The 57,671-nt window shown below is 34.9% G+C and carries 49 protein-coding genes (1 of these 49 running past the window's edge); 16 read left to right on the forward strand and 33 right to left on the reverse strand.

Features of this window, described 5'->3' with window-relative positions; translation table 11 throughout:
• The 17 genes from dnaN to VFM92_RS10115 all read right to left on the reverse strand — a co-directional run.
• Positions 1-918, reverse strand: a 918-nt coding sequence (gene dnaN, locus VFM92_RS10035; protein WP_325122083.1) for a DNA polymerase III subunit beta, incomplete at its 3' end; no start/stop codon positions are given.
• Between the two features lie 207 nt (positions 919-1,125).
• Positions 1,126-1,974: a DMT family transporter gene (locus VFM92_RS10040; RefSeq protein ID WP_325122084.1), complete on the reverse strand. Its 849-nt coding sequence runs from the start codon at positions 1,972-1,974 to the stop codon at positions 1,126-1,128.
• 63 nt (positions 1,975-2,037) lie between these two features.
• Complete coding sequence (locus tag VFM92_RS10045; RefSeq protein WP_325122085.1) at positions 2,038-2,967, reverse strand: hypothetical protein; 930 nt, start codon at positions 2,965-2,967, stop codon at positions 2,038-2,040.
• Positions 2,960-4,651, reverse strand: a complete 1,692-nt coding sequence (gene gldG, locus VFM92_RS10050) for a gliding motility-associated ABC transporter substrate-binding protein GldG (RefSeq protein ID WP_325122086.1) — start codon at positions 4,649-4,651, stop codon at positions 2,960-2,962. The genes VFM92_RS10045 and gldG overlap by 8 nt, the downstream gene beginning before the upstream one ends.
• Complete coding sequence (gene gldF / locus VFM92_RS10055; protein WP_325122087.1) at positions 4,639-5,373, reverse strand: gliding motility-associated ABC transporter permease subunit GldF; 735 nt, start codon at positions 5,371-5,373, stop codon at positions 4,639-4,641. The genes gldG and gldF overlap by 13 nt, the downstream gene beginning before the upstream one ends.
• Before the next feature lie 4 nt (positions 5,374-5,377).
• Complete coding sequence (gene gldA / locus VFM92_RS10060; RefSeq protein ID WP_325122088.1) at positions 5,378-6,286, reverse strand: gliding motility-associated ABC transporter ATP-binding subunit GldA; 909 nt, start codon at positions 6,284-6,286, stop codon at positions 5,378-5,380.
• A 361-nt stretch (positions 6,287-6,647) separates the two neighbouring features.
• Complete coding sequence (locus VFM92_RS10065) at positions 6,648-7,775, reverse strand: site-2 protease family protein (RefSeq protein ID WP_325122089.1); 1,128 nt, start codon at positions 7,773-7,775, stop codon at positions 6,648-6,650.
• Positions 7,772-8,404: an HAD family phosphatase gene (locus VFM92_RS10070; RefSeq protein WP_325122090.1), complete on the reverse strand. Its 633-nt coding sequence runs from the start codon at positions 8,402-8,404 to the stop codon at positions 7,772-7,774. Before VFM92_RS10070 ends, VFM92_RS10065 begins: the two co-directional genes overlap by 4 nt.
• Positions 8,405-8,482: 78 nt before the next feature.
• On the reverse strand, positions 8,483-9,766 hold the full coding sequence (locus VFM92_RS10075; RefSeq protein WP_325122091.1) for an N-acetylmuramoyl-L-alanine amidase: 1,284 nt from the start codon (positions 9,764-9,766) through the stop codon (positions 8,483-8,485).
• A gap of 227 nt (positions 9,767-9,993) precedes the next feature.
• Entirely contained in the window at positions 9,994-11,181 is a 1,188-nt protein-coding gene (alr, locus tag VFM92_RS10080; protein WP_325122092.1) for an alanine racemase, read from the reverse strand.
• Between the two features lie 93 nt (positions 11,182-11,274).
• On the reverse strand, positions 11,275-12,420 hold the full coding sequence (locus tag VFM92_RS10085; RefSeq protein ID WP_325122093.1) for an amidohydrolase: 1,146 nt from the start codon (positions 12,418-12,420) through the stop codon (positions 11,275-11,277).
• Between the two features lie 15 nt (positions 12,421-12,435).
• Complete coding sequence (locus VFM92_RS10090; protein WP_325122094.1) at positions 12,436-13,506, reverse strand: alanine racemase; 1,071 nt, start codon at positions 13,504-13,506, stop codon at positions 12,436-12,438.
• A gap of 2 nt (positions 13,507-13,508) precedes the next feature.
• Positions 13,509-13,946 (reverse strand): GNAT family N-acetyltransferase, encoded by a 438-nt coding sequence (locus VFM92_RS10095; protein ID WP_325122095.1) that lies wholly within the window; start codon positions 13,944-13,946, stop codon positions 13,509-13,511.
• A 4-nt stretch (positions 13,947-13,950) separates the two neighbouring features.
• Complete coding sequence (locus VFM92_RS10100) at positions 13,951-15,552, reverse strand: sodium:solute symporter family protein (protein ID WP_325122096.1); 1,602 nt, start codon at positions 15,550-15,552, stop codon at positions 13,951-13,953.
• 168 nt (positions 15,553-15,720) lie between these two features.
• Positions 15,721-16,470 carry a succinate dehydrogenase/fumarate reductase iron-sulfur subunit gene (locus tag VFM92_RS10105; protein WP_325122097.1) on the reverse strand — a complete coding sequence of 250 codons (750 nt, stop codon included), beginning with the start codon at positions 16,468-16,470 and terminating at the stop codon, positions 15,721-15,723.
• Between the two features lie 27 nt (positions 16,471-16,497).
• Complete coding sequence (locus VFM92_RS10110) at positions 16,498-18,432, reverse strand: fumarate reductase/succinate dehydrogenase flavoprotein subunit (RefSeq protein WP_325122098.1); 1,935 nt, start codon at positions 18,430-18,432, stop codon at positions 16,498-16,500.
• A gap of 16 nt (positions 18,433-18,448) precedes the next feature.
• Positions 18,449-19,120 carry a succinate dehydrogenase cytochrome b subunit gene (locus VFM92_RS10115; RefSeq protein WP_325122099.1) on the reverse strand — a complete coding sequence of 224 codons (672 nt, stop codon included), beginning with the start codon at positions 19,118-19,120 and terminating at the stop codon, positions 18,449-18,451.
• 222 nt (positions 19,121-19,342) lie between these two features.
• Between VFM92_RS10115 and VFM92_RS10120 the strand changes: the two genes are divergently transcribed.
• The 4 genes from VFM92_RS10120 (at position 19,343) to VFM92_RS10135 (ending at position 24,776) form a co-directional block, all read left to right on the forward strand.
• On the forward strand, positions 19,343-22,132 hold the full coding sequence (locus VFM92_RS10120) for a gliding motility-associated C-terminal domain-containing protein (RefSeq protein WP_325122100.1): 2,790 nt from the start codon (positions 19,343-19,345) through the stop codon (positions 22,130-22,132).
• Positions 22,133-22,537, forward strand: coding sequence for a thiol-disulfide oxidoreductase DCC family protein (locus VFM92_RS10125; RefSeq protein WP_325122101.1), 405 nt, complete (start codon positions 22,133-22,135; stop codon positions 22,535-22,537). It abuts the gene before it with no gap.
• 85 nt (positions 22,538-22,622) lie between these two features.
• Positions 22,623-23,501, forward strand: coding sequence for an ACP S-malonyltransferase (gene fabD / locus VFM92_RS10130; RefSeq protein WP_325122102.1), 879 nt, complete (start codon positions 22,623-22,625; stop codon positions 23,499-23,501).
• A 75-nt stretch (positions 23,502-23,576) separates the two neighbouring features.
• Positions 23,577-24,776: a GAF domain-containing sensor histidine kinase gene (locus VFM92_RS10135; protein ID WP_325122103.1), complete on the forward strand. Its 1,200-nt coding sequence runs from the start codon at positions 23,577-23,579 to the stop codon at positions 24,774-24,776.
• Between the two features lie 130 nt (positions 24,777-24,906).
• Here the strand turns inward: VFM92_RS10135 and VFM92_RS10140 are convergent, their stop codons facing one another.
• Positions 24,907-26,298 carry an arginine decarboxylase gene (locus VFM92_RS10140; protein ID WP_325122104.1) on the reverse strand — a complete coding sequence of 464 codons (1,392 nt, stop codon included), beginning with the start codon at positions 26,296-26,298 and terminating at the stop codon, positions 24,907-24,909.
• 119 nt (positions 26,299-26,417) lie between these two features.
• On the opposite strand from VFM92_RS10140, the gene VFM92_RS10145 reads away from it, so the two are divergent.
• The 6 genes from VFM92_RS10145 (at position 26,418) to VFM92_RS10170 (ending at position 32,831) form a co-directional block, all read left to right on the forward strand.
• On the forward strand, positions 26,418-27,335 hold the full coding sequence (locus tag VFM92_RS10145; protein WP_325122105.1) for a dimethylarginine dimethylaminohydrolase family protein: 918 nt from the start codon (positions 26,418-26,420) through the stop codon (positions 27,333-27,335).
• A gap of 15 nt (positions 27,336-27,350) precedes the next feature.
• On the forward strand, positions 27,351-28,295 hold the full coding sequence (gene ctlX, locus VFM92_RS10150) for a citrulline utilization hydrolase CtlX (RefSeq protein WP_325122106.1): 945 nt from the start codon (positions 27,351-27,353) through the stop codon (positions 28,293-28,295).
• Positions 28,296-28,433: 138 nt separating this feature from the next.
• The gene (gene argS / locus VFM92_RS10155) at positions 28,434-30,224 is read left to right on the forward strand and encodes an arginine--tRNA ligase (RefSeq protein ID WP_325122107.1); all 1,791 of its coding nucleotides are present in this window, start codon (positions 28,434-28,436) and stop codon (positions 30,222-30,224) included.
• A gap of 190 nt (positions 30,225-30,414) precedes the next feature.
• A complete protein-coding gene (locus tag VFM92_RS10160; protein WP_414675571.1) occupies positions 30,415-30,939 on the forward strand; it encodes a glutathione peroxidase in 525 nt (174 codons plus the stop codon).
• Positions 30,940-30,941: 2 nt separating this feature from the next.
• Entirely contained in the window at positions 30,942-31,838 is an 897-nt protein-coding gene (locus VFM92_RS10165) for a 1,4-dihydroxy-2-naphthoate polyprenyltransferase (RefSeq protein WP_325122108.1), read from the forward strand.
• A gap of 147 nt (positions 31,839-31,985) precedes the next feature.
• Positions 31,986-32,831 carry a universal stress protein gene (locus tag VFM92_RS10170; protein ID WP_325122109.1) on the forward strand — a complete coding sequence of 282 codons (846 nt, stop codon included), beginning with the start codon at positions 31,986-31,988 and terminating at the stop codon, positions 32,829-32,831.
• Between the two features lie 74 nt (positions 32,832-32,905).
• On the opposite strand, the gene VFM92_RS10175 is transcribed toward VFM92_RS10170, so the two are convergent.
• From VFM92_RS10175 to VFM92_RS10190, 4 genes are all read right to left on the reverse strand, one after another.
• Positions 32,906-36,493 (reverse strand): ABC transporter permease/M1 family aminopeptidase, encoded by a 3,588-nt coding sequence (locus tag VFM92_RS10175; RefSeq protein WP_325122110.1) that lies wholly within the window; start codon positions 36,491-36,493, stop codon positions 32,906-32,908.
• A gap of 11 nt (positions 36,494-36,504) precedes the next feature.
• A complete protein-coding gene (locus VFM92_RS10180) occupies positions 36,505-37,389 on the reverse strand; it encodes an ABC transporter ATP-binding protein (RefSeq protein ID WP_325122111.1) in 885 nt (294 codons plus the stop codon).
• A gap of 180 nt (positions 37,390-37,569) precedes the next feature.
• The gene (locus VFM92_RS10185) at positions 37,570-37,776 is read right to left on the reverse strand and encodes a hypothetical protein (protein WP_325122112.1); all 207 of its coding nucleotides are present in this window, start codon (positions 37,774-37,776) and stop codon (positions 37,570-37,572) included.
• 250 nt (positions 37,777-38,026) lie between these two features.
• Positions 38,027-38,410, reverse strand: coding sequence for a group III truncated hemoglobin (locus VFM92_RS10190; protein ID WP_325122113.1), 384 nt, complete (start codon positions 38,408-38,410; stop codon positions 38,027-38,029).
• Positions 38,411-38,856: 446 nt separating this feature from the next.
• On the opposite strand from VFM92_RS10190, the gene VFM92_RS10195 reads away from it, so the two are divergent.
• Complete coding sequence (locus tag VFM92_RS10195; protein ID WP_325122114.1) at positions 38,857-39,573, forward strand: YebC/PmpR family DNA-binding transcriptional regulator; 717 nt, start codon at positions 38,857-38,859, stop codon at positions 39,571-39,573.
• Between the two features lie 82 nt (positions 39,574-39,655).
• On the opposite strand, the gene VFM92_RS10200 is transcribed toward VFM92_RS10195, so the two are convergent.
• The 10 genes from VFM92_RS10200 to VFM92_RS10245 all read right to left on the reverse strand — a co-directional run bounded on the left by VFM92_RS10200 (position 39,656) and on the right by VFM92_RS10245 (position 49,031).
• Positions 39,656-40,183 carry a fasciclin domain-containing protein gene (locus tag VFM92_RS10200; protein ID WP_325122115.1) on the reverse strand — a complete coding sequence of 176 codons (528 nt, stop codon included), beginning with the start codon at positions 40,181-40,183 and terminating at the stop codon, positions 39,656-39,658.
• Between the two features lie 103 nt (positions 40,184-40,286).
• A complete protein-coding gene (locus tag VFM92_RS10205; protein WP_325122116.1) occupies positions 40,287-40,670 on the reverse strand; it encodes a DUF983 domain-containing protein in 384 nt (127 codons plus the stop codon).
• Positions 40,671-40,763: 93 nt separating this feature from the next.
• The gene (locus VFM92_RS10210; protein ID WP_325122117.1) at positions 40,764-41,594 is read right to left on the reverse strand and encodes a hypothetical protein; all 831 of its coding nucleotides are present in this window, start codon (positions 41,592-41,594) and stop codon (positions 40,764-40,766) included.
• Positions 41,595-41,794: 200 nt separating this feature from the next.
• A complete protein-coding gene (locus VFM92_RS10215) occupies positions 41,795-43,306 on the reverse strand; it encodes an NADP-dependent isocitrate dehydrogenase (protein ID WP_325122118.1) in 1,512 nt (503 codons plus the stop codon).
• Between the two features lie 173 nt (positions 43,307-43,479).
• On the reverse strand, positions 43,480-43,719 hold the full coding sequence (locus VFM92_RS10220) for a hypothetical protein (protein ID WP_325122119.1): 240 nt from the start codon (positions 43,717-43,719) through the stop codon (positions 43,480-43,482).
• 165 nt (positions 43,720-43,884) lie between these two features.
• Positions 43,885-44,922 carry an SDR family oxidoreductase gene (locus VFM92_RS10225; protein ID WP_325122120.1) on the reverse strand — a complete coding sequence of 346 codons (1,038 nt, stop codon included), beginning with the start codon at positions 44,920-44,922 and terminating at the stop codon, positions 43,885-43,887.
• A 342-nt stretch (positions 44,923-45,264) separates the two neighbouring features.
• A complete protein-coding gene (locus VFM92_RS10230) occupies positions 45,265-46,788 on the reverse strand; it encodes a GH3 family domain-containing protein (protein ID WP_325122121.1) in 1,524 nt (507 codons plus the stop codon).
• Positions 46,789-46,836: 48 nt separating this feature from the next.
• Positions 46,837-47,646 carry a Cof-type HAD-IIB family hydrolase gene (locus VFM92_RS10235; protein ID WP_325122122.1) on the reverse strand — a complete coding sequence of 270 codons (810 nt, stop codon included), beginning with the start codon at positions 47,644-47,646 and terminating at the stop codon, positions 46,837-46,839.
• A 73-nt stretch (positions 47,647-47,719) separates the two neighbouring features.
• On the reverse strand, positions 47,720-48,010 hold the full coding sequence (locus VFM92_RS10240) for an SEC-C metal-binding domain-containing protein (RefSeq protein WP_325122123.1): 291 nt from the start codon (positions 48,008-48,010) through the stop codon (positions 47,720-47,722).
• A gap of 79 nt (positions 48,011-48,089) precedes the next feature.
• Entirely contained in the window at positions 48,090-49,031 is a 942-nt protein-coding gene (locus VFM92_RS10245; RefSeq protein ID WP_325122124.1) for a hydrogen peroxide-inducible genes activator, read from the reverse strand.
• A 135-nt stretch (positions 49,032-49,166) separates the two neighbouring features.
• Between VFM92_RS10245 and VFM92_RS10250 the strand changes: the two genes are divergently transcribed.
• The 4 genes from VFM92_RS10250 (at position 49,167) to VFM92_RS10265 (ending at position 54,030) form a co-directional block, all read left to right on the forward strand.
• On the forward strand, positions 49,167-50,198 hold the full coding sequence (locus VFM92_RS10250; protein ID WP_325122125.1) for a Fe(3+) ABC transporter substrate-binding protein: 1,032 nt from the start codon (positions 49,167-49,169) through the stop codon (positions 50,196-50,198).
• A 3-nt stretch (positions 50,199-50,201) separates the two neighbouring features.
• Positions 50,202-51,869 (forward strand): iron ABC transporter permease, encoded by a 1,668-nt coding sequence (locus VFM92_RS10255; protein WP_325122126.1) that lies wholly within the window; start codon positions 50,202-50,204, stop codon positions 51,867-51,869.
• Positions 51,850-52,917 carry an ABC transporter ATP-binding protein gene (locus VFM92_RS10260; RefSeq protein ID WP_325122127.1) on the forward strand — a complete coding sequence of 356 codons (1,068 nt, stop codon included), beginning with the start codon at positions 51,850-51,852 and terminating at the stop codon, positions 52,915-52,917. The genes VFM92_RS10255 and VFM92_RS10260 overlap by 20 nt, the downstream gene beginning before the upstream one ends.
• Positions 52,918-53,187: 270 nt before the next feature.
• Complete coding sequence (locus tag VFM92_RS10265; protein WP_325122128.1) at positions 53,188-54,030, forward strand: hypothetical protein; 843 nt, start codon at positions 53,188-53,190, stop codon at positions 54,028-54,030.
• A gap of 195 nt (positions 54,031-54,225) precedes the next feature.
• Here VFM92_RS10265 and VFM92_RS10270 read toward each other — a convergent pair whose 3' ends face one another.
• Positions 54,226-55,392 carry an MFS transporter gene (locus VFM92_RS10270; RefSeq protein WP_325122129.1) on the reverse strand — a complete coding sequence of 389 codons (1,167 nt, stop codon included), beginning with the start codon at positions 55,390-55,392 and terminating at the stop codon, positions 54,226-54,228.
• Between the two features lie 609 nt (positions 55,393-56,001).
• On the opposite strand from VFM92_RS10270, the gene cphA reads away from it, so the two are divergent.
• Positions 56,002-57,671: the 5' portion of a cyanophycin synthetase gene (gene cphA / locus VFM92_RS10275; protein WP_325122130.1), read on the forward strand. 985 nt of this gene lie beyond the right edge of the window; 1,670 of the gene's 2,655 nt are visible here — the first part of the coding sequence; it begins with the start codon at positions 56,002-56,004; its stop codon lies off the right edge, out of view.

The raw sequence follows: 57,671 nt of genomic DNA on the forward strand, positions 1-57,671 counted from the left end.
GATTTCATTTGCCTCATTGGAGAAATCCAAATCTTCAGCAAAGATTTGCAATTCGCTTCCATTGATTTTCAATCGAACCTGGTGTGTAGTTTTATTTGCATAAATGCTAATCCTTTTTAAAGAAGACATAAACTCCTGACGATTGATAGTCAACTTGATATTATTTTCCGCAGGAATTACATTTTCGTAATCAGGAAAACGCTCATCTACCAATCGGCAGATTAATTTAATATTATTGAACTTGAAATAAGCATTGGACATATTGAATTCTACTGCCACGTTCACATTCTCTACAGGTAAACTGTTTTTCAATAAGGATAATGCTTTTCTAGGAATGATAATCCCAGTTCCTGAATCAGAAGCCACGTCTACTCTTCTGTAACGAATCAAACGGTTACCGTCAGTAGAAACGAAAGTGGTGTTGGTTTCATCAAATTTAACATACACACCCCCCATAGCTGGACGTAATTCATCATTACTGGTGGCGTAAATGGTATGATTAATAGCAGTGGCCAGAACATCTGCTGAAATATCTACTGTATCAGGATTTTCCACTTCCTGCACTTTAGGAAAATCTGTAGCATTTTCCCCTGCTAATTTATATCTTCCGTTATCAGAGCTAATTTCGATGCTGTAAGTTTCCTCATCAATTGAAAAGGTTACAGGTTGCTCAGGAAGATTTTTCAAAGTATCCATTAAAATTCTGGCTGGAACTGCAATATTTCCATTTTCAGATGATTCAACTTCAATTTCAGTAATCATGGAAGTTTGCAAATCTGAAGCAGTGATAGTCAAAAGACCATCTTGAATTTCAAATAAGAAATTCTCTAAAATAGGCACCATTGGGTTGGTTGAAATCACCCCATTGATGGATGAAATTTGCTTTAATAATGCAGATGAGGATACTAAAAATTTCATAGTTTTTTCTTTAGGGCTTGCTTTTAAAAATTAATCAAAAGCTTAGCTGTAACTTCTTGATTTTCGATTACCAACAAAGTTAAAAATTAATTTGCAAATCTATACTTTATAGTGCATTAAGCAATAAAAAATTCTTAAATGGGAGGTAAAAGTTGAAAAATGGGTTTATGAGGGGTGATGGAAGTGGGAAGTCGGAAGTAAAAAAACCTACTTGCGTTTAGTTGCTGATACGTGCTTTTTATTAATCCAATTTCCAATGAATATCAAAGTTCCACCAATTAAGTAGATAGCATTGAAGTTTTCATTATAAAGTAATATACCTAATATTATTAAGATTGGAAGTCTAAAATAATCTATTGATATAATAGAACTAATATCATCATCCGTCATGGCTTTAGCCATTGTAAAGTGTGCAGCAATTGCTGATATTCCAACAATTAGTAAAAATGAAAAGTCTCTTATATTGGGTAAATTAATCTCTGTCAAAGTAAGACCAAATGAAATAGGAATTTGAATCAGACACATAATGAAAACAATGTCTAAAGGCTTATATTTCTTAGTCAATTTTTTAGTTGAAGCATGAGCAATTGCATAGCTAATAGCAGATAATAATACAATAATTGATTTAGTATTTATTAAACCAAATCCAGGTCTAATTATTATTAGTACACCTACAAAACCTAAAACTATACTCAGTATCTTTGATGTTGTCATTTTTTCTTTTAGAAAGACAGAAGCAATTATCAATATCCATATGGGTACAGAAAATTCAATAGCAGTTACTTCAGCCAATGACAAATAAATAATTCCTATGATATAACCGTATTGCCCAATTAAATGAAATATATTCCTAAATAAATGTTCATTTATAATAGAATAGGTTAGTCTTGATAATTTATTTTTAAAAAATATAAGAATAGTGAGTAGCCCTATTAAAGACCTAAAGAATATAATTTGAAATGAATTTATACTATTGCTCATTTCTTTAATTCCAATTGTCATAACACAAAATGAAATTACGGAAATCAACATCCATTTTTTAGAATTCATTTTCATTTTCGTAATTGTACTTGCAGCAAGACAAGTGTGTCCCAATCCCGCTCAAAACCTTATAACTCTCTACAGCTTCTCCAACTCTATCCAAAGCTTCTCCATTCGTTCATTTCTTATTGCTGCCCATTCCTTGCCATTTATGTGGACCAAGTAAGCATTGAATTCAGGATTCTTAAAAAGTTCAAGTCTCAGGCTTTTGTCTTTATCTAAGCCTTCAATTTCAATGGTACCGGCTTTATCGAAGCTTTCTCTTTTCTGTAATGCTATATGATCTTCGGGTAAGAATTGATCCACAAAGAAATAATTAAAGCGCTCTACAAAATTCATTACTTCTGCTGAGTCAGCTTGCTGGTTTTGGATGCGCATTAATCGATTATCATATTTGAATTCCACAGTTTCTTTGTTAGGTCTATCAATTTTCAAACTGACCATGTCCTGCCATATCCCATCGAAAATCACCCTATCTCGCCAATCATTTTCAGGAACTTCATAAATGCCAGCTACATAGCTTTGATAGCCTGGCAACTGCATTAAATAAACGTCCTCTCCTTTTACAAAATAAGATCGCATGGCCTGGAAATCACCACCTACTGTGTATGAATTTAATATCCCTTCATTTCCATAAATAGTAACCTGCACCCCAGAATCCAATACATTTTGTTTAATTTTCGCTGAATTCTCTCCAGTTATGGGCCTCTGGATACTGACTTGTTCTAATAATTTAAAAAATACTTGCTGCATGGAAGCATCTAATAGATATTCTTGATTGACTGTCCATGAGTTTCCATTTTTCTCTAATGTGTTCTTGAAATCCTGTCCATTTAATTCAATTCGTAAAATAGACTGCATTGCATTTTCAATAGCGAATAAATCCTTTTCAAAAGAGGTTGATTTCCTTTCATATGGATTGTAATTGTAGGCTAAAATGGTCAGGAGAACCAAAACCACCCAAACTGACAATAAGACGATATTTTTTCTTGATTGAGATTTAGCCATTGAATTTTGCATATTTTCTCTTCCTCCAATAAAATCTTAAGATTCCGAATAGCACTATCAAAAGAATGGGCAAGGCAACGTTTACCAATTGCAACCATACTTTATCTTCCGCTACTTTCACTTTATCCAATGGTCGAATTTTCAATTCCTTATTACGGGAAATAATCAATCCATCTTCATCCAGCAAATAATTTAACATATTGACAATTAACTGGTCATTTGCAAAATTGGAGGGATGATTAGCATATGGATCTACTCCCAAAGGAAAAGGTTGATTTCTTTTTCGATCTATTTCACTCAAAAGCAAATCTCCATCCGAGGCCACAATGATCGAATTTTCTAGACTTTTATTCTTTCTGTTAGCGGCTACTTTTCCTTCAGGTGGTAATCTATTTTGATACGCTGAAGTGAACTTTCCTTCCAACAAATAGGTAACCGGCACATTTTGCAAATTGAAATTTTCTGGTTTAATATCTTCTCTCAAATTTTCAAAACTGATATGAACCGGACCATTCAATTTTCGAGTATAATCAGAAGTAAAAATCAAAGGTGTTTTTTTGATTCCATTTGCAGTTACCGTATCAATTGAACTCACAAATTTACCATATACCGCATTCATATTCCGCACAATCGGGTGATTGGCATATTTATTCAAAATGATGTAATAAGGCCACGGCAACAATTGAATTTGCGGGTCTTTACCCAAATTCCCTGTAACGATTGGGAAATTTCCGCTGTTAACATCTTGCAATACATCCTTATTCACTCGAACTCCATAATTGTATAACAAATTATCCAGCCCAGTCTCAACTGGTAAAGCCAATGCCCCATAATCTTTAATCGAATCCACATCCATCATTAAGCCATCGATGAAAAATAAACTTTTCCCGCCATTCATGATAAATTGGTCAATGTCATAAAGTTCTGAATTATTGAAATCTTCTGTAGGCTTAACAAATATAACCGCATCAAAATTGGATAAACGTTCTGTATTTTGGACAGGAATCAAATCATATTTGGTAGAAACCGCATCATTCAATCCTTTTAAAACATCTCCTGTTGGGGAACCTTTCCCTTGGAATAAAGCAACACTTTTCCGGTCAGGACTTGCAAGACTTTTGATGGTGCTTGCTAATTCGTATTCTAAATTTTCGATGGATTGAGTAATGGCTTGGCTTGCCCCTGCTGCATTATTTCCATTAAGTAAAATAACTGACATGCTTCTCCCTCCATAAGAAATTTCAGCTCCTGGGAATATCAATTTCTGCGATTTTCGTCCTTCTTCACTATCGAAAACCGTGGTGGGTTGAATCCCTTTATCTACTAAATATCTATAAAATTCATTTCGAGCATTGGCTGAAGTCGCTTCATCGGGATTAATGAAACTGTATTGCAGATTTCCATAGGCATAAGTCTTGAATTGCTCCAAAGTCTGCTTTATGGCGGTTTGCAATCGGCTGAACTCTGCATTAATATCACCAGCCAAATAAACCTCCACATAAACGGGCTCTTCCAAATTTTGCAACATGGAAATAGTCGCATCATTCATTGAATATCGCTTTTCCTCTGTCATATCCCAACGGAATATTTGATGACGCATGGCAAGGTTTACAAACACCACTAGAGTGAGAAGGATAAGGAATTTGAGCGTATATTCTGTTGACTTCTTCTTTAGGAATTCCATTTTCTCAATTTTAAAACCCAAAAAGTAGCTCCTAAAAATAAAGCTGTAATTGAAAGGAAATATACTACATCCCGAAAGTCTATCACTCCTTTTCCTAAAGCATCATAATGAGCTAACATTCCTACTTTTTCAATTTGCACACCAGAATCAGCTATAAAAGCAAGGTCTGATATGGATGAAAAACCCATAAAGAATATAAAACTTATAAAAACCGCAATGATGAATGACACAATCTGATTTTCAGATAAGGAAGAAGCAAAAATCCCAATGCCCGTATAAGCAGAAACTAAAAATAACAGACCAATGTAAGCGCCCATAATTCCTGCTGAATCGATATTACCGACAGGATTACTCAAGTAGGACAAAGAAAAATAATAAACCAAAGTGGGAATCAGAGAAATCACTACCAGCACTAATCCTGCTAAATATTTCCCCAATAATAATTTTAGTTCTGTAATCGGCTTGGTCATCAACAGTTCGAAAGTTCCGCTTTTTGATTCTTCTGCTAAAGCTTTCATAGTGATGGCAGGAATTAAAAACATCAAGACATAAGGTGCCAAATTGAAGAAAATGCCCATGTCAGCATATCCATATTCAAAGATGGCGGTATCAGGAAAAACCCAAACCAACAATCCCATGCTAACCAAAAAAACACCCATTACGAGATAGGCTATAAGTGAATTTAAAAAGCTATTGATTTCTTTGCTAAAAATACTCCACATAGGCTCAGTTATTTTGGGTGAGTTTGTGAAACACTTCTTCCATATTGCCTTTTTCCAATGAAATCCCGACTAAATCTACTTCATTTTGGGTGGCCCAGTTCAGGATTTCCTTTCGGATATCTTTCGTGGTTTCCAATAAATATTTTGTTTCGGTCACTAGCTTCAAATTATTGACTTCCGCATGAGTGGTCCAAAATGATAAATCTGCTTGCTTTTCCAGTTCTATCTTAATCGTAAATTTCTCTTTTTCTTCTGTCAATTCATTCACAGCTTGATCCGCCACCAAACGCCCTTCTTTAATAATAATCGCTCTGTTGCAAAGTGCCTGCACTTCCTGCATGATATGCGTACTAAGCAAAACTGTTTTATCTTGACTTATAGATAATATCAAATTCCTGATTTCTATAATTTGGTTGGGGTCTAAACCTGTAGTGGGCTCATCCAAAATTAAAACAGAAGGGTCATGCACCAAAGCTTGAGCTAATCCTACTCTTTGTCTGTAACCTTTGGATAAAGCTCCAATCTGTTTGTTTTGCTCTTTTTGCAATCCACATAAATCTACCAAATCAGCCACCCTGCTTTTTAGTGTTTTGCCTGACATGTCATAAATCCCTCCGCAAAAGCGCAAAAATTCATGCACGTACATATCCAAATACAAAGGATTATGCTCAGGCAAATAGCCAATATGTTTTTTAATTTTTAAAGGTTGTTGCGATACATCTATTCCATCGACCTCCACTATTCCACCATCAGCAGGAAGAGTGCCTGTAATTATTTTCATCGTAGTGGATTTACCTGCTCCATTCGGCCCTAGGAAACCCACAATATTTCCTTTTTTTATTTCAAAAGAAACATCATTTACAGCAATCTGTTCTCCGTATTTTTTAATAAGACCCTTAACGAGAATGGACATTCAGAATTTTATGGTTTGTTGTGGTAATCGATAAACGCAAAAATAGTGTTTTAATTATGAAAAATTCAATTTTCCAACGGAGTCTTATTGTCTGATATGACTTTCTTTCTGCCGTTATCTCACAAAATATCATCTTTCAATCGACACCCCTATAATCCCCTCAAGGGGATAGTTCTCACAGATATACTTTTCCATAAAATGAAAAGTTTCACCACTATTTGATAAAAATATTTAAAGTAAAAACTTAATAAGTGATACAAAATCAAATGGTAAAGAAAAAATAAATCAATGCATCTCCCCCCTTGAGGGGGGCGAAGGGGGGGTGTGATTCGCATTAAAACTTTAAAAATGAAAGTTTCAATTACTCCATAACTAAAGGCTCAAAGCTAAAGCAGATAATGAAAATTATCAGGCAAATCCAACCCAATACTTTTCTTCCTGTGCTTAAAGGACTATCATCAGGTGCTACAGGATGCCTCACTCCTATAAATCTGCCCAATAAGAAGACAAAAAGTAAATAGCCTGAAAAGCCAGTGACAGATGGAAATAGAAAAGAAGTTAAATACTGCGCGGCAAACATTCCCACCGCAAGCATGATGGTAGTTGATTGCTGAAAACCCAATCCTTTAAAGGAAAAATGTAAAAAGCCTACATACAAAAAGCTGTATAAAGCAAAGTCACCTAAATCAATACCTGCTGTAATCAATCCTAAGCCTGCTGCAAATGTGAAAATCATATAAAGCGTAAAAGCTATGAATTGATGATTTTTAGCTCCAAACAAACCATAAATCACGTGTCCGCCATCAAGCTGACCGATGGGAATTAAATTTAAAGCAGTGAAAAACAATGCTAAAAATCCTGCAAATAAATAAGGATAATGAATCAGTTCTCTGTGATTGGGTAATCGCTCAGGATCAGCTATATTATTTTCAAACCAACTAAACAACAGACTATTCCCTAAACTTAAACTCACCAATTCCTCATCATCATAAACATGTTCGGCATAATCCATCCCGTACTGAGCGTATTCTGGGTGAATCTCAAAAATATATTCAGGTTCAGGTAAATTGGTAAATCCATAGAATAACACACCTAATGCCACTACAAATCCAGCTATTGGTCCTGCAATACCTATGTCAAAAAACTGTTTTCTTGATTTTATAGGACCAACTATCCGGATTAAAGCTCCCATAGTTCCAAACGATACTGAACCTATAAAACCTAACCATAGTGGAATATAATTCGGCAAAGTGACTTCAACTTTATGATATTTGGCTGTGAAGAAATGGCCAAACTCATGTACGGTCAATATGAATAGAAAAGGAATGGAATAATGCATTCCTGTTAAGAAATCCGCCCATGAATAATCAGGTGAATAAAAAATAATACGATTGGTTATCCATTCCGAACCAGCAAGAGTAGTAGTAATGAAGGTTAATACAAAAAGTAAAATCTTCTTTGCATAATAGCGGAAATTTTTCTCTATCATATTTCGGATAATTTATTCTCTAATAAATTCATAAAACCACCATTTCTAGTAATATAAAGTGTGTGGATTCCAAGTTCAGAAGCAGTTTCTAAATTTAATTTGGAATCATCCATAAACAAGGCTTTACTTGCTTCTGTTTTACATAAGTTCAACACATTTTGATAGATTTCTTTATCTGGCTTCCGTTGTTTCAACTCATGAGAAAAATATACTTCATGAAAAAGCTCATTTAAATGTTGATAAGAATAAGCATTTGATAATATTTCATGAAAAGCTTTTGCATGAATTGCATTTGTATTACTCAGAATAATGCATTTATAATTACGTTTTAAACGCTTTATTTCTGCAATTCTATCTGCAGGAATCTGTCCCAGCATAGCATTCCAGGCTTGGTCAATTTCTTCATCAGAAGCGGTTAAGTTAAAATTTGTTCTTAAGCTGTGGCGAAAATTTTTATCTGAAATCAGCCCTTTTTCGTATTCTTTAAAAAAAACAGCGGATAAATAAGCATTTTCAACTTCCTTCTCTGTTAGCCCTGATAGTTTGGAAAATGCGCTGATGGTTTTTTCAACATGCAAATTGATAATTACTCCGCCTAAATCGAAAATGATGGTTTTAATTTTTTGCAATGTCCTTAAAAATTTATGAGCTGCAAATATGGGTGAAATGCTGTTGTTAAACAAAAAGACAAAAAAACGAAAATGATTTTATAATATTAAAAATCGCTGTGATTTTTCCTCCCCGTTCATAAAACTCGTCTGTAAAAAATAAATGCCAGGTTTTAATGTATTGGGTAATGTTACTTCAATCTTATTTTCACTGAATTGAATACTTTGCCATTTTATACTTTTTCCAGTCTGATCAAAAACCTTAATATACTGAAGTTCATCTTTTCGTTTCTCCAGAATATTTAAACTAAATGAAAAATCACTTTTTATAGGATTGGGATAAATTGTTTGCGTAAGTAATGAATCGAACTTTAATTCAATTATGGGTCCTTCCTCTTTTTCTCCCTTACAAATTGATAATTGTTGATCTACATTCAATCTAATTTCCGGAAGTCTTTTATACACATTTTCTCCAGGACATGCAGTACTGCAACCATCTTGATGACCTGCAATTACCTCCAGATTTGCATTTAGCGGATGAAAATCACTTTCTAAAACATTTAAATCATCTTTGAATGCTTTCCAGCTCAATACATCAACCAGGCTTTCTAACATGACGGAAGTAGGCTCTGCAGTTTCGTAATTCCCTAAAAGACAAATTCCCATGGTATTAGAATTTGAACCACAAAAATGTGCTCCTAATACCTCATCTTGCTTACCTGTAGCAGGGTCTCTTCCAGCATAGATAACACCATCTGGAGCAACAAGATAATTATAACCGATATCTGACCAGCCGTTTTCTTCTGTATGTAAAATATAAATATTACGTACTGCCTGTGTGAAATTAGAAATATTATTGGAGCCTGCAGAATGATGAACAATCATATGCTCCGTAGTGGTAAAACTTCTGCTGTAGGAAGGGGAAGCAAGGCCTGATCTCCATTCAGACTGCTGAACAACTCCTTCTAATTCACAATCATTATTCTGATTTGAATTAGAACTCCTCTGGGAAAAGTTAGCATACTCACCACTTCCATTTATTAGCACAACCTCTAATTCATTAATATGATCTGGCGTGTGCAATTCTATTGACTGTAACGCTTTATCGAAATGAATTAAGCTGGAATAGAAATAATCTGAATCTTCTGAAGAATGTAAATCATTATTAAAATAAATAGTATCCGACTCATGAATAAAACCAATTTCTGAGAAATCATTAATTACTTTAGATTTTAAGGCAATTGCTGTAAAATTAAAGCTATTCTCTTGCTGATTTCGTTGATTTTCATTGAGGTCGAGTGAAAACGAAGTATGCCTATCTACATCTTGTGCAAAATTTTCAAAAACGATGAAAAGAAAAAATACTAAAATTACAAGTCGCATATGGTTTTCTGGAATTACTTGACAATATAACTGTCTGTATTGACGAAATATTGACTGAGGGGCAAAAAATTATTTCAGCCAATTTTTCTTTAAGAATTTATCTAAAATGATAGCTATTGTAAATGGTCAAGATTTTTAGTTAAATTTTGGTCTCAGAAAAGATTTTTTAAGTATAGGATTGGCTCAAAGAATAACTATTTCTAAAATTACATTCCGAAAAGCTTATATTATATGACTACTCTTCTTGGAATATCCATAGGCAATCTGCTCAATAATTCATAGTTAAGTTGATTGCTTAGTTCACTGAAACTTGCAACCGAAACATTAACTTTACCATTGCTTCCAATCATGATCACTTCATCTCCTTTGCTTACATTTTTACACTCAGTGACATTAATAATCATTAAATTCATATTAACTGTGCCAATGACTGCTACTCTTTTCCCATTTACTATTAGCCTTCCTTGATTACTTAATGAGCGTGCAAAACCATAGGCATATCCAACAGGGACTGTTGCGATCTTCATTTTTTTAGCAGCCTGATAACTTGTTCCATAACCTACAAATTCTCCAACTGGCACTTCTTTTACAGACATGATTTTACTTCTCCAGCTAATGACTCTTTTTAGAGGATGCTTCACTCTTCTATTCAATCCATCATGACCATGCCCATTACTTTTTTGGTAAGCAATGAAAGTTTCTTGACTCGGCCAAAATCCATATAATAAAATACCAATTCTGACCATATCCATCTGGGTTTCCGGATAAGACATGGCGGCTGCTGAGCAAGCTGTATGTCGCCTTTTTGGAACTAAATTATTTTCTTTAAATAATTCATATATTTCATTATACTTTTGGATTTGGTCCACCACCCTTAAGTAGTTAGTAATACTTTCTGCACCAGCATAATGTGTACAAAGCCCTACAAAATCGATAAATTCTTGATTAGCCTGCATGGTTTCGATTACCTCTTTTAAATGAGAATCCTCAAAACCAGTTCTGTTCATTCCTGTTTCTACTTCAATATGTATTTTGGCTTTCTTCTTATGTTTTTTGGCAAAGTGAACAGCCGTCTCGAACCTTCCCATTTCAAAAACATAAAATTCAACTTCATTTTCAATAGCCCATTCCGTTTCTTCATCCTCCATCCAACCCATAATCATTACTTGAGTGGACTTTTTCTTTACTTCGCAAACTTCTGCAGCTTCTTGAGTAGAAAATACCGAAAGGTGCTTTACGTTAGCAGTTTCAAATAAAGAAACCATCTCTTTAATTCCATGACCATAAGCATTCCCTTTCAAAACTGCAGAAAGCAACACATTATCAGCTAATTGCTTTTTAACAAACCTAACATTTTGCCTAACTGCGCTTTTACTTAAAGTAATATTAGAGGTACTGAATATATTTTTACTCATGATTTATGGAAATGATTTTAGTTTGTAAGCACATCGAAGTTCTTTATTGAAAACGATCTAGTTACAATCTGATATTACGTTAAAATAATGAAATCAATTTAATTCAAAATACTTAATTAAACCGCAATACATTTTAATCCCATCCAAAATAATATCATCCGGAAAATCGTATGTCTCATCATGAAGATGCGGGCAATCCTCACCTGATCCAATTCCAAAAAATCCTGTTTTCATTTGTAGTTTGTATTGACCAAAATCTTCACTCCATTTAAAGGGTTTGTCTAGAGGCTTAAAATCAAGATCTACTTTTTCAGCAGAATCTTGCATGATATTGAATGCTTCCTCTGAGTTTTCTGTGGCAGGGAAAGTTTCTGTGTAAGATATTTCGAATTCTAATTGTTCTTTTTCTGCTTGCTCTTTGACCAGATTTTCTGCATAATCGATGAACTTTTGCATATCGACATCTTTCATCGCCCTTAGCGTAATCCTTACTTCACCATAACCAGGCGATACACCAAAAGCAATTTCTCCTAATTGGGCATGGACAACTGTGGCAAGGGTTAGATCTGAGCAATCTAGTTTTTTATGAATAGTTGTCATCTGAGTGGTAATTTCCGCCATTGCCATAACCGGACTTATCCCAAATTCAGGTTCTGCAGCATGACTTGTTCTACCAAATAATTTGATCACCATTCCTCTTGAAGCAGCCGCAAAAGTTCCCTTTTTTGTAAGGATTTGTCCTTTAGGGTACCCTACGATATTATGTAGACCGAATAAATAATCTAATTGAATATCTAATTTTGTTAGACCTCGATTTATGCGCTCAGCACCTTCTCCCGTTTCCTCTGCAGGCTGGAAAAGTAAATACACATTACCATTTTCTAATTCATTCTTCTCAAGAAAAGCCGCTATTCCTGCGACCATGGTCATATGACCATCATGTCCGCACTTATGAGCAGTATGAGGAGTTTTAGAGGCATATTCCAACTCTATTGTTTCCGCAATGTGAAGCGCATCTAAATCAGCTCTAAAGCCAATATTTTTACCTTCTTTTTTTCCCTTGAATAAAGCGATTACTCCAAAGCCTCCAACGTTTTCCCAAATATGATCAGGTTTATATTTGGATAAAAACTCCACTATTATTTCTGCAGTCTTTTCCTCTTGATTTGACAATTCGGCATGGGCATGCAAGTGATGTCTTAATTCTATAAGCTCTTCTAAATCAAGCTTTAAATCCATAAATATTATTTAAACTTATTCTACGGTTTTTTCGATATAATTTGAATTGAGGATGCCTAAAGCACCCATATATTTCACTTTGAAATTTATCAAGTCACCTACTTTTCTTTTTTCAAGGTTATCTCCTAAATCAATTACAATCATGTCAGAACTTGAACCTACAATATTAAAATTATATCCTTCTAAAATTAAATATTTAGGATCAATATCTAGCACGCCAATATCTAAAATAGCTCTGTAACTTGTTTCGCCATAAAGAGATTCGTCTATCTCTGTAGTTTCTCCTTGAGGATTTGCAGCCATTTCTCCCATCGGAACCTTTGGCTTCTGCGTTATTTCAATAATTTCAGTAAAAAGTTCTAAGCAATCATCATGCATTCCTTTAATGGTGGTTTCATCAAATAAATTTGCACCAAAATACAAAGTCTCCCCTATCCTGAAATGATTGACACCAGTCGGAATTTGTTTATTCATGATTAAAGGAATTGTAACTGATGTTCCTCCTGAAACCAACGGTAATTTTCTATTGAATTTCAACTCAATAATTTGTTTATAAAGACTAAGCTGAATAAGCTTATCTTGAGATGGCATAACACCATGCAAACAATTTAAATTTGTTCCTATTCCCTCAATTTGAATGTTAGGTAATTCAAAAACCTTAGCATAAAAATCAATAAGGTGATCACCCATTACACCTTCTCGTAAGTCTCCTGTTTCCACCATAATGATGACCTTATGGGTTTTATTTTGCCTTACTGCTTCATCAGAAAGTAATTTTAGGGTATAATATTCGGTATTCATACTCATATCAGCATAACGCACAATATCAGGAATACTTCTTTTTGCCGGAGGTTTGATATAACAAGTCTTTACAGTCGAATCAATTTCCTTCACTTTTTGAAGATTTGCTATTCTAGAATCGTGTATTTCCCTAAAGCCAAGGTTTATCACTTCCTTTAAGTAAAGTTCATTTCCACAAAACAGTTTTGTAACTGCTCCCCAGTCTAAGTTATTTTTCGTGAAAAGATCATGTAAAAAATCAAAGTTATGCTTGAGCTTATCTTTGTATAGTTTTAAAAATGCCATAATTATTTTTTTAACCTCATCTCCAGATATTTGTTGGTGAAGCCTAATTTCTCGTATAAGAATTTAGCTGGATTTTCAGGTTCTACATGAAGGGCAATATCGCCTCTAGCAGTGTTGATTGCTTTTTTCATTAATTCCTTCCCCACACCTTTTCCTCTCTGATCAGCATGAACAGCTATATACACCAAGATGTTTTCAGGAATATATCCTGACATACCTGTTTGATTCACAACTACCGCGCCTTTAATACTTCCGCTTTCCCTAGCTAAGACTACAAAACCTCCTTGATGGCCAAATGAACTTAGTGCATAATCCAGACATTTCATGATGTCGTTCTTAGGATCACCAAATTCATCCAAATGGTTAAAGAGAAAATCTGCTATCTCGTTTTTTTGTAAAGTAGTTGCTGAGTCTATTGAAGTTAAAGTTTGATATTCCATGTAATTATTTGTTTTTAGGATATATGAGAGAGTAAGTTACGAAAATTATTGCTGAAATTAAGATACCGAAAACGTTAGGGTCTAACCCTAAAGGTAATTTAAACATAATTTCAGAAAATGGTAAATCTATAATTTGCATTTTATTGATTGATTCTACCACCTGCCCAGGCGTTAAATTATCTAAATTTAGGCCTGCAAAATCAACACTTTCTTTAGCTCCACTTATAAATGTTCGTAATTCAGCCATTTTAGTTGCGGTTCCGAAGGTGATTTTATTAGCTTGAAGCAAAGCAGTGGTCAACCCTCCAGCGATCATCGACATAAAAGCAGCATTACTATTGCTCTTTTTCCAAAACAATCCTCCTAAAATAGGGACGAATAAACCTGATACCATAAATGCATAACTATATAGCATGAGGTTCAGGACATTTTCCATGGCACTCGCTAATAAGAGAGCTACCGCACCTACCAATAATGTTACGAATTGTGAAAGTCGAAGCTCTTTTTTATCTGAATTAAATCTAGTGGTGAATTTTTTAATAAAATCAGAGACAAAATTTCCTGATGACGCCATTAAGCAACTATCAGCGGTGGAAAGAATAGCAGAAAAATATGCTGACATCATTAAGCCTAAAAGCCCAACTGGCAAAACTGTTGCTAACATCATGGGTAAACCTTTCTCAGGGTCAGCTTGCGCAATATTTTCTGGACCAAAACCAGCAAACATACCTTGGTCAGCAGCGACTCGAGCAATTAGTCCTAGGGCAACTCCCATAAACGCCATAATCGGCCATTCAAAAATACCTGCAATGAACCAGGCTTTTTTAGCCGTTTTAACGTCTCTACTAGCATAAATTCTTTGGTATAAAGTCATTCCAACAAACCATATAGGAATGATGGTGACAACCCAATAAACAATGTCTTGCCAACCAATATTGGTTAAGGATAACATCTCAGGATCTAAAGTGTCTTTGATAGCTGACCACCCTCCAACTGCATTGTAAGAAAGAGGAATACCAATAAAAATTAATCCGCTAAGCAGAATTATCCATTGAATTGTATCAGTATATATAACCGCTTTAATTCCACCCATAACAGTATAAACTACAGCGATTACGCCCATTATAATAAGCGCTTGATTCAATCCTAGTTCAGGAAAAGTTCCTGAGGCTAATTTTGCCCCAGCCAATATTTGGGAACTTGTAAATCCCAGATAACCAATTGCTGAGATTAAAGCTGCTACCAATGCCGTCTTCTTATCAAAGAAATAGGCAAATAACTGCGGCATAGTATGAAATTTATCAAAAGCCTTATTTCCCCTCACTATCGGAATAAGAAAAACGGCTGCCAACCATGCACCGATTAGCCCCGTAAAAAGCATCCATGAACCAGAAATACCAATAGTAAATCCTAATCCTCCTAAGCCTATTGAGAAACCTCCTCCAACATCAGTCGCTACCACACTTAGTCCAATATGCCAGCTCGTCATTTTTCTACCACCTACATAATAGTCATCCATTCCTTTATTCGACCGCATGAAATAATAGCCAACACCAAGCATGGCTAACATGTAAACAGCAAAAATGGAAATATCTATAATGTGCATTTTTTAAAAAATGAGATTTAAATTGTAGAATTCAAATAAATCTTAAACTACAAAAATTTTAACAATTGGGAAAATAAATAGCTTATTTGAGGATTTTGGAGTGATTTTATAAACACTAAGCAACAAAAAAAGGGCCGAAGCCCTTTCTAATATCACTACATGAAAATCTTATTTTTGAGAGCCAACTCTAGCTCCTAAGTATTCTCTATTCATTCTTGCTATATTTGACAAATCAATACCTTTTGGACATTCTGCAGAACAAGCACCTGTGTTAGTGCAAGCTCCAAATCCTTCTGCATCCATCTGCGCAACCATTTTTTGCGCTCTATCAGCTCTTTCTACTTGACCTTGAGGTAACATAGATAATTGAGAAATTTTTGCACTTACAAATAGCATGGCAGATGCATTTTTACATGCTGCTACACAAGCTCCACAACCAATGCACGTAGCCGAATCAAATGCTTCATCTGCTACAGATTTAGGAATTGGAATTTCGTTTGCATCAGGAGTTCCTCCAGTATTTACACTTACATAACCACCAGCTTGAATCACTCTATCGAATGCACTTCTATCAACCGCTAGATCCTTTACAATTGGGAACGCTTTAGCTCTCCAAGGCTCAATCGTAATGGTTTCACCATCGTGAAAACTTCTCATATGAAGCTGGCAAGTAGTCACATTTTTTAAAGGTCCATGTGGTTGGCCATTGATGTACATACTGCACATGCCACAAATTCCTTCACGACAATCATGATCAAAATGAACCGGATCTTGATCTTTATCAATTAACTGCTCATTTAAAACATCTATCATTTCAAGAAATGACATATCAGATGATACACCATCTAATTCATATGTGTTAAATGCTCCTTTATCTTGATTATTTTTCTGTCTCCAGATTTTTAACTTGAATTTCATAATTAAATATTTTTAATGACTTAAAGTTTACTTGTAACTTCTCTGCGTCAGTTTTACATTTTCGAATATTAATTGTTCTTTGTGAAGCTTTTCTGGTTGCTCAGGACCTGTATATTCCCAAGCAGCAACGTAAGCAAAATCTTCGTCATTTCTTTTTGCTTCTCCTTCAGGAGTCTGGTGCTCTTCTCTAAAGTGACCTCCACATGACTCTTCTCTATGCAAGGCATCGTCCATCATCAATTCACCTTGCTCTAAGAAATCAGAAACTCTAGAAGCTTTTTCTAATGAACTATTAAATTCTTCATTGGAGCCTAAAACTTTCACATTTTTCCAGAAATCAGCTCTCAATTCTCTAATCATTTCTTTGGCTTTTTTCAAACCTTCTTCAGTTCTAGACATACCACAGTAATCCCACATGATTTTACCTAATTCCTTGTGGTAGTGATCTACTGATTTAGTTCCTTTGATCGAAAGAAGCTTGTCAATATTATCTTTTACTGCTTTTTCGGCATCTTTAAATGCTTGATGGTCTGTTCCAACTTTTTCATATTTCTCACCAGCCAAATAATTACCGATGGTATATGGAAGTACAAAATAGCCGTCTGCCAAACCTTGCATCAATGCACTAGCACCTAATCTGTTAGCACCATGGTCAGAGAAGTTAGATTCTCCTGTGGCATAAAGACCATCAATATTTGTTTTTAAGTTATAATCAACCCATAGTCCACCCATTGTATAATGAACCGCTGGGTAAATCATCATTGGCTCTTTGTATGGATTGCTTCCAGTGATTTGCTTGTACATGTCAAACAAGTTACCATACTTACCAGAAATAGTATCTTCACCGTCTCTATTAATAGCATCTCTGAAATCAAGGTAAACTGCTTTCCCTGACTCATTTACTCCCCTACCTTCATCACAAACATATTTCGCATTTCTTGATGCGACATCACGAGGAACTAAGTTACCAAATGCTGGATACTTTGTTTCTAAGTAATAATCTCTTTGATCCTCTTTCAAATCATTAGGATGTATTTCTTTTTTCCTGATTTTCTCCGCTAATTCTTTTGTTGCAGGAACCCACACACGACCATCATTTCTTAATGATTCTGACATTAAGGTAAGTTTGGACTGATGGTCTCCACTAACTGGTATACAAGTTGGGTGGATTTGTGTGTAACAAGGATTTGCCATTAAAGCACCTTTTTTATGTGCTCTCCAAGCTGCTGTTACGTTTGAACCCATTGCGTTGGTAGAAAGGTAGAATACGTTTCCATAACCGCCAGTAGCCAAAACAACTGCATGTGCACTATGAGATTCAATTTTTCCTGTAACCAAATTACGCGTTACAATACCTTTAGCTTTTCCATCCACCATTACCAAATCCAACATCTCAGTTCTTGGGAACAATTCCACCTTTCCATTAGCAACTTGGCGGCTTAAAGCGCTATATGCGCCCAACAATAACTGCTGTCCAGTTTGACCACGAGCATAAAACGTTCGGGAAACTTGCGCTCCACCGAAAGAACGGTTAGCTAAAAGCCCACCGTATTCTCTAGCAAATGGAACACCCTGAGCTACACACTGGTCAATAATGTTTACACTAACTTGTGCTAATCTGTAAACATTAGCCTCTCTTGAGCGGTAATCACCTCCTTTAATAGTATCGTAAAACAAACGATAAACACTATCTCCATCGTTTTGATAATTCTTGGCAGCATTAATACCACCTTGAGCTGCAATAGAGTGTGCTCTTCTAGGACTGTCTTGAAAGCAAAAAGCTTTTACGTTATATCCTAATTCAGCTAATGAAGCAGATGCTGAAGCACCAGCCAAACCGGTACCCACTACAATAACATCATATTTACGTTTATTAGCAGGATTTACCAGCTTCACGTTAAATTTATGATTCGTCCATTTTTCTGCTAATGGACCTTCTGGTATTTTTGATTCTAAATTCATAGTACAGTAATTATCCTTAACTATTGAAAAACATGATTAATGGGATACTAGCGAATGCTGCCGGAATAAGGATAGCATAAACAATTCCCAGTTTTTTAATGAATGGAGTATATTTGCTATGATTAATTCCCAGCGTTTGAAAAGCACTTGAGAATCCGTGTGACAAGTGAAAAGCTAATCCCACCATACACACTACATATAATGCCACATACCACCATTGTGAAAACGCTTCTTTAACTATAAGATATAGATCTTTGTTTCCGAATTCATCCAAAGGCATTGTTCCAAATTTCATTTCAAACCAAAAACTTCTCATATGAATTACCAAAAACACAAAAATAATAAAACCTAATATCCCCATATTTCTGGATGAAAATGAGCTATTCGCAGAACCTTTTACTTTGTCATATCCTGTAGGTCTCGCTTTTTTATTCTTGAGAACTAATGCGATTGACATTACTATATGCAAAAGAATAAAGGCATATAACCCATAAGATAAAAATTTAATTATTGGATTTGAAGTCATAAACTCTGCATACTCATTGAAAGCTTCTCCTCCGTCATCCGCTAGTAATTGAAAATTTCCTGCTAGATGGACGACTAAAAAAATGATTAAAAATAGACCGGTAAGTGACATCACCAATTTCCTACCGATTGTACTCGTTAAAGTGTCAGAAAGCCAACTCATATATTTAATTTTGATTAATAGGTTTATAATAAAATCTTTGTGCCAAAGTTACATTTGGAACATTTAGAAAACAATTGTGTTTTCTATTTTAAACAATTCTAAATAATACCACTTAAATTTATTAATTTGGATTAACTTTTTATCAATTATGAATGTTTTAGTGTTTTCAGAACAATATTTTTTAATTTAACGTTTTAAATATTCTCACTACAAAGCCGGCTTGTGAAAAAAATTGTTTTCATCTTCCTTTCAATACTCTGCATAATTAGCGAATCTTTTGCTTCGCACATTAGAGCGGGTGAAATTACAGCCAGAAGAATTGGATGTAGTGGTCTGACCTATGAATTTACCATTACTGCCTATAGAGATACGGGATCTGATATTCTTTTTGGAAACGGAGAATTTGATTTTGGTGATGGCGAAACTATAATGTTAAATCCTGATGGATATACAAGAAAAGAAATAATTGATGATGAAATTGAATTAGTAGAATTTAAAATAACTCACCAATATAATTCTAATGGAGATTATAATGTGTCTTACCAAGAAGATTTCCGAAACGCGGGCATCGTAAACATGAGTAATTCAGGATCCGTTGCTTTTTATGTGGAAACATTGATTAGAATTGATCCATTTTTTGGATGTAATGATTCTCCCGTGTTTTTAATCCCACCAATAGACAAAGGTGCTATTGGGGTCTTATTCTATCATAATCCTGGTGCATTTGATCCAAATGGCGATAGTATAGCTTTCAAACTAGTAACTCCACAAAGCCGTCAAGGCGTATCTGTACCTAATTTCAGATCACCAGAAATTGCTGCCGGTGGCCAAAATAGCCAACAAACAGGTCCCGCAACTTTAACGCTTGATGAAATATTGGGAGATTTAATTTGGGATGCTCCCGGGATGAAGGGAGAATTTAATGTGGCTTTTATCGCTGAAGAGTGGAGAAAAATTGCTGGGGAATGGGAATTTTTAGGAAGTGTTACTCGAGATATGCAGATAATCGTGGATGAAACTGATAATGACCCACCCGAATTGCAAATCCCATTAGATACATGTATCGAAGCTGGAACTTTATTAGAAGCTTCTATTATAGCTACTGATCCAAATCCTGACTCTCAAGTTAAAATTGAAGGCTATGGTGGACCGTTTGTATTAACACCCGCTGCCACTTTAACTCCAGATGGTGAAGATTTTTATGACGCACCAGCAACTTCAACGTTCTCATGGCAGACTGATTGTTCTCACGTTCGGGAAGACCCATATCTGGTTAGATTTAAAGCAACTGACAATGGACCAGGTTTAAGACTAACAGCATTTGAAACTTGGTCAGTAACTGTAGTGCCACCCGCTCCTAAAAATGTGCAAGCGGTTAGTCAGCCACAACGATCTATCGAAGTCAGTTGGGATACCTATAATTGTGGTGCTGCTGAGGTCGTTCAAATTTACAGACGTGTCGATAGTTTTGAATTTGAACCAGAAAATTGCGAAATAGGAATCCCAGAAAATGGAGGTTATGAACTAATTGGTGCAGTTCCTGCAAGTGAAAATTCATTTGTTGACGACAATGCTGGTCAAGGTTTAGATTTTGGTGCCACTTACTGCTACAGAATGGTTGCTGTTTTTGAATTACCAAGAGGTGGTATTAGTTATGCCTCTGAAGAGGTATGTCAACAAATTGCCGCAACTGGTCCTATAATTACCAATGTTTCTATTAATTCTACTGATGAAGAAAGTGGCGATATAACGGTAAGCTGGCTTCCACCATTTGAAATTGATACTAATTTATATCCTGCTCCTTACCAATACCAATTATTAAGGAGTGAAGGAGCAGAATTTGAAGCAGTCGCCATCATTGAGGATGACACTACTTTTATAGATTCCGGTCTCAATACTTCAGAAAATATTTATTCCTACCAATTAGAGCTTTATTTGGCTGGTGATGAAATAACAGAAGAAAACTTGATTGAGTATTCTGCAAGAGCCTCAACTGTAAACTTAACTTCAGTAGGTTTATTTGAATCAATCCGATTAAGTTGGGATGCAAATGTACCATGGTCAAATACGAATGAAGATTATCCTTATCATTATATTTATCGAAATAAAGTAAATTCCAATGAAAGTGAGATGGTATTAATTGACTCTGTCGATGTCACGGTTCATGGTTATCAATATTTAGATAGTGGTCAGTTTAATAACCAAAATCTATCTAATATGGAAGAGTATTGTTATTTCGTGACAACCTCAGGTGGATATGGAAATGAAGATATTTTCGAGCCTTTGCTCAATAATTCTCAAATTCTTTGTGCAATGCCTGATGACCAGGTTGATCCTTGCCCGCCTTTCGATGTTGGATTCCTTTTAAATTCACCAGACAAATGTTTGGAATTCTTGGCAGATAAAGAATGTGATTTTGACCAATTTCAAAATGAATTGTATTGGGAATCAAATCTAGCCGATAGTTGCGATAGTCAAATTAGCTACTATGAAGTGTTTTTTCAAAATGAATTAAATACAGACTTCCAATTAATAGGAACCACTCGAGATACATTCTTCATCCATGATAATCTTCCGGAATTTGCTGGTTGCTACATGATAAGAGCAGTTGACCAGTCTGAGAACAGAAGTGAATTCTCTGACGTTTTCTGTAAAGAAAATTGTCCGAATCTTGAATTCCCGAATGTATTCACCCCTAATGATGATGGAAATAATGATTTTTTCACACCATTCTATCAGAGCCCAAATGAACCAACCTCAATTCCATTGGATAAATGTCCGAGATTCTTGGAAGAAATTGAATTTAAAGTTTTCAATAGATACGGAAAGCAGGTTTATGGTTATAAAAGCGGTGGAGAAAATGGATTGTATATCAATTGGGATGGGACAAATTTTAATGGAGAACCGCTACCTTCAGCAACTTACTTTTTTGAAGCTGTAGCTACTTTTGATATGCTTAGGCCTGAAAATAAACAAAGGCGATACAAAGGATACGTTCAAATTTTAAGGTAATTGAAAGAAGAAAATCATATAATATTCTTCGATGGGATATGCAATTTGTGTAATGGTGCTGTAAATTTTATTATAGACAGAGACAAAAACAACTACTTCAAATTTGCTCCATTACAATCATCCATTTCAGAAAATTATATTCCTTCCTCAATTATTAAAAATACTGACAGCATCATGTATTGGGATTCTGGACAACTCTATTCCAAAAGCAGTGCAGCATTAAGGATAGCACGGAAGCTAGACGGACAATGGAAAGCATTATATGTATTCATTATTATCCCCAAATTTATAAGAGATTACTTTTACGATCTAATCGCAAAGAATCGATATAAGTGGTTTGGTAAAAGGGATAGCTGTAGAATGCCTACACTTGAAATTAAAAATAGATTTTTAGAAATGGATTAAGCCCTTCAAGGTTATTCAGAGTTTATAAAAGTTTATAACTTGCCACTTTATTTCCGCCTAAATTTAACTTTTAAAAAGATAGAATATGAAAGCTTATATATTTCCTGGCCAAGGAGCTCAATACCCAGGAATGGGAAAAGATTTATACGAGAATAATGCAGAGGCCAAAAAACTTTTTGATCAAGCCAATAAAATATTAGGTTTTGAGATTACAAAAATAATGTTTGAAGGAACAGCTGAAGAGTTAAAAGAAACTAAAGTAACGCAACCTGCCGTATTTTTACATTCTGTCATTAACGCTTTGGTTCACCCTGATTTTAATCCTGAAATGGTTGCAGGTCATTCCTTGGGTGAATTCTCAGCTTTAGTTGCAAACGGCACTCTTTCTTTTGAAGATGGACTAAAACTAGTATATAAAAGAGCTTTAGCTATGCAGAAAGCTTGCGAAATAAATACTTCTACCATGGCTGCAGTTTTAGGTCTGGAGGATGAGGTAGTTGAGAAAATTTGTGGCGAAATTACAGAAGAAATAGTAGTTCCAGCGAATTATAATTGCCCAGGTCAATTAGTAATCTCTGGTACAAATAAAGGCATTGAGATTGCTTGTGAAAAGATGAAGGAAGCTGGTGCAAAAAGAGCGCTTCCCTTACCAGTTGGCGGTGCATTCCATTCTCCATTAATGGAACCAGCGAGGGAGGAATTAGCAAAAGCCATTAAAGAAACGGAATTCAATAAGCCGAAATGTCCAGTATATCAAAATGTAAATGCTCAAGGTTCAATTGATATCGAAGCCATAAAAGGGAACCTTATTTCTCAATTAACTGCACCAGTTAAATGGACTCAATCAGTTCACCAAATGGTTAATGATGGTGCTTCTATCTTTATTGAAAGTGGCCCTGGAAAAGTTTTACAAGGATTAGTAAAAAAGATAAATAAAGAATCTGAAGTGGCACAATTATCGTAGTTTGTTTTTATAAATAAACTATTGATAATTCATTATTAAAACTTAAAACTTCAATAGTTTGTTAAAAGAAAAATAATGAAAAAGCCTGAAATTCCACATAACGAAAACGAAAGATTAATAGAACTCCGAAGGCTAAATATTCTTGATTCTGAACAAGAAAAAGATTTTGATGACCTGGTAGAGTTAGCCTCAATTATATGCGGAGTTCCAATATCTTTGGTTACACTTGTTGATGCTGACCGACAATGGTTTAAATCAAAAAAAGGTGTGGAAATTGATTCTAGCCCCAGAGATATCTCATTTTGTGGGCATGCCATTAACTATGATGATGTCATGGTAATAGAAAATACGGTAGCAGACAAAAGGTTTTTTGATAATCCTTTAGTTACTGAAGACCCCAATATCAGGTTCTATGCTGGAATGCCCATTAAATCTGAAAATGGATTTAACTTGGGTACGTTATGTGTAATTGATACGCAGCCAAAAAAACTTACTGAACTTCAGATTACAGCTTTAAAGGTATTAGGCGGACAAGCTTCTAAATTAATAGAGTTAAGAGACAAAAAAAATGAGCTAGAAATTAAAAATGAAAAATTAGAATCCTTAAATCAACTCAATACTAGAATTACTAGCATCATTTCTCATGATTTAAAAGGTCCCATAAACAGTTTAAGGGCTTATATGAATTCAAATTATATCGATGCAAATAATCCCAAAGATTTAGCACAATTATTCCCATTAGTAAAAAATAATCTTAACAGTCTTAACGAACTTGTAGAGAATCTTTTAGAATGGTCAAACAGTTCAAATGATGTGAATTTTGAAAATATTAAAGTTAAAGAACTAATATTTGAGGTTTGTAATCTATTTGTAGGAAACGCTCTAGAAAAGAACATTGATTTAAAATGTGGATATTTACATGAAGACAAGATATTAGCAGACCTTTCTATGCTAAGATTCATCATGCGAAATCTAATTAATAATGCTATCAAATTCACAGAAAATGGTGAAGTAATAGTTGAAACTGAAAAAACAGATGACCATCAAATAATCATAAAAGTTACTGATACTGGAGTAGGGATTTCAAAAGAACTTTTAGAACGTATAAAATTAAAAGATAAAAAGGTATCTACAAAAGGAACAAGGAACGAGAAAGGAACGGGTTTAGGTTTACAACTTATACGCGAATTCCTTTCAATCCATAAAACAGACTTGGAGATAGAGTCCGTTGAAAATGAAGGAAGTACTTTTTCATTTTCACTTCCTGTTGCCTAGGTAAGTTTAACCTAATACAAAAAGTAATAAAAACCTGTCAACCTTATACTAATTAAACTTACGTTTGATTAATATAAAACTGACAAGTTTTATTTTTCTATTGATTTCTTTTACGATAAGAAATCCTTATTTATTTGTAGCCCAACAATTTGAGCATACTTTCGCTGGTTTGCTCTTCTGCAAAAAGTTTGGTGGTTACATTTCCTTCTGCATCTTTATCAATTAAAACATGCTTTGGAGCAGGAACAAGGCAATGTTGAATTCCTCCATATCCGCCTAATGATTCCTGATAAGCCCCTGTATGGAAAAAACCTACATATTGTTTATCATTTCTTTCTACTTTTGGCAAGAATACTTCGAACGAATGCGCTTCTGAATTGTAATAATCCATCGAATCGCAAGTCAAGCCGCCCATTTTCACCTTATGATAAGGCTCATTCCAATTATTGATGGCCATTAAAATGAATTTCTGATTTAGGCCCCAAACATCGGGCAAATGCGTGATGAAAGAACCATCTATCATATACCATAGCTCTTTATCATTCTGTAGCTTTTGGTCCAAAATAGAATAAATAGTAGCACCGCTCTCCCCTACCGTATAGCTACCAAATTCTGTCATGATATTTGGAGTTTCTACATCATTCTTTTCACATATCCATTGAATATTTTCTACAATCTGGTCTACCATATATTGGTAATCGTATTCAAAGCCTAAAGAAGTTTTGATTGGGAATCCACCACCAATATCAATAGTATCCAACTCAGGAGCTATTTTCTTTAATTCGCAATATTTATCAATAAAACGACCTAACTCACTCCAATAATAAGCCGTATCTTTAATACCTGTATTGATGAAGAAATGCAACATTTTAAGCTTTGCCTTTTCACTTTTGGCAATCTTATTTTGGTACAAATCAATGACATCATTGTAGCGGATTCCTAATCTGCTGGTGTAAAATTCAAAAGTTGGCTCCTCATCAGACGCTATTCTAATTCCTACCTTGAAAGGATTTTTAGCATCTGCTTCATAGCTATCAAATTCATTTAGGTCATCTAAAACAGGGACAACATTCTCAAATCCTGAATTTATCAACTCATTAATATACTGCCTGTAAAGTGGCTTTTTAAACCCATTACAAACCACGTAATGTTGCTTTGTAAGCAAACCCTTTTCATGCAATTTTTTTACAATCGGAATATCAAAAGAAGAGGATGTTTCCATATGAACTCCTGCTTTCAAGGCTTCCTCCATCACAAAAGAGAAATGAGAAGATTTAGTGCAATAGCAATAGGTGTAATCTCCTTTATAATTAAATTTCTTAAATGCGTTGGCGAAATATTCTCTCGCTTGATTAATGTTTTGACTAATCTTCGGTAGATAGGTCAGCTTTAGGGGAGTGCCATACTTTTCAATGATATCCATTAAGGGAACGTCATGGAATCTCAAGGCATTTTCCTCTACCTTAAATTCTTTTTGGGGCCAGTAAAAGGTTTGTTCTATTAAATCTATGTAACTCTTCATTCAACTAAAGTTTAGTACGGTGTTGAAATGCAATATTGAATTATATTTGCAATCTTTGCAAAACTAAAATTTTAACGCTGAAACATTCGGGTTTTTCTATTAAATAATTCAATTTTTTTATGATAAATGTATTTGTAAACGATGAGACTTCCCCATTGAGGGCTGTGATATTAGGAACCGCCAAAGGAGTTGGAGATGTCCCTCTTGTGGATGATGCCTATGACCCAAAGTCTAAAGAACATATTGCTGCAGGTACATATCCCAAAGAAGCCGATATGGTAAAGGAAATTGAAGCATTTGCAAAAGTTTTAGAAAAATATAATGTAAAAATTTACCGTCCAGAAATCATAGAAGATTATAATCAGATTTTCTCAAGAGATATTGGATTTGTGATTGAAAATAAATTCATCAAACCTAGAATTCTTAAGGACAGAAAAGAGGAAATCAAAGGCATTCAATACATTCTAGAGCAAATCAACCCGGATCAAATTGTTACGGTTCCTGAAAATGTGAGAGTGGAAGGTGGGGATGTAATGCCTTGGAAAGACCATCTTTTCGTGGGTTATTCTGAGAAAGAGGATTTCGAAGAATATATTGTTGCAAGAACGAACAGAGCAGGATTAGAATTCTTAGCTAATGAATTCCCGAACAAAAAAGTAAAAGGTTTTCAACTCAATAAATCGGATGAAGTAGCCAAAGACAATGCTTTACATTTGGATTGCTGTTTTCAGCCAATAGGAGAAAATCAAGCTATTATTTATAAAGGCGGGTTTAAATTGGAAGAAGATTACAATTACCTAAAAGATTATTTTGGTGAGGAAAATTTAATCCACATCACAAGAGATGAGATGTATGAAATGAACTCCAACGTTTTCTCCATCAGCCCAAAAGTGATTGTTTTGGAAGAAAACTTCAGCCGTTTAGCAGGAATTTTGGAAGAAAGAGGTTACACGGTTGAAAAAGTACCTTATTCCGAAATTTCCAAAATGGAAGGTTTATTAAGATGTTCTACTTTACCACTTGAAAGAGCTCAATAAAATATTTTTAGTCAGATGGAAAATAAGCAAAGTACTAATACATTAATGATGGTTCGACCGGTTCAGTTCCGATTTAACGAACAAACCGCTGTAAATAATTATTACCAAACAGCCATAAAAGGATTAAGCGCCTCAGAAATACAATTAAAAGCGGCTAATGAATTTGACCATTTTGTTGAAAAACTAAGAACCAAAAAAATCAATGTCATTGTTGTAGAGGATACTCCAGACCCAAGCACACCAGATTCAATTTTTCCTAATAATTGGATTTCCTTTCATTCTGATGGAAGAGTAGGCTTATATCCAATGTATGCTGAAAACAGAAGACTGGAGAGAAGACCTGATATTTTAGAAAAATTGCAAAGCAAAGAAGGATTAAAAATCAGTGAGATAGTTGATTTCTCTAAGTTTGAAAAAGAATCTTTGTTTTTGGAAGGAACGGGAAGTATGATTTTGGATAGACCCAACAAAATCGTCTATGCCGCCATTTCGATTAGAACCAATGAAAAGGTTTTGAAAGACTTCTGTGATAAGTTTGATTACAAAGCAGTGAAATTCGTTGCGAATCAAACAGTAGACGGAAAAAGATTGCCTATCTACCATACTAATGTGATGATGTGTGTAGCAGACGATTTAGCTATTTTATGCGCAGAATCTATAGATGATAAAGCAGAAAGAAAAGCGGTAATTGAAAGCCTGGAAAAAACAGGAAAAGAAGTAATTGAAATCAACGAAGACCAAAAACATCACTTTGCCGGAAATATGCTGCAGGTGAATGGAACTGATGGGAAGCCTTTTTTAGTGATGTCAGCCGCTGCGCATCAATCACTGAATGAAGAACAGATTAAAAGAATTGAAAAATATTGCGAAATTTTAAGTAGCTCGTTGGATACGATAGAAGTTTTAGGTGGTGGTAGCGCCAGGTGCATGATGGCAGAAGTATTTTTACCGAAAGCATAATCATTTTTCAATTTACAAAGTAATGTAGTTTGGGTAAGGCATTCAACCTTCTCCATTCGGAGAAGGATACAGGATGAGGCTTTAAAAGAAACTTACCCAAACGACATTAATAAATATTTAATTAAAATTACCTCTATCATGTTAAATTTAACAGAAGAATTAAAAGCACTTTCACTCCAAGCATTCAAATCATTATTTGAACAAGACTTGGATGAAAACCTTATTCAAATCCAGCCTACTCGAAAAGAATTTGAAGGAAGCCACACATTGGTTTGCTTTCCTTTATCTCGCTTTTCAAAATTAAATCCAGAGCAGACGGCAGGAGCAGTTGGGGTTTACATGCAGGAAAACTCTGTATTGGTAAGCGGATACAATGTGGTGAAAGGCTTTTTGAATATTGTGATAGCGGATAAGGTATGGTTAAAAATAACTTCTGATATTTTAAATACTCCAAACTACGGATTCAAAGCAGAAACAGGTAGAGAGGTTATGGTGGAATACTCTTCCCCCAATACTAACAAACCTTTGCACTTAGGCCATTTAAGAAATAATTTCTTGGGCTATTCTGTTGCGCAGATTTTGAAAGCCAACGGCAATAAAGTCCACAAAGTGCAAATCATCAATGACCGTGGTATTCATATTTGTAAATCAATGGTGGCCTGGCAAAAATTTGGCGAGAGTGAAACACCTGAGTCAAGTGGAATGAAAGGCGATAAATTGGTAGGCAAGTATTATGTGATCTTTGACCAGAAATATAGAGCGCAGATTGCTGAATTAGTACAAGCAGGAAAGACCAAAGAAGAGGCAGAGAAAGAAGCACCTATCATCAAAGAAGCACAAGATATGTTGCTCAAATGGGAGCAAAAAGACCCTGAAACTTATGCGCTTTGGGAGAAAATGAACGGCTGGGTTTATAAAGGATTTGAAAACACTTATAAAACCATGGGCGTGGATTTTGATAAGTTGTATTATGAATCACAGACATTTTCACTAGGAAAAGAAGAAGTGCTTCGTGCCGTTGAAGAAGGCTTGGCCTATAAGAAAGAAGATGGTTCTGTTTGGATTGATTTAACGGAAGATGGCTTGGACGAGAAATTATTGCTCAGAAAAGACGGTACTTCTGTTTATATGACACAAGATATTGGAACAGCCATTTTAAGATATAGAGATTTCCCGAAAATTGAACAGCAAATTTATACTGTAGGAAACGAGCAGGAATACCATTTCAAAGTGCTATTTATCATCTTAGCCAAACTTGGTTATGAGTGGGCAAAAAATTGCTACCATTTATCCTACGGCATGGTGGATTTACCAACTGGCAAAATGAAATCCAGAGAAGGAACTGTGGTAGATGCGGATGATTTGATGGAGGACATGTTTGCCACCGCCAAAAGCAGAACAGATGAATTAGGCAAAATTGATGGTTTTAATGCAGAGGAAGCTGAAGAACTTTACCGTCAATTAGGCTTGGGCGCGTTGAAATACTATTTATTGAAAGTTGACCCGGTCAAACGTATGATGTTCAATCCTGAAGAATCAATTGATTTTCAAGGGAACACTGGTCCTTTTATCCAGTATGTGCATGCCAGAATTTGTGCTATTTTGAGAAAAGCAGAGCAAATAGGAATTGAACCCAAGGTGAGTGAAAGCTTAAATTCGCTAGAACCAACTGAGAATAATGTCTTGCAATTGATAATTGATTTCCCAAATAAAATAGATGAAGCAGCAAACGGATATGCGCCATCCATCATTGCCAATTACGTTTATGAGGTTGCAAAAGCTTATAATAAATTCTATTCAGAGGTTTCTATTTTCAACGAATCTGACCAAGAAGCATTGGCTTTCAGAATCGGATTCTCGAAGATTGTAGCCGAAACAATTGAAAAATCAATGAATTTATTGGGCGCAGAAGTTCCGGAGAAAATGTAAGCTCAATTGACAGTTGACAATGGGCAATTGACAAAATGATTAGAGCTACCATTTACATCTTGTTTGATAAAGAAAATTAAACGCCTTTTGTCAACTAAATAAGCCGTAGGCTTATTATTATCAATTGTCAATTTGATAATTAAAAGTAAATAAGAAAAAATAACCACAGAAATCGCCAAAATCACTTAACATGAACATTACGCAATCATTTCTGTTTCTTTTGCTGAATTTATCTATTTTCACAACTACAAACCAAACTGAAAAAGCTATGAGTATTTACGATTTTGAAATACAGTCTTTAGATGGAGAAATCATTAATTTCTCAGATTTTAAAGGAAAGAATATATTGATTGTCAATACAGCCAGTAAATGTGGATACACTCCTCAATATGCTGATTTGCAAGAGTTGCATGAGAGCTTTGGAGATAAAGTTACCGTTTTGGGTTTTCCTGCTAATAATTTTGGTGGACAAGAACCAGGTAGTGACCAGCAAATCGCTCAATTCTGTGAGAAAAATTATGGTGTGACTTTTCCAATGTTCTCCAAAATGGAAGTCGTAGGCAAAAACCAGCATCCGCTTTTCAAATTTTTAAAAGAAAAAACAGGCAAAGAGCCTACTTGGAATTTCTGTAAATATTTAGTTTCGGAAGATGGAAAAGAGATCAGTTTTTATCCATCATCTGTAAATCCAGGTGAGATAGCCGAAAAATTATAAACATGCTGAAAAATTGGTTGGAAGCCTTTAGGCTACGGACATTGCCTTTAGCCTTATCATGTATTGGAATGGGTAGCTTCTTGGCTGCTTTTTATGGAAGCTTCAACTTATCGGTATGTATTCTAAGTTTGACCACTACCCTTTTCCTACAAATCCTTTCCAATTTGGCAAACGACTATGGAGATAGCGTTCATGGGGCTGATAGTGCAGAACGAGAAGGACCACAAAGAAGTGTTCAGAGAGGCAGCATCACCTCAAAAGCTATGTTTAAATCTATCATCGTTTTTGCAGTCTTATCTTTCATAAGTGGTATTTTTCTACTTCATTTTTCAGTTGGGATTGGCAGCACAACTTTCTATGTATTTCTCGGACTAGGATTGGCTGCTATTGCTGCTGCAATTGCTTATACTAATGGTAAAAGGCCTTACGGATACAGCGGATTGGGCGATATATCAGTATTCCTATTTTTTGGTTTACTTGGAGTTTGCGGCACCTATTATTTGCATGCTGAAAGCTTTGAGGTCTTAATTTTATTACCAGCCGCAAGTTGTGGCTTTTTTGCAACTGGAGTTTTAAATGTAAATAACATAAGAGATATCAAATCAGATAAAGCGGCTGGTAAAAACAGTATCCCTGTTAGAATTGGAAAAAAGAATGCTTTGATTTACCATTCCACTCTTATCATTTTAGGGTGTTTATCTTCGCTAATTTTTTTAATTATTCATGAAGAATTTTATGCCATCATAAGTGTGGTTATTTCCTTTTTTCTCTTTGGAAAACATTTAATTAAAGTCCAGAAAGCTAAAAATTCATCTGACTTAGACCCACAGCTAAAATTTTTAGCATTGTCCACATTGTCCTTTGTATTGCTGTTTGGAATTTCTATCCATTGGCTATAATCCGCATTCTTTATCCAATCATTGATTGGCAAGGAATTATGACTCAGCCAAGCAACATTGCCATCTGATATAATTTATGGCATATTCCCCATCATTTTAAGTTAAGATTCGTATATTGATATGAACAAAATTGAAAACTATATCACTATGAAAAAAATATTAGTTCCTACCGACTTTTCGGATCAAGCTAAATATGCATTAAAATTAGCCGTAGAAATTTCAAAGAAAACTGATGCAGAGTTAATCCTCTTGCATGTTGTTGAAATCCCAGGTCAGACTTCCTTTAATACGATGGGGGAAGCCACTGATATAGATGGAATGGAAGGAGTTTATGTGATGAAAATGATTGAGCAGGGAAAGAAGAAATTAGCACAACTTGAAGAAAACCAATTGTTGGAAGGGATTAAATTTAAATCCGAACTTAAAGCTGGTAATGCTTATTATAACATTTCCTCTATTGTTAATGAATATGAACCTGACATGATTATTATGGGGACAAGCGGAAGTAGTGGGGTTGATGAAATATTAATTGGTTCTAATGCCGAAAAAGTGGTTAGAAACGCTAAATGTCCAGTGCTTACTTTAAAAGAAGAAATTAGCTTAGCCAATATTGATAATATCGCTTTTGCTACTTCATTAAAAAATGACGATAAAGAATTAGCTCAAAAGATTAAACAAATTGCCCAGTTTTCTTATGCCAAAGTTCATTTACTGAAAGTAAATACTCCGAACAATTTCGAATCTTCGAATAATACTAAGAAACGTATGGATGAGTATATGAAAAATAATGGTTTAGAAGCTGAAAAACATATATATAATGGAATAAATGAAGAAGAAGGAATATTGGAATTTGCCAAAGAGAATAAAATTGATTTGATAGCTATGGGTACCCACGGTAGAAAAGGTTTAATGCATTTACTAAGTGGCAGTATAGCTGAAGATGTAGTGAACCATTCTAAAAGACCAGTGCTAACGCTTAAAATTGGTGATTAAAAATTTGGCAACTATATTAAAGACAAAAAATAGTAAATAGGCTTAAGCATTCAAATGCTTAAGCCTATTTGATTCTATTCGACTAACTTTTCTTTTACACTTTTAATATTATCGTTAAATACGCGGTCAATCAACAAATGCCTTGGATCAATTCCTGCTTTAGCTGGGATGGTATCCACTTCAAAAGTAAACTCCATATTTTCTTGATCAATCTTTACACGCTTTTGCCACATTAACTTTTCTTCTTCAGCATCAGCAAAAAGCCCTATATCAATCCAGTCGTTGATTTCCACAACCGTTTCATTTCCCAGACTATCAGCTTTTATTTTCTTGCTTTCTATCTGCAGGTTCACTTCATATTTCCCATTGTCTAAAGCAGTATAAGTAGCTTCTTTCATTCGGTTATCATACAAAGTGATTTCCTTGAACCAGTCATCAATCAAATACTTTAAGGAATCTGGAACTTCTGGCTCTAGATATTCTAAGAAATCAAGTGAAGTTGGGTATGGAGGTCCTTTATATCGGTACTCTTCCAAAAAGCCCTTCATGGCTCTGTTTACATTTTCTTCGCCTATATAATCTTGTAAAGCAAACAGCACAACACTACCTTTTCCATAGTGAATATACCCTTGATTCTCTACTTTATAAAGAGGCATTTCCTTTTCCAGCTCACCACTTCTTCCGCCTAAATACCTATTATGATTGTATTTATTGAATTCCCTCATTTTCATTGGGTCTTCCGTTTCATTTTTCATGGTCATCAAAGAAGAGTACTCAGAAAAGCCTTCACTAAACATGGTACTTCCCTGCATTTCTGCTCCGATTACCTGATGCGCCCAATATTGATGTGCAATTTCGTGAGCGATAACAGCATCAATTACGTTATTCTCACTTTCATCTTCCAAATTAATGACGAAGCCAAAAGATTCTGAATAAGGCATAGTTCCTGGAAAAGCCTGAGCAAAAGTTGAGTAGCGTGGAAATTCAATAATTCTAACTTGCTCATGATAATAAGGGCCAAAATTCTCGGTATAATATTCCAATGACTTTTTAACTGCTGCTGTCATTTTTGGAATATTGACCTCATGCTTTTTATCATAATAAATTTCAACATCCACATCATTCCATTTTTCTCTAGCCACTTCAAATCGAGCGGATATAAAAGAATAGAAGTTCAAAGATGGATGGTCTACTTTATAATGAAAATAATTTCTTCCATCTTCTTCCCATTCTCTGATTAAAGATCCAGGAGCAATAGCTATTTGGTCAGAAGCAGTGGAAATTACTGTTTCCACATCAATAAAATCGGATAATCCACCAGTTAAATAGTTCTTATCGCAAGCAGGACCACAATCCTCTTGCAAGGCTGGCATTCGTTCCTTTTCAGGCAAATCATACTTCTTACGCGTGTTATTATCGCTGATTTCATAGTTATCATTATAGCCTAAGAAAGGTAAAACCTGAAAATTATTTAAGAAAGTGCCATTCTCAACTATTGAAGTATTGCTTACCTCATCTTCAAATCCTTTAGTAATGTAGCTTGTGTTAATCGTGGCTTTCAGAGTATCTCCAGGCTGGAAAGGATTTGATAATTTATAAATCCGATAATCAAATTTCTCATCTTTGAAAACCAATTCTGCGCCTTCTATTATAATTTCCGTATTCCAATCAGAATCACAGCTAAAATGAAGTGAGTCAATTGCGACTTCATGTGGGTTGGTAAGCGTAACTTCTGCCTTAACAATTGCATCTCTTTTATATGGAAAAATATCAATGAAATAATTGATACCAGCAATTTTAGGCAATTCCACATCTTCATATTTCTTAAAAGTTTTCTCATATTCTGCTGCCTGTTCCTCACGCTCATCAGAAGTATCGTATTCATTGATTACTTGCGTATTGTAGAAAACGAAACTTGATAAACTAATCCAAACCGCTATAACGATGAAAAAACTTATTTTAAAAGACTTAGGCATCCCTTTCTTTATCAACTGTACCTTTTCTTTGAAATTCGCCTGAGTTCCTCTTTTCCAAATTAAAGTTGCCAAAAACAAACAAATCAATGCAAAACTTATCCAATAGAAATTAAACCACACAGTACTGATTAAAGCCGGACCAAATGCATTCATATCAGAATAAATAATTCGAGGAGTCGCCCCCAAAGAAATCATGTTGCTTTGAACATCTGCAATAAGAAGTATAATATCCAAAGCAAAAATCAATAAGATGGAAATGAAATAGCCAATGTATTTATTACTCACCATGGCATGAATCAATACCATTACCATACTGTAAATGATATAATAGCCTAAATAAGTAATAAAGAAATGGCTAAAATACAGACCAAGTTCAATCCTTGTATAACCTGAACCTAATTGATAAATAACGGCACTCAACACAAAAAATGCATACAACACAATAGTTATAGCAACCAAACTTGTCACTTTTGCAATCAAAGAAACAAAAGATTGATGCGGTGTGGCATCTATCACTTCGTTAATGTTGTTATCCTTGTCTCTCCAAATTAATTCACCACTGAAAAAGACTACAATGATGATGGTAAACAATCCTGAAACGCTAGAAATGATATCCAACATTTTATAAGTCACAGGATAGGATTGCAATCCAAAATATTCAAAGCCACCAACCAGATTGGAAATCAACATCAGTAAACTAAAAATAATAAGGATTTTAAAAGTGGTACTTTTAATGATGCTCAAAAAGTTGATGAAGAAAAAGCTTCTAAACTGCCTCCATGATGTTCCTGATGAAAAATTAATATTAACATTAGGCAATGCAAATGGAGCTCTTTGAACAGCATTCTCCTTTTTCTCAGCTTTTACTTTTTTACTTTTCTGTTTAAAACTAAAAGTGAAATAAGAGCTCAAAAGGATAATCAGACCTGCTCCAAACCAAATCAAACGGTTATAGATAAATATCGGAGTCAATTGCAAGCCTATTTCGTTTTTCTCCACTGGCGTATAATATTTGGACATAAAGGAATAAGTCCTGATACCGAATGTATCCAATAGCGCAGCCATAGATTCATTTTCGATATCAGACATTAAAGTACCTGAAATGATATAGGCTACAATTACGGCCAAAGCACCCACAAATGAAATCACCGTGTTTTTCCAAATATTAGCGAAAGCAAAAATGATAGCGCCCGCAAAAAACATATTGGGCAGCACAATGAAGAAGTAATTATTCACAAAGGAGGATAAATAAAAAGCCCCAAAGCGGTCTGCTTCTATCCATCCGAAAACTGGCGCCAGAGCAGAGCCAATCAAAATACCCAAAAACACCCCAAGCATTGGGATGGTAGCTAAAATTAATGCTCCGAAAAATCGACCAAAAAAGTAGCCTGCTTTTTTAATGGGCGTACTGAAGAGTATTTCATTGAATTGATTTTGATAATCCCGCAAGGCAGCATTATTGAAAAAAGCAGTAGCTATAATAAGTCCAAAAATGGTCATCACTCCGGTGTAAACCGCAATGATATGTGGTGCATTTCTGTAGACATTTCCTACTGAACCTCCGATGGTCACGTTATCACTGACCACCGCAAAAAAGACCAATAACCCAAGCAAAGCCGTGAAAATATAAATCATCGGCTGCTTAAAAGTATATTTTAATTCTGTTGTAAAGAAGTGTTTAAACATAGTGAATGAGTTTATACTAAAATGTTAGAAGTATTGATTTTCGAGAAGAATACATCTTCCAAATTAGGCTGAACTTGTTCAAATCCATCACCAGGATTACTTTCGCTGAATACATGAATTAAAGGTTTGCCCCCTACCATTTTGTTGGAAATAATAGAGTACTCTTTAGCATATTCATCCAACTCTTCTCTCTTCACAATTTTCAGATACACTTTTCCAGAAAGGTCTTCAATGGCAGTTTGAGGTGCGCCTTGAAAAACAATCTCGCCCAAATTCATAATCGCCATATTGGTACAAAGCTCTCTAACATCATCCACTATATGAGTAGAAAGAATCACCACTACTTTTTCACCAACATCCGCCAATAAATTATAAAATCTATTTCTTTCGCTTGGGTCCAAACCTGCGGTTGGTTCATCCACGATAATCAATTTCGGATTTCCTATTAAAGCCTGAGCAATTCCAACTCGCTGTTTCATTCCGCCTGAAAAACCTTTGATGGCTTTTTTTCTTTTGTCATAAAGGTTCACCTTATCCAAAAGGTATTTCACCATTTCTTTTCGTTCAGAATTCTTAGAAATCCCTTTTAAAATGGCCATATGGTCAAGCAATTGCTCCGCAGTAATTCTAGGATAAACTCCAAATTCCTGTGGCAAATAACCTAATACTTTTCTTAATTCATCTGGTTGATTAAGAATGTCAATATCATCTAAAAAGGCAGAACCAGAATCGGCTTCCTGTAACGTGGCAAGCGTTCTCATCAGTGAAGATTTTCCTGCCCCATTTGGACCCAAAAGGCCAAACATTCCATTATGGATTTCAATGTTGATGTTATCCAACGCTTTAACCCCATTAGGATAGGTTTTTGAAAGCTGGCTGATAGTAAGTTTACTCATGTTCTTATTCGTTAAGTTTTAATTCTTCTAAAATAGATGCACAAATGAATACATTTGTAACAGGAAAATTAGTATTTATTAGAAAACTTACACTTACCTTTCATATAAAAGATTAGAGGGGAATGAAAGGGATGAATGGATCAAGGAGGATATTATTGAAACTGAAAATTATTTTAATTCTTATTCAAACTCATAAAAATGCTTTTCAAATGTTTTGCCACTATGTTTTCCATCTTTTAGAATTTTATAAACCATCCAAATAATGGCAATTGGCAATATTCCAAATAATCCTGCAACTATCGGATAGGAGAAATTTAAAGCTGCTGCCACTAGGTAGAAAAAAGCAATAAATGTTACTAAGCTTATCGGGAAAATCAATTTTCTCATGTTTAAGAAACTGATATTCAGAAAGGAATGTTTTACATGCTGGAAATTGAAAGAAATCAATGGAAGAAGACTTACTTTTTGTTGTTTAAATATCATTTACGACCAAGCGGGCCGGGTTTTTACTCTTTGATAAAAAGTAAACAAATTCTAGGGCTGTATTTATTTCTTAATGCGTTTTTGATTTCACAGAAGGGTAACAAATAATGTCCATCTCTACTTTCAACCTATTTCAATAGTATAAATTCAATTCTTACTTTCTAGCCTCTTCCATTTTGAAAAGCATTAACGTACCAATTGTACTTGCACGGGTTTTTGCTTCTCTGGCAGTTTCTCCTTCAAATAGCTCATCTACGGTTTCAAGCCATAATTCTAGCCACCGGTCGAAATGCTTTTTTTGTAAGGGTTCTTTCTCATTTAAAGCAAAATGCTTGTCCATTGGGTTGCCTTTGTAGGCGCTAGTACCTAACAAAACAGATGACCAAAAGTCGTACATAATGGGCATATGCTCTGGTACGTTCAGTTTTGCAACATCAGTGAAAATATAACCTATCGTATTGTCTTTTAGTACTTTTTCATAAAAGCTATCGACTAATAATTGTATATCTTCTCTTTGGGTAATGTCTTTTTTTGGCATTTTGTTGTGCTTTAATGATTAGACGGTTAAAATTATCTCTTCGTTTCAATACAAAAAATCTTTGCAATGGATTCGGTTTTTTAGGTAAATAGATATAAACACTAATACTTTTCTCTATTTATGATAAATAAACTTGCTGAATTTCCTTCAATCATTTTCCTTGAATTGGAGTATTCAATTTTCAGTTGAGAAGGTTAGGTGGCTGCTGTGTCGAGCAATCGCCTTTCTATTTTATACTTAAATCTATCATTGAATCTTCATTGATTATAATTCAAAATTAAGGTGAGCAGCATTTAAAATTACTGATTTAAATCAGCTAATGACTTGAAAAATATCATTTCTAGCAGTTCAATGGACAATTTTTCTATGTAATTGATAAAACTGATTAATGATTGCGAATTCTTAAATCCTTATTTATATTTTTGCAGCAAAAGAATTGAAATATAATGGGAAGAGCATTTGAATACCGCAGAGCGGCAAAAGAAAAAAGATGGGATAAAATGTCTCGTTTATTTCCAAGGTTAGGCAAAACCATCACTATGGCAGCAAAAGAAGGCGGACCTGATCCTGAGATGAATGCTTCCTTACGGACTGCCATTCAGAATGCTAAGGCTCAAAATATGCCTAAAGATAATATTGAAGCTGCTATTAAAAGAGCTTCAACTTCCGAGGCTGAAAATTATGTAGAAGTTACTTTTGAAGGTAAAGGGCCGCACGGTGTGTTGATATTCATAGAATGTGCAACTGATAATAATAATCGAACCGTGGCCAATATCAAATCATATTTCAATAAAGATAAAGTTGGTGCTAATTTGGTACCAAATGGTTCTTTAGAGTTTATGTTTTCCAGAACTGCTGTTTTCGAATTTGAAAAAGCCGAAGATATGGATATTGAAGAGCTAGAATTAGAATTAATTGATGCGGGGATGGAGGAAATTGAAGAAAATGAAGGAAATCTTTATGTATATGGAGATTATAAAGAATTTGGCAACTTATCAAAAAAACTAGAAGAACTGAACATAGATGTCAAAAATGCTTCTCTAAAAAGATTTGCCAATGATTCGGTGGAGTTTTCTGATGAACAAATGACAGATATTGAAAAACTTATCGATAAAATTGAGGAAGATGATGATGTACAAGCTGTTTACACCAATATCGCCTAACTAGTATATCAAATTGTCATCAAAATAAAAGAGCCATTGAAGAATTCTTCAATGGCTCTTTCTGATTTATTAATATCAATAATTATTTCAATGGCATTATCAATCTATCAATTTTATAAATTATAACATCCGAAGTTTCTTCATGCTTATCTTGAATAACTGCGTTTTCAATCTTCAGTTCAGTACCGTGAAATAATTTGACAGACTGATTTTTGAGTGTAGTCAAGTTATCAGCATTTTTTAAATCATCATAATTTACTTTTTTTGGAATGACATGATAATTTAATAATTCAATTAATGCATTTTTATTATCTTCTTCCATAAAATTTTCCCAAACATCCGCTGGCAATAATTTGAATGCTTTATTACTAGGTATCATTAATGTCATTTTATCTAAACTTGCAATTTCCTTTGCCAACTCAGCTTGGTCAATTGCTTTGTAGAACATTGAAAACTCAGGATTATCTTTAATAGTCTTAATAATTCTTGCAACTTCTTTAGTGCCTATTTCAGTAACTTTAGGATCTATATTTGTATCCGCAAAAGATTTAGTACTAATAATTGATGCTACTATAATTCCGATAAATAATATAACGTTTCTTCTTTTCATCACTCTAAATTTAAAAATCTGTATTGTAAAAAGTTAATTAATGTATTAACACAGGATTTTAAATTTTGTTTAACATTTTTTAAAATTTAATTAAACAAAGTGATTATTCATATTCTGACCTCTTATCGGGATTGTATTTAACGAATAGATTAATGTAAGCTGAGCGAGATAGGCGAAATGTGAGAGGTATCAATAGCAGAGAGAGCGACACACATAAAGTAATAATGAGCCATAGTTTAGCGAAGCCTAATACATTTAAAGCAACAAAAATGGTGATAATCAAAGCTACCTGCATAGCATAGCTAATATACATAGCCCCATCAAAAAAGGAAGGTTCGGACATATAACGCAAGCCACAATGTGAACAATGCTTAGGCATTTTCTGAAAATTCTTTAAATCATATGCTTTTGCTTTAAATAAATCACCTTCATGACATCTAGGGCATTTAAATTTAAATATGCTATATAATTTATTTCCTTTTTTCATTGCTATTTTTATTGTGAGGCTTTGTTAATCTTTAAACTACAGTTTTTAAACATTTTTAATTCAAATATTTTGATGACAAAAGTATTATTTAGGTTAAGTGTTTAACCATCTCCAGAATTTTCCTAAAACTGTTTTAGGCTTCGGTCTTTGTTCAATCTCTGGTTCAATAGGAGTAGATTTCTTTTTCTTTGGCTTTGCCTTTTGTTCGATTTGCTTTGGCTTTAAAATCTTTTCTTTGTAAAATTTTTCTCGCTTCTGTTTTTTTTCTTTCTCAGCTTGTTCTCGTTTCCTAGCTTCCTTTTGCTTTTCACGTTTTCTGATTTCTGTCGGACTTAACTCGCGTTGTTGTCTTCTCTCAATAGTTTTTCTGGAGCTTGGTCTTTGAATTGATTTTTTGGATTTTGACTCTTCGTCTTTCTTTTTCGAAGATTCATTTTTTGGTTTAGGTTCTGGTAATTCAATCTTTCCTACAACGTTTAACCCTTTTAATTCTACTTTTGGAGCTTTAATCACAAAGTCATGACCAACGTCATTTCCACCATCTTCTAATAATTCATCAACAGTTTTAAACGACTTCTTATCAGATTCACGCTCTTTTTCGGCTTCAATTTGATTCGACTTATCCTCTTCTTCTTCTACTGTGGATTCTTCTATCTTGTCTTGTAAATCGTCAACAGGTTTTTCAATATTTTCTTTTTCTTTAGCCTCTTCTTTTAATGCAGAAGTTTCATCCTCTTCCTTAAAGACTTGTAGTTCTGCTTTATTTTCTTCCTCTACCTCAAAATATTTCCAAAGCATTTGAACCGCTTTCTCTTCTAATTTAGTGTTAGAATCTTTTTCAACAATGATACCTCTGATTTCAAGGAAATCAATTATATCTTCAGTAGTTATGGAAAGTTTTCTCGCTGCTTGGGCAAGTCTCATGGTTATTGGTGGTTATAAGCTAGTTAGTAGTAAAGATATCATTTTAGGAAGAAATGTTAATAATTCTTCTTTTTTAAAAGAGGTCTTTATGAAATCACTTTGATGTAGTGGACATCTAAAGCAAAATTGGAACTTTTATGAATAAGCTGAAATGGAAATAAAATAAGAAGAGCGGTAAATACAGCTCCTCTTATTATTTTTTATTCTCCTTGACCCAAAGAGAAACCTAATTTTCCATCAAAAGTGTATAAATTCTCTGTTTTAATGATATCAAAACCTTTCTTATTCAATGCTGTCATTAAATCCAGCACTTCATTGTAATCAATAGTTTTATAATCAGGTTTTCCTTCTATTGCTTGTGCATTTTTTGATATAAACCTGCATCTCCAATGATCTGTACAAAAAGTTGAATCCATTCCTTCAGGATAAACTTTCACTCCCCTGTTGGTAATCATTTTCAACTTTAAGTAATCTTTAGAGTCTTTGCTTAAAGATTCACCGAATTTATTGGCATTTCTATCTCTATGGTCAATAAAAACATCCACCCCAACTAATTTCTTTTCTTTAGGAGCATGGGTTTTTTCTTGGATATTGATTCTAAAGTCTTCGCCTTCCTTCACTTCAATTTTCTGGAAATGCTGAGGAACCTGTCCCAATCTTTCGATTACGGCATCAGCAAATTCCATAGTGCCCACTTTCTTTTTGCTATGGCCTTCTTTGTAAATTTCTCCCGTGTGGATTCCATCTTCCAAAGTAGTCAACCAAGCATTGTGAATCAAAGCCGCTTTTTCTACCTCTCCAAAATATTGCAACATCTGGATGGCACCGTGCAATAATCCAGAAGGATTGGCAATTTTCTTTCCTGCAATGTCTGGAGCAGAGCCATGAATTGCTTCGAACATGGCGTAGTCATTACCGATATTGGAAGAACCTGCGAGTCCTACTGAACCTGAGATTTCAGCAGTTACATCAGAAACTATATCTCCATATAAATTTAAAGTAACGATTACATCATAATCCTCAGGACGATTGGCAATTCGAGCAGTAGCGATATCTATAATCTGGCTTTCCGCTTGAATATCTGGATATTCTTTAGCTACTTCTTTAAAAACACTGTGGAACAAACCATCAGAAATTTTCATGATATTGTCTTTTACCAAACAAGTAACTTTCTTGCGATTATACTTTTTGGCATATTCAAATGCATAACGAACAATTTTTTCTGAACCGGGCCTTGAAATCAATTTCAAGCACTGAACTACCTCATCTGTTTGCTGATGTTCAATACCTGCATATAAATCCTCTTCATTTTCTCTTACTACCACTAAATCCATTACAGGATGCTTACTTTCTACTATTGGGTGATAGGAAACTGCTGGACGAACGTTAGAGAACAGGCCTAAAGATTTTCGAATGGTTACATTCAAACTTTTATATCCTGATCCTTGAGGAGTAGTGATAGGAGCTTTTAAAATCACTTTCTTTTTGTGGATTGCTTTCCAAGCACTTTCAGTAATCCCTGAGGTATTACCCGATAAGTATGCTTGTTCTCCTATTTCAATGTGGTCTGCATCCAATGTAACATTAGCTGCTTCTAAGATTTTGAGAGTGGCTTCCATTATTTCAGGACCAATTCCATCTCCTTTTGCAACTACTACCGGAAGTGGTTTGGTAGTTTTTTTCAAATAATCTGCATTAACAGAATCTTTCATGACTGGATTTTTATGTTCTATATACTAATATTTCCGATTGAAGGGTATTACTAATGAGGATATACACGGTATAAATGTATTATTGTTGATATAGCCCCAAAAATTGTTGCAAAAATAGTGCACAAGGGATTGGAATCAAAGCGGTTGTAAGTTTTAAAAGGAAGTAATTGGTTTCAAGCAATTAGTTCAGGTTCTGGCTTATCTTTTGGCAAACAAACTCCAGGAGGCAAATCTAAAATGGGATCGTCATCATTTTCATTAGATCCTCCTCCACCTCCATTATCTTCATCATCGGAATTGTTCCCGTTTTTTAATACCCACCTGATAAAGTAAGAAACCAAAAAGGCACAACTCATCACCAAAATGATGTAGTCAGGGTTCTGGATTATATAGTGAATGAAAGTTTCTGACATTTCTTGTAATACAAATTTTTTGTCGAAAGCATTCAAAAGTTAATGAATTTCTTGCCAAAAAGTTACATGATAAGGCGAGAAGTTTCGGTTCTTTAGTTTAAATCAGAATTTTAGGCATTACAAAAAAGAGCTTTATAGTAGAATAATATTGCATCTGACGACAAATTAAAACCGCATTTTCTCATACCACTTAAACACTTTTCCTAAACCTTCTTTAAACCTTACTTGAGGTTTGTACCCTAATAGGTTCTCTATTTTGGAAATATCAGCTTTGGAATGTTTTACATCACCAGGTCTTTCTGGGCCATAAGTTGGTTTTATATCTTTACCACTGATGTCTTTCAGCAAGCTTATCATATCATTCAAGCTCATTTGGTCACCACAGGCCACATTATAAATTTGATTTAAGGCCTCTTTGTTTTCTGTGAAAAGTGCTAAATCATTGGCGTGAACTGCGTTTTCCACGAAGGTGAAATCCCTACTGGTTTCCCCATCCCCATTGATAGTTGGCTCATTGCCATGAATTAATGCTTTACAAAAAATAGGAATTACTGCTGCGTATGGGTTATCAGGATTTTGTCTTGGACCGAAAATATTGAAATAGCGAAGCCCAACAAAATTCAACCCATAAGTCTTATGAAAAACTTCTGCATATAATTCAACCGCAAATTTAGTAACTGCATAAGGACTTAAAGGATTTCCAATGATATCTTCTTGCTTTGGTAAATTAGGGCTATCACCATAAGTGCTGGATGAACAAGCTAAAACCACTCTGTCAATTTTATTTTGAACTGCTGCATACAAAATATTCACCGTTCCATCAATATTTACTTTCGTACTTTGCATGGGGTTTTCAATGGATCGCGGAACGGAACCCAATGCCGCCTGATGACTAATTAAATCGAAGCCCTTGGTGAGCTCCAACATTTTATTATAGTCGCAAATATCTTCTTCGAAAAACTCAAATTTAGGATGGCCCTCGAATTCTTCGATGTTGCTGTAATATCCATTGGAGAGGTTATCAATTACTCTAACTAACTCTACCCTATCGTCATTCAGGTATTTTTCAACTAAATTTGAACCAATGAATCCTGCTCCTCCGGTTATTATGATTTTCTTTTGCGACATGCTATGATAAAATTCTTTGCGGACAAAGATAGAAAGTCTATTCTTTTTAGGAATAGGAATCTTATTAAACTTCAAAATCTACATTTAACCGCAGAGATCACTATGGAGGTAACAAAATTCAGAAAGAATATTTTTAAAGTGTGTTGAGGATAACCCTAGTTTATAATAAGGACTACAGATAAAAATATACCAAATCTTAAAATAACAGCCAAAGGCTGTACAAATTTTACCACAAAGAGGTAGGAGAACACAAAAGAACAGCCTAAGGCTGTAAAGGTCAAAACATCTACGAAATGATGAAATTTCAATTAAGGAACCTATTTTTAAAGTGCCGTAAGCATGGCATTATTCTGCATCGAAGTATAATGCTTTGCCTTTATAATGACCAACACAAAAAACATAAGTTAATATCAAAGATTACTCCTCAACAAACTCTTGCCATTCGCGGAAAGCGTCTTCTTTCATCACTTTAGCCATTTTCACCTGACCGCCTTTATGTTTGTTGGCATCGTTCCATTCCAAAAATTTATCAGCTGAAATCAAGCTTACTTTCACATCTTTCAAGGCCTTGTCTCTAGCTACCTTATAATTCTTATTACTATTTTTCAAATGCTCATCAAGATGCTCACGAATGGCTTCATCATCAAGATTGTCATTAACTTCATCCAAACCTAAATACCAATGGTGAATGTATTCGTCATTTTCGTTCACAGCGGCCACTGTAAATTCCTTGATATTTAATGAAAAATTATCATTCAGGCTTTCAATGGCATCATCCATTTTATTCACTGAAAGTTGGGAACCCACTACATTCAGAAAGAATTTGGTTCTGCCGGTTATCTTAATTTCATTTTTTGAGATATTGGTGAATTTAATAGTATCGCCTATCATGTAGCGCCATGTTCCGCTGACGGTGGAAATTAATAAAATATACTCCTTCCCTTCCTCTACTTTTGATATATCCAATGCCTTTTTCTCAGGATTAATTTTTCCCGATTCAAGGACACTATCTTCTTCAAAAGGCACAAATTCATAATAAACCCCATTATCACAAAGCAATTGCATGGCATCCGTATCAGGACGGGTTTGTGTAGCCAAATAACCTTCAGATGCTAAGTAGGTATCAATATATTGAACAGGTTTATTGAATAATTTTTCGAAACTTTTTTTATAAGGATCAAGAGCCACTCCACCAGAAGTATAAACCGTTAAATTAGGCCAAATATCATGGATGGAATCTACTTTATTATACTCCATTACTCTTTGCAGCATCAGCTCTATCCATGAGGGAATGCCTGAAATAGTACCTATATCCCAGTTTTTTGCTTCTTTGGCAATAGCTTCTACCCTTTCATCCCAATCATCAATTCTACTGATTTCCTCTCCTGGTTTGTAAAAATTATGAAACCAATTGGGGATATTGGAAGCGCTGATTCCACTAATCTCACCTTCCAGATGACCATTTACTTTATTTAAATTGGTACTTGAACCCAACATTAAAATTTGCTTGGTAAAAAAGCTTTCGGGCAAATCTTTAAAGTTTGATAGGCTTAGAACTTGCTGAATTCCTGCATGCCTGATGCTTTCCAACATATCTTCCGTCACAGGAATGTGCTTACTATGGCCTGTGGTTCCTGAGCTTACTGCAAAGTATTTGACTTTACCTGGCCAGGATATATCCTCTTTGCCCTCCAAGGATTTCTTCCACCAGAATTCCATATCATCATAGTCATGATAGGGAACTTCTTCGGCAAAGCTTACAGCTAAATTTTCTTTTTTTAATAAATATTCAAATCCGTAATATTTTCCAAAAGCTGTATCCTTAGCTTTTTCCAACAACTCTTTTAATGTTTCTTTTTGGGCTTGAACTGGCGTGTCATGCTTTTTAATTCGACTTCCAACTTCAATTGCTGCTTTTATAATATTGCTGATAATTTCCATGAAAATCTATTAAGTGAAAATATAAGGTAGAAGTAAATACTCTTCTTCTTAACCAAAATATTTCTCCAGGGTTGCGGCAACCCCATCTTCTTTCCCTGGAAGGGTAATTTCATCTGCAATCTTTTTCACTTCATCTTTAGCATTTCCAACGGCAACCCCACAACCCACTGCTTTCAGCATTTCTATATCATTGTAATTATCACCAAAAGCGATAACATCTCTCATTTCAATATTGAGTTCAGCCTGAAGCAATTGATTTAAAGCGCTTGCTTTGGAAATTTGCAGTGGAGCAATTTCTAGATAAGTATCTTTAGAGCGATAAAGATGAAGAGGTGCATCTATAGCGTATAATTCCGCTACCAGTTGATCAATCAATTGAGGCTCTCCCATACACATTATTTTATGAGCCCCTTTATTTAGAGATTTCCAGCTTTGCATTAAATCCAGACCAGAGTAAATGGAAGCCTGAACTTTGGTGTTATTGATTTCTCTTTTAGTCCATTGATCGTCAGAAGGTGCATACCAATCATCTTCCAAATAAAAGCCAGCATGAAGTTTTTTATTATGGCTCCATTGGGCAATGAATTCACAAAGTGAGAAAGGGATTTCCACTGAATCCAAGACTTTAATTCCATCCTTTTGGGAAATTATATAACCTCCATTATAGCAAATCAAAGGCTGGTCAGTTATGCCCAAAGTCTCTTGTAGATGTCGCATAGCAGCAGGCATTCGGCTAGAAGCCAAAATCACCGACACATCGTCTTTTATACTTCTAATAATGTCAATGGTTCTTTTCGATAATTCTCTATCGGGATTTAAAAGAGTTCCGTCAATATCAGTGCAAATTGCCTTGAACATATTTTTTAAGTGCTAAAATTAATCAAAAAAGCAAAACTAACGCTTTTGAATAAGTTCAAAACAATTGCTCCTATTATTTATCATGCCAATGTCCATGCTCAGATGACCAAACTTTACCTGCAGGTGCTTCTCCTGGAGGTTGTGCAATAGGTCCACTTTGGGAATTCATGTTCTGAGTTGGGCTTTGCTGCGCATTATAATAAACAGAAAAACCTGCAATGGCTACGATTACCAGCATAATGACAAGATATAATAAATTCTTATTGTTGTTGACGCCAGATGATGTTGCCCCCATATGGCAGTTCTTATATTTCTTTCCACTGCCACAATGGCAAAGGTCGTTTCTTCCTATTTCCTTCTTCATTTGAACTTCTATTTTTTTGGGATGAAATTTACGAAAATTTTAAATATGATAAGAATAATTCATTTTTTCTTATCATATTCTACCTCCAATTAATTACCTGAATTTCATTTTCCTCTCTCTGCTTCATGTGTTCAGGGAGGTTGTCTATTATTTCTTTTTGCAAAGATTCAATGATTCTTCTTTTCAAAAAATCTCTTTTCATGACCAAACTCACTTCCCTAAAAGGCGTTGGTTTTTTAAAAATCCTCAATTTCTTACTATCTGCCGCGGACAAATCCAAAGTAGCCAACTCAGGCAAAAGCGTAACACCGCCTTGCTTATCCACCATTCTTTTTAGGGCTTCCAAGGAGCCACTTTGGTAATTCAAGATATTGTCAAAATTTCTATTCTGGCAAATATTTAACACTTGCTCACGAAAGCAGTGCCCTTCATTTAATAACCATAATTCATTATTTTCTAAATCCTCTCCTGAAATGGGTGTATCAGCTGGCTCCAAATCAGTATTATGAGCATACCCTAAAAACTTCTCGTAATAAATTGGAATTTCCCGTAAGGCGGGATCATTTAAAGGCCCTACCACAATTCCTACATCTATTGCTTCAGATTTAATCTTCGCTAGCGTATCATCCGTTAATAATTCTTGCACTTGAATATGAATTGAAGGGTATTTATTCATAAAGCTTTTAGCAAATAGTGGCAAAAGATAAGGTGCAATGGTTGGAATAACCCCAATTTTCAAAGTACCTGAAACTTCCAATTTTTGGTCTTCAATTATTTCCTCCATCTTCTTCGCTTCATTTACAACTTTGCGCGCTTGCTCTAAAATCAAAGAACCTAAATCAGTTGGAACTACTGGTTGTCGACTTCTATCAAATATTTTTACCCCTAAATTATCTTCAAGCTTATTGATCTGCATGCTTAAGGTAGGCTGTGTAATGAAACAGTTTTCAGCTGCCTTTCCAAAATGGCGATAGGTATCCAATGCGATAATATATTCGAGTTGAGAAATAGTAGCTTTCATTAGTTCAGAGGATTATATGACCGTAAAACATTTATACTCGCAATTTAAATAATCAAACCAAAATATTAGCTTTATTATTTAGAATTAATCCAATTATGATTAAATTTGCGCTTGAAATTAAAAATCAAAAAGAAAATGAAAAATATTTTATTAGCGTTTTTGGCAATTAGTATGACTTGGGCTTGTACTTCAAACACTTCTGAAAAAGAAGAAAGCAAAGAAGTAAATGTTTATACTCATAGGCATTATGAATCTGACCAGCAACTTTTTAAAGACTTTGAAGAAAAAACTGGTATTAAAGTGAATGTGGTTAGTGCCAATGCAGATGAGTTAATTCAAAAAATGACATTGGAAGGTGAAAATTCTCCTGCTGATGTTTTAATTACTGTTGATGCGGGAAGATTACACAGGGCAAAAGATGCTGGGCTTTTACAAGCTATTGAATCTGAAACATTAAATAACACTATTGCTTCAAATTTAAGAGATGTGGATAATCAATGGTTTGGTTTAACTATCAGAGGCAGAGTAATCATTTATAATCCTGAAAATATCAGCCCTGAAAAGATTTCAACTTATGAATCTTTAGCAAATCCTGAAATAGACGGAAGATTATTAATTCGTTCTTCTTCAAATGTTTATAACCAATCGCTGATGGCATCTATCATTGCTCATAATGGAGAAGAGGCTGCTACAGAATGGGCGAATGGAGTAGTTAAAAATATGGCAAGAGACCCTAAAGGAGGAGACAGAGATCAAATCAAAGCTGTTTATGCTGGTGAAGGTGATGTTGCCGTAACTAATACTTACTACTTAGCAAAGATGTTAAATTCTTCAAGTGAAGAAGAAGTAAAAGTTGCAGAAGCATTGAAAATCTTATTCCCAAATCAGGAGGGAAGAGGAACACACATTAACGTAAGTGGAGCTGGAGTTGCTAAATATGCGCCAAACAAAGAAAATGCAGTGAAATTCATAGAATTTTTGGTTTCTGAGGAAGCTCAAAAAGTATTCGCGGGTGTAAATTATGAGTATCCTGTCAATGAAAAAGTAGAATGGGCATCAACTTTAAAAGAGTGGGGTGATTTCAAAAGAGATACTTTAAATCTTTCTGTTTTAGGCGAAAATAATGATTTAGCAGTTAAAATATTTGACAGAGCGGGTTGGAAATAATTGGTGAGTAAATTAAAGTCAATTTTTAAATTTAAGAGGTATGCCAATGGCTGGTCTTTTGCATTAATTGCATTGGTACTAGTTATTGGCTTACCTATTTATACCCTTTTTTTTAAACTCTTTGACAAAAAGACAGAAAGTGTTTGGGGTCATTTAGTGGACACCGTTCTGGCTGATTACATACTTAATTCTATTGGTTTGGTGATAATCATAAGTATACTCACCTTACTTATGGGCATTTCTTCAGCTTGGATAGTCAGTACTTGTAGAATCCCATTTCGAAGACAATTTGAGTGGATGCTAATTCTGCCCTTAGCCATTCCTACCTACATTGCTGCTTATACCTATGCAGGAATTTTTGATTATACCGGTCCAATCCAAATTTTTCTGAGAGATATCGGCTTCTCAGATTTAGTATATATTGACATCATGAATTTTTGGGGAGTAGCAGTGGTGATGGCTCTGGTTTTATTCCCTTATGTTTATGTAGTAGCGAGGTCAACCTTTATGAGCCAATCTGCTAATTTACTAGAGGCTTCCAGAATTTTAGGAAGTTCCTCCTGGAGAACATTTTTTAAAATTGCATTGCCCATCAGCCGACCCGCAATTATAGGTGGACTTTCTTTAGTGATGATGGAAGTATTGAATGATTATGGTGCAGTAAAATATTATGGCATCAGCACATTCACCACTGGAATTTTCAGGGCTTGGTTCTCTTTTGGAGACCCCAATTCAGCTATAAATCTATCTGGCATTTTAATGGCCTTCATTTTCATGATGATCATGACAGAAAGATTACAGAGAGGAAAAGTGAAATTTGATGAAGGTGCAAGAATCGGCCGCCAACTGAAAAGATACCAATTGAAAGGTAGAAAAAAGTTTTTCGCATGGTTGGTTTGCTTTATTCCGCTATTCTTAGGTTTTATAGCACCTGTTTTTCAATTAATATTATGGTCATTCCAAACCATTAAAAAAATTATAGATTTTGATTTCCTAATTTTAATGGCTAACAGTTTTGGACTAGCATTGCTTGCTGCCTTTTTATGCGTAGGCTTTTCCGTGATAATTTTATTTGCAGTAAAAGTAAATAAAAATAGATTTTTCAATTTATTAGCAAAGTTTGCAGCCTTGGGTTATTCCATTCCTGGAGCTGTCATTGCTATTGGCATTATGATTCCATTATTAGGGCTGGATAAATTCCTTATCAATACCTGGGAAGAAAGCTTCAGTATGAAAATAGGATTGATTTTTAGCGGAACTATCTTTGCGCTCACTTTTGCCTATATCGTCCGGTTTTTAACGGTTTCTATAAATCCAATAGAAGCTGCATTCAAAAAAACCGGTGATAGCATTGATGAAGCTTCCTATTCTTTAGGAGCTGGCTCTTTCAAAACACTTTTGAAAGTAAATTTACCTTTAATAAAAAGTGCTTTAATTTCAGGAGGTATTTTAGTGTTTGTGGATATTTTGAAAGAATTACCGCTTACTTTAATTTTACGACCTTTTAATTTTCATACTTTAGCAACCAAAGCTTACGAATTGGCAAGTGACGAAATGATAGCCGAATCTGCTACACCCTCACTTATCATTATCGTTATCGGTACCATACCCATTATTATTTTAAATCGCTTAATGAAAACAACAAAAGCTGATGGAAGTATTATCAATTAAAAATTTACATAAACGATTTGGTAAAAAGCATCAGTATGCGGTCAATAACGCTAGTCTGACTGTAAATAAAGGCGAATTATTGGCTTTAGTTGGAGAAAGCGGTAGTGGTAAAACCACTTTATTAAGATTAATTGCCGGATTTGAGGAAGCCGATGCAGGTCAGGTTTCAATAAATGGCGATAAAGTAGTAGATGACAATTTCAGCATGAAACCTGAAAAAAGGAAAATCGGAATGGTTTTTCAGGATTATGCTTTGTTTCCACACTTAACGGTAGCTGAAAATATAAAATTTGGTTTATCTAAAAATCAATTTCCAAATTTGAATGAGCGCGTAAGGGAAGTGACCGATATGGTGGGTTTAAGCAGTTATGAGAATAGATATCCTCATAATTTATCAGGTGGCCAACAGCAAAGAGTTGCCCTAGCCAGAGCAATTGCACCTAATCCTGGTTTAATTTTGCTGGATGAGCCTTTTAGTAATTTGGATGCGGTATTGAAAGATCAGGTTCGAGAGGAAGTCAGAAGCATTATTAAAAAAGCGGGTGCTACAGCCTTATTCGTTACGCATGATATGCGGGATGCGCTTTCATCTGCAGATAGAATCGCCATTTTAAAAGACGGCAAAATTCAGCAGGTTGGAACCCCACGAGAATTGTACGAAACACCTAAAAACTTATATGTGGCCAGTTTCTTCGGGAAAATAAACGCTATGAATGCTACCGCAGAAAATGGTACTTACAAACTGAAAGCAGGTGAAATCAAAGGCGCTAAAACCGATAAAAAAGGACAGATTTTAATTGCCATCCGACCTGAAAATATTGAAATCCTGACCGAAGAAAAAGAAGGAACATTTCCAGCTAAAGTGATATTAGCTCAGTATTTTGGTGACCACCAGCAAGTTCATGCCGACATTGGAGCAGAAACGCATGTGGTCATTCACGCCCATGAAAAAATCCTATTTGATAAAGAAGATAACATTTTCCTGAGATTCAATCCTGCTAAAATTCATGTATTGGATACCTGCTGGTATCCTGGGTTGGTGAGTTAGACTTTATGTAATTTCTTTGACACTTAGATAGAAAACCCTATCGTTCCAAAAAAAGCTTTGCTAAATAGCATGTAGCTCGCGTTTTGCTGCGCAGCGTAAGCAAGTGAGGAATGTATCATCCTAAAATTACTTTACAGTTTTGTATTATAGTCCTAATATTCATTTCTTTAAATAATATTTATCATACTAATCATAATATTCGGATACTATTAACTTGGTAGTTTATAAAAAAAAACTAAATTAGTAGTATAATAAAAAACTATATTAATTATGAGAAAAATCATTAAAAAATTTACACTCTTAATGCTATTGCCCTTTGTGTTACTAGCATGTAATGAGGAAAAAATTCAAAATGATTCCTTTTTAGAAGAAAATGCTGATATCAATATACCCAGTGATATGGGTGGAATTAATTTTAAAGGAGTCATTTTACCCAATGGAACGAAATCGGAAGTTTCTAATGATGGGTCTACCTTAACAGTTAAGCTTCCAGAGGGGGTATTTTATATTGCATCATTAAACGGAGAGTTGATTTCTTCAAAAGAAGGTGGGTACACATGTACAAGCACTTGCAGTGGAGGTTGCGATGTTGTAAAACTTGGCAGTGAGGTGGGTTGTTCAAGATGTCCAGAAGGAAGCACCGAAGAATGTGTTGGAAAAGACCCAGATGATGAAGGTTTTTATTCTATTGGAGAAGGCACAGGAGGTGGCTTTATCAATAAAAATATCGGTATTTCTTTTGTTAAATCAGGTGAAGATAGAATAGAGCATTTTCAATCTCCTGATTGGGAGGTATTAATGCAATATCCTGATTTTGAAAGAGCATTTAATTCCTTTGTAAAGGATTTATGGCCAGAAGGTAAAGTTGACAGGGAAAATGCAGATTTAGTTGTAGTCAATGCTTTCGGTACCTATCTAAGAATGTATGTCCCTTCTAGTTTTTTAAGCTCAAGAACCGACAATGAATTAATTTCAGGAGGTGATGTGTCATGCGATTGTAGTTCTGGAGAGAGTGGGTGCGTTTATGAAGAAATTACTACTGGGCCTTTCAACACTAAAATAGGTGATAAATGTGTTGCTGGAGCATGTGAATCTTGTACAATGTCATTCTAGATAGTTTAATACAATTGGTGCGCGCTTGGAAGCTCGCACTATTTTCACATTCCTAATCAAAAAAAATTAAATTATTGCAATCATTCAATATAATAACGAAAAAACTAATTACAGAATAAAATATTGGTATGTATTGTTTTGGAATAAATAGACATTGATAAAATATAGGATATTAATTAAAAACTGGTTTTTACGTTAAGTTCGGTTTTTAATATTGGTTGCAATATTTAAATAAATAAAACCTACAAAAGCCACAGCTGCACCTGTGAAAAACGTATTTTCAAAATTTGCAGATGAGTTGCTATACACCCAGCCCGATATAACAGCTCCTAATCCAATTCCGATTTCCAAAAATATATAAAGGGTCGCTAATGCTTTTCCTCTTTTTTCACCATCCGCTAAATCGATAGCCCAGGCGAAAACAGTTGGAGAATTCATTCCTACTGCAAGGCCGAAAATGATTCCAGCACCAATCAAACTGATTAAAGAAGTGGAAAAAGCAATTAAAATCATGGCTACCGATAATATAAAGGAAGATACTTTCAGTACTTTCACTCTACCCACTTTATCTGAAATCTTACCAGCCACAATTCTAACTCCTAAGGAGGCTAATACGAAGATGGCGAAAAACAATCCTTTATTGCTGATTCCCAGATGAGCACTATAATCTGGCATGATGGTTAATACTAACCCAAAAGAAAATACACTGAGTGCCATATAGATCGCAGGTACCAACACTCTTTTTTCAATGATTTCATCTTTTTTGAGCTTGAGAAGACTAAAGTTGAATTTTACTTTATGAACCAAAGTTTCATCCATCCCAGCCAAAATTACGATGCTCATCAAGGCGGTGAATGCTGAAGCATAAAAGACATAATCAATTGGAAAAGCACTCCCAATATATCCTCCAACAGCATTTCCAGTAGCTGTTCCCACACTGATCGCTACTCCAATTATCCCCATAGCTTCTCCCCTTCTGTTGAAAGGCACTAGGTCCGCAACGTATGCTGCATTTCCAGTTGGAGTAAATCCTGTAGAAAATCCGTGTAAAAGTCTTAAAGCAAAAAATGCAATAACACTCGTTACAAATGGGTAAGCCAATCCAGCTACAAAACAAATAAGTGTTCCAAAAATCATCACTGGTAATCGCCCAATTTCATCTGCTAGCTTTCCGCTAAAAGGTCGCGATATAGCTGCTGTGATAGTAAAAAGTCCAATGATTAGCCCTTTATAATCACCCCCTCCTAGGCTGGTAAGATAATCGGGCAGCATAGGGATAATCATATTGAAACTGGCGAAAAACAAAAAAGCACTTAATGAAAGTGCTAGAAAGGGGCGATTAATCAGGCGCTCTTGCTTCATGATGCGAATTAAAGCATAATCAACATATAAAGCACTTTCTTCGACTGATTATTAAAACTTATAAAGTCGCTAAATAATGATTTCATCAATTATCTTGATTTTTTTCAAAATCTATTTCAATCAATATAATGACCTTTTTATTCAGGAGAATCCAGCAAATCTAATCTTTCGCTATTGGCTCAATTTCTTTATGAATTAAAAAATATACTCTATTAGTTTATTATTATGACCAGCTAATTACTATCAGAAAAAGTGCGAATCATATAAGCTTGTTTAATAATTGTGTAATGACTAAAGAAAATCCCATACCTAAATTGTAAAAAATAAATAAGTGGTAAACAAAGTGTATTGAATTAAATGAAACTAAAAGTACCTAAGCCATCATTAAAATTACATCTACACCATTTAAAGTTGTGGTTTACATGTGTTTTTAGAAAGAAAGCAGGAACAATCTCAAAGTTTTAACTAAGGTGAAAGTTCTCTTTGCTATGATTAGTGGAAGTTGTTTTTTCTGATCTCCACTTTGATCAACCTTTGCAAAAATAGGCTGTAGAGCTATGCAATCGGAAAGCTAAGTATTTAGGTACTGACAAAATTAACGCTAAGAAAATGGAAATAATAAAAATCAAAGTTCTACGTGGGCCTAATTTCTGGTCAGGATACCGGAAAAAACTTATTGTCATGAAACTTGACCTTGGAGAATATGAGCAACTGCCGACTAACATGATAAATGGATTTGCTGAATCTTTGGAAGCCGTGCTGCCCTCCTTAAAAAGTCATCAATGTTCCGAAGGAGTTGAAGGCGGTTTTTTACAACGTGTAAAAGAAGGAACCTGGCTTGGGCATGTCATAGAACATACTGCTTTAGAATTACAAACGCTAGCTGGAATGGATTGTGGATTTGGAAGAACACGTTCGACCAGTGTGAAAGGTATTTACCATGTTGTATTTTCCTATGTTATTGAAAGCGCAGGAATTTATGCTGCTAAAGCTGCTGTAGATTTAGTAGAGAAATTATTGAAAGATTTGACCTTCAATGTGAATGATTACATTAATGAGTTGCAGCTATTGTATAAGAAAGAAAAATTGGGTCCTAGTACTTTGTCCATTGTAGAAGAAGCTGAACGCAGAAATATCCCTTACACAAGACTCAATAATAATTCACTATTAATGCTTGGTCAGGGATGCAATCAAAAAATTATATGTGCATCCACTGCAGGTACAACAAGCAACGTAGCCGTTGACTTGGCATCTGACAAAGACGCTACCCGCAAATTATTATACCAGTCTTATATTCCGGTTCCTACGGGTAGGCTAATCGATGATGTAATTGAATTGCAAAAGGCTGTAATTGAAATTGGGTTTCCAATCGTTACAAAACCAATAAATGGAAACCATGGAAATGGAATTACTACCCACATCACCACTATAGAACAAGCAAGAAATGGATTCCATGAGGCGCAAAAAATTTCCAAAAGTGTAATAGTGGAACGTTTTATCAATGGGTTCGACTATCGCTTTTTGGTTATCAATTACAAACTAGTAGCGGTCGCAAAACGCACACCTGCTATGGTAATGGGCGATGATGCTTCTACCATAAATGAACTAATCAATGAAACGAATAATGATCCACGCAGGGGTGAAGACCATGAAAATGTGCTCAGTAAAATTAAATTAGATGCAGCCACTCAATCCATTTTGGCAGAACGAAATCTCACACTCAATTCTGTTTTGCCCATCGGTGAAATTTTATTCCTAAAAGATACCGCCAACTTAAGCTCTGGTGGAACTGCACAAGACGTGACCGATATTGTACACCCTGGCAACATTTTCATGGCTGAGCGTATTGCACGACTCATGAATTTAGACATATGTGGCATTGATATAATGGCGGAAGATATTAATATTCCTATTACAGACAAAAATGGAGCTGTTCTGGAAGTAAATGCTGGACCAGGCTTCAGAATGCACCTTTCTCCTTCCAAAGGTATTGCAAGAAATGTGGCAGAGCCTGTATTAAATATGCTATACCCTGATAATGCAAGTGCTCGTATTCCACTTGTTGCAGTTACTGGTACCAACGGAAAAACAACTGTCACTAGGTTGATTGCTCATTTTGCGCAAGCAGATGGACACCATACAGGTTATGCCACCACCGATGGAATCAATATTGATGGTACCTCTATCTGTTTTGGAGATTGCAGCGGACCAGCCAGTGCAGCTACGGTTTTGCGAGACCCAATTGTTGATTTTGCAGTGCTAGAGTGTGCTAGAGGTGG

It is taken from the genome of Marivirga sp., assembly GCF_035704835.1.
Lineage (GTDB): Bacteria > Bacteroidota > Bacteroidia > Cytophagales > Cyclobacteriaceae > Marivirga.

What these genes read in the sequence shown, in the direction of transcription:
- VFM92_RS10040 (WP_325122084.1), bottom strand. Translation starts at nt 1,974, where the DNA reads ATGAAAATGAATTCTAAAAAATGGATGTTGATTTCCGTAATTTCATTT.
- VFM92_RS10045 (WP_325122085.1), bottom strand. Translation starts at nt 2,967, where the DNA reads ATGGCTAAATCTCAATCAAGAAAAAATATCGTCTTATTGTCAGTTTGG.
- gldG (WP_325122086.1), bottom strand. Translation starts at nt 4,651, where the DNA reads ATGGAATTCCTAAAGAAGAAGTCAACAGAATATACGCTCAAATTCCTT.
- gldF (WP_325122087.1), bottom strand. Translation starts at nt 5,373, where the DNA reads ATGTGGAGTATTTTTAGCAAAGAAATCAATAGCTTTTTAAATTCACTT.
- gldA (WP_325122088.1), bottom strand. Translation starts at nt 6,286, where the DNA reads ATGTCCATTCTCGTTAAGGGTCTTATTAAAAAATACGGAGAACAGATT.
- VFM92_RS10065 (WP_325122089.1), bottom strand. Translation starts at nt 7,775, where the DNA reads ATGATAGAGAAAAATTTCCGCTATTATGCAAAGAAGATTTTACTTTTT.
- VFM92_RS10075 (WP_325122091.1), bottom strand. Translation starts at nt 9,766, where the DNA reads ATGCGACTTGTAATTTTAGTATTTTTTCTTTTCATCGTTTTTGAAAAT.
- alr (WP_325122092.1), bottom strand. Translation starts at nt 11,181, where the DNA reads ATGAGTAAAAATATATTCAGTACCTCTAATATTACTTTAAGTAAAAGC.
- VFM92_RS10085 (WP_325122093.1), bottom strand. Translation starts at nt 12,420, where the DNA reads ATGGATTTAAAGCTTGATTTAGAAGAGCTTATAGAATTAAGACATCAC.
- VFM92_RS10090 (WP_325122094.1), bottom strand. Translation starts at nt 13,506, where the DNA reads ATGGCATTTTTAAAACTATACAAAGATAAGCTCAAGCATAACTTTGAT.
- VFM92_RS10095 (WP_325122095.1), bottom strand. Translation starts at nt 13,946, where the DNA reads ATGGAATATCAAACTTTAACTTCAATAGACTCAGCAACTACTTTACAA.
- VFM92_RS10100 (WP_325122096.1), bottom strand. Translation starts at nt 15,552, where the DNA reads ATGCACATTATAGATATTTCCATTTTTGCTGTTTACATGTTAGCCATG.
- VFM92_RS10105 (WP_325122097.1), bottom strand. Translation starts at nt 16,470, where the DNA reads ATGAAATTCAAGTTAAAAATCTGGAGACAGAAAAATAATCAAGATAAA.
- VFM92_RS10110 (WP_325122098.1), bottom strand. Translation starts at nt 18,432, where the DNA reads ATGAATTTAGAATCAAAAATACCAGAAGGTCCATTAGCAGAAAAATGG.
- VFM92_RS10115 (WP_325122099.1), bottom strand. Translation starts at nt 19,120, where the DNA reads ATGAGTTGGCTTTCTGACACTTTAACGAGTACAATCGGTAGGAAATTG.
- fabD (WP_325122102.1), top strand. Translation starts at nt 22,623, where the DNA reads ATGAAAGCTTATATATTTCCTGGCCAAGGAGCTCAATACCCAGGAATG.
- VFM92_RS10135 (WP_325122103.1), top strand. Translation starts at nt 23,577, where the DNA reads ATGAAAAAGCCTGAAATTCCACATAACGAAAACGAAAGATTAATAGAA.
- VFM92_RS10140 (WP_325122104.1), bottom strand. Translation starts at nt 26,298, where the DNA reads ATGAAGAGTTACATAGATTTAATAGAACAAACCTTTTACTGGCCCCAA.
- VFM92_RS10145 (WP_325122105.1), top strand. Translation starts at nt 26,418, where the DNA reads ATGATAAATGTATTTGTAAACGATGAGACTTCCCCATTGAGGGCTGTG.
- ctlX (WP_325122106.1), top strand. Translation starts at nt 27,351, where the DNA reads ATGGAAAATAAGCAAAGTACTAATACATTAATGATGGTTCGACCGGTT.
- argS (WP_325122107.1), top strand. Translation starts at nt 28,434, where the DNA reads ATGTTAAATTTAACAGAAGAATTAAAAGCACTTTCACTCCAAGCATTC.
- VFM92_RS10160 (WP_414675571.1), top strand. Translation starts at nt 30,415, where the DNA reads ATGAACATTACGCAATCATTTCTGTTTCTTTTGCTGAATTTATCTATT.
- VFM92_RS10165 (WP_325122108.1), top strand. Translation starts at nt 30,942, where the DNA reads ATGCTGAAAAATTGGTTGGAAGCCTTTAGGCTACGGACATTGCCTTTA.
- VFM92_RS10170 (WP_325122109.1), top strand. Translation starts at nt 31,986, where the DNA reads ATGAAAAAAATATTAGTTCCTACCGACTTTTCGGATCAAGCTAAATAT.
- VFM92_RS10175 (WP_325122110.1), bottom strand. Translation starts at nt 36,493, where the DNA reads ATGTTTAAACACTTCTTTACAACAGAATTAAAATATACTTTTAAGCAG.
- VFM92_RS10180 (WP_325122111.1), bottom strand. Translation starts at nt 37,389, where the DNA reads ATGAGTAAACTTACTATCAGCCAGCTTTCAAAAACCTATCCTAATGGG.
- VFM92_RS10185 (WP_325122112.1), bottom strand. Translation starts at nt 37,776, where the DNA reads ATGAGAAAATTGATTTTCCCGATAAGCTTAGTAACATTTATTGCTTTT.
- VFM92_RS10190 (WP_325122113.1), bottom strand. Translation starts at nt 38,410, where the DNA reads ATGCCAAAAAAAGACATTACCCAAAGAGAAGATATACAATTATTAGTC.
- VFM92_RS10195 (WP_325122114.1), top strand. Translation starts at nt 38,857, where the DNA reads ATGGGAAGAGCATTTGAATACCGCAGAGCGGCAAAAGAAAAAAGATGG.
- VFM92_RS10200 (WP_325122115.1), bottom strand. Translation starts at nt 40,183, where the DNA reads ATGAAAAGAAGAAACGTTATATTATTTATCGGAATTATAGTAGCATCA.
- VFM92_RS10205 (WP_325122116.1), bottom strand. Translation starts at nt 40,670, where the DNA reads ATGAAAAAAGGAAATAAATTATATAGCATATTTAAATTTAAATGCCCT.
- VFM92_RS10210 (WP_325122117.1), bottom strand. Translation starts at nt 41,594, where the DNA reads ATGAGACTTGCCCAAGCAGCGAGAAAACTTTCCATAACTACTGAAGAT.
- VFM92_RS10215 (WP_325122118.1), bottom strand. Translation starts at nt 43,306, where the DNA reads ATGAAAGATTCTGTTAATGCAGATTATTTGAAAAAAACTACCAAACCA.
- VFM92_RS10220 (WP_325122119.1), bottom strand. Translation starts at nt 43,719, where the DNA reads ATGTCAGAAACTTTCATTCACTATATAATCCAGAACCCTGACTACATC.
- VFM92_RS10230 (WP_325122121.1), bottom strand. Translation starts at nt 46,788, where the DNA reads ATGGAAATTATCAGCAATATTATAAAAGCAGCAATTGAAGTTGGAAGT.
- VFM92_RS10235 (WP_325122122.1), bottom strand. Translation starts at nt 47,646, where the DNA reads ATGTTCAAGGCAATTTGCACTGATATTGACGGAACTCTTTTAAATCCC.
- VFM92_RS10240 (WP_325122123.1), bottom strand. Translation starts at nt 48,010, where the DNA reads ATGAAGAAGGAAATAGGAAGAAACGACCTTTGCCATTGTGGCAGTGGA.
- VFM92_RS10245 (WP_325122124.1), bottom strand. Translation starts at nt 49,031, where the DNA reads ATGAAAGCTACTATTTCTCAACTCGAATATATTATCGCATTGGATACC.
- VFM92_RS10250 (WP_325122125.1), top strand. Translation starts at nt 49,167, where the DNA reads ATGAAAAATATTTTATTAGCGTTTTTGGCAATTAGTATGACTTGGGCT.
- VFM92_RS10260 (WP_325122127.1), top strand. Translation starts at nt 51,850, where the DNA reads ATGGAAGTATTATCAATTAAAAATTTACATAAACGATTTGGTAAAAAG.
- VFM92_RS10265 (WP_325122128.1), top strand. Translation starts at nt 53,188, where the DNA reads ATGAGAAAAATCATTAAAAAATTTACACTCTTAATGCTATTGCCCTTT.
- VFM92_RS10270 (WP_325122129.1), bottom strand. Translation starts at nt 55,392, where the DNA reads ATGAAGCAAGAGCGCCTGATTAATCGCCCCTTTCTAGCACTTTCATTA.